51 protein-coding genes (1 of these 51 running past the window's edge) are annotated in these 55,898 nt (G+C 67.9%); 14 read left to right on the forward strand and 37 right to left on the reverse strand.

The genetic code is table 11. The annotated features are described in order from the left end of the window. Positions 1-626: 626 nt before the first annotated feature. The 14 genes from ACAH41_RS09995 to recA all read right to left on the reverse strand — a co-directional run bounded on the left by ACAH41_RS09995 (position 627) and on the right by recA (position 14,188). On the reverse strand, positions 627-1,070 hold the full coding sequence (locus tag ACAH41_RS09995; protein WP_325653117.1) for a pilin: 444 nt from the start codon (positions 1,068-1,070) through the stop codon (positions 627-629). 72 nt (positions 1,071-1,142) lie between these two features. Beyond that, on the reverse strand, positions 1,143-1,595 hold the full coding sequence (locus tag ACAH41_RS10000) for a pilin (RefSeq protein ID WP_325653116.1): 453 nt from the start codon (positions 1,593-1,595) through the stop codon (positions 1,143-1,145). Between the two features lie 239 nt (positions 1,596-1,834). Continuing rightward, a complete protein-coding gene (locus ACAH41_RS10005) occupies positions 1,835-2,617 on the reverse strand; it encodes a 3',5'-cyclic-nucleotide phosphodiesterase (RefSeq protein ID WP_325653115.1) in 783 nt (260 codons plus the stop codon). Then, positions 2,614-4,818: an adenylate/guanylate cyclase domain-containing protein gene (locus ACAH41_RS10010; RefSeq protein ID WP_325653114.1), complete on the reverse strand. Its 2,205-nt coding sequence runs from the start codon at positions 4,816-4,818 to the stop codon at positions 2,614-2,616. Before ACAH41_RS10010 ends, ACAH41_RS10005 begins: the two co-directional genes overlap by 4 nt. A gap of 44 nt (positions 4,819-4,862) precedes the next feature. Next, a complete protein-coding gene (locus ACAH41_RS10015) occupies positions 4,863-5,492 on the reverse strand; it encodes an FHA domain-containing protein (RefSeq protein ID WP_141288200.1) in 630 nt (209 codons plus the stop codon). 51 nt (positions 5,493-5,543) lie between these two features. Further along, the gene (locus tag ACAH41_RS10020; protein WP_325653111.1) at positions 5,544-6,347 is read right to left on the reverse strand and encodes a Stp1/IreP family PP2C-type Ser/Thr phosphatase; all 804 of its coding nucleotides are present in this window, start codon (positions 6,345-6,347) and stop codon (positions 5,544-5,546) included. 48 nt (positions 6,348-6,395) lie between these two features. Further along, positions 6,396-7,388 carry a serine/threonine-protein kinase gene (locus ACAH41_RS10025; RefSeq protein ID WP_325653109.1) on the reverse strand — a complete coding sequence of 331 codons (993 nt, stop codon included), beginning with the start codon at positions 7,386-7,388 and terminating at the stop codon, positions 6,396-6,398. A 122-nt stretch (positions 7,389-7,510) separates the two neighbouring features. Continuing rightward, positions 7,511-8,209: a TerC family protein gene (locus ACAH41_RS10030; protein WP_325653108.1), complete on the reverse strand. Its 699-nt coding sequence runs from the start codon at positions 8,207-8,209 to the stop codon at positions 7,511-7,513. Positions 8,210-8,528: 319 nt separating this feature from the next. Continuing rightward, positions 8,529-9,230: a TerC family protein gene (locus ACAH41_RS10035; RefSeq protein WP_325653106.1), complete on the reverse strand. Its 702-nt coding sequence runs from the start codon at positions 9,228-9,230 to the stop codon at positions 8,529-8,531. A 199-nt stretch (positions 9,231-9,429) separates the two neighbouring features. Continuing rightward, positions 9,430-10,323 carry a succinate--CoA ligase subunit alpha gene (gene sucD / locus ACAH41_RS10040; protein ID WP_141288196.1) on the reverse strand — a complete coding sequence of 298 codons (894 nt, stop codon included), beginning with the start codon at positions 10,321-10,323 and terminating at the stop codon, positions 9,430-9,432. Between the two features lie 105 nt (positions 10,324-10,428). Next, positions 10,429-11,589 (reverse strand): ADP-forming succinate--CoA ligase subunit beta, encoded by a 1,161-nt coding sequence (gene sucC, locus ACAH41_RS10045; protein ID WP_370538276.1) that lies wholly within the window; start codon positions 11,587-11,589, stop codon positions 10,429-10,431. A 53-nt stretch (positions 11,590-11,642) separates the two neighbouring features. Further along, positions 11,643-12,245, reverse strand: a complete 603-nt coding sequence (locus ACAH41_RS10050) for a DUF2889 domain-containing protein (protein WP_325650156.1) — start codon at positions 12,243-12,245, stop codon at positions 11,643-11,645. Between the two features lie 207 nt (positions 12,246-12,452). After that, on the reverse strand, positions 12,453-13,037 hold the full coding sequence (locus tag ACAH41_RS10055) for a regulatory protein RecX (protein ID WP_325650158.1): 585 nt from the start codon (positions 13,035-13,037) through the stop codon (positions 12,453-12,455). Between the two features lie 98 nt (positions 13,038-13,135). Next, positions 13,136-14,188 carry a recombinase RecA gene (gene recA, locus ACAH41_RS10060; RefSeq protein ID WP_370538277.1) on the reverse strand — a complete coding sequence of 351 codons (1,053 nt, stop codon included), beginning with the start codon at positions 14,186-14,188 and terminating at the stop codon, positions 13,136-13,138. Positions 14,189-14,354: 166 nt separating this feature from the next. Between recA and ACAH41_RS10065 the strand changes: the two genes are divergently transcribed. Continuing rightward, complete coding sequence (locus ACAH41_RS10065) at positions 14,355-15,026, forward strand: response regulator transcription factor (protein WP_325650159.1); 672 nt, start codon at positions 14,355-14,357, stop codon at positions 15,024-15,026. An 11-nt stretch (positions 15,027-15,037) separates the two neighbouring features. After that, positions 15,038-16,549 carry a sensor histidine kinase N-terminal domain-containing protein gene (locus ACAH41_RS10070; protein ID WP_325650160.1) on the forward strand — a complete coding sequence of 504 codons (1,512 nt, stop codon included), beginning with the start codon at positions 15,038-15,040 and terminating at the stop codon, positions 16,547-16,549. Between the two features lie 4 nt (positions 16,550-16,553). Here ACAH41_RS10070 and ACAH41_RS10075 read toward each other — a convergent pair whose 3' ends face one another. The 6 genes from ACAH41_RS10075 to ACAH41_RS10100 form a co-directional block, all read right to left on the reverse strand. After that, entirely contained in the window at positions 16,554-17,372 is an 819-nt protein-coding gene (locus ACAH41_RS10075) for a transporter (protein WP_325650161.1), read from the reverse strand. A gap of 95 nt (positions 17,373-17,467) precedes the next feature. Continuing rightward, positions 17,468-18,622, reverse strand: a complete 1,155-nt coding sequence (gene rodA, locus ACAH41_RS10080; RefSeq protein WP_370538278.1) for a rod shape-determining protein RodA — start codon at positions 18,620-18,622, stop codon at positions 17,468-17,470. Then, positions 18,619-20,760 carry a penicillin-binding protein 2 gene (mrdA, locus tag ACAH41_RS10085; protein WP_325656038.1) on the reverse strand — a complete coding sequence of 714 codons (2,142 nt, stop codon included), beginning with the start codon at positions 20,758-20,760 and terminating at the stop codon, positions 18,619-18,621. Before mrdA ends, rodA begins: the two co-directional genes overlap by 4 nt. 25 nt (positions 20,761-20,785) lie before the next feature. Beyond that, entirely contained in the window at positions 20,786-21,307 is a 522-nt protein-coding gene (gene mreD / locus ACAH41_RS10090) for a rod shape-determining protein MreD (RefSeq protein WP_325656040.1), read from the reverse strand. Next, complete coding sequence (gene mreC / locus ACAH41_RS10095) at positions 21,304-22,311, reverse strand: rod shape-determining protein MreC (protein WP_325656042.1); 1,008 nt, start codon at positions 22,309-22,311, stop codon at positions 21,304-21,306. Before mreC ends, mreD begins: the two co-directional genes overlap by 4 nt. 78 nt (positions 22,312-22,389) lie before the next feature. After that, complete coding sequence (locus ACAH41_RS10100; protein WP_141287514.1) at positions 22,390-23,433, reverse strand: rod shape-determining protein; 1,044 nt, start codon at positions 23,431-23,433, stop codon at positions 22,390-22,392. Positions 23,434-23,723: 290 nt separating this feature from the next. Here ACAH41_RS10100 and gatC point away from each other — a divergent pair, with 290 nt between their 5' ends. The 3 genes from gatC to gatB are packed head-to-tail and all read left to right on the forward strand — an operon-like array spanning position 23,724 to position 26,982. Then, positions 23,724-24,023 (forward strand): Asp-tRNA(Asn)/Glu-tRNA(Gln) amidotransferase subunit GatC, encoded by a 300-nt coding sequence (gene gatC, locus ACAH41_RS10105; RefSeq protein ID WP_325656045.1) that lies wholly within the window; start codon positions 23,724-23,726, stop codon positions 24,021-24,023. Then, entirely contained in the window at positions 24,020-25,534 is a 1,515-nt protein-coding gene (gatA, locus tag ACAH41_RS10110) for an Asp-tRNA(Asn)/Glu-tRNA(Gln) amidotransferase subunit GatA (RefSeq protein ID WP_325656047.1), read from the forward strand. Before gatC ends, gatA begins: the two co-directional genes overlap by 4 nt. A gap of 2 nt (positions 25,535-25,536) precedes the next feature. Beyond that, on the forward strand, positions 25,537-26,982 hold the full coding sequence (gene gatB / locus ACAH41_RS10115) for an Asp-tRNA(Asn)/Glu-tRNA(Gln) amidotransferase subunit GatB (RefSeq protein ID WP_325656049.1): 1,446 nt from the start codon (positions 25,537-25,539) through the stop codon (positions 26,980-26,982). 72 nt (positions 26,983-27,054) lie between these two features. Here gatB and ACAH41_RS10120 read toward each other — a convergent pair whose 3' ends face one another. The 3 genes from ACAH41_RS10120 to pyrE all read right to left on the reverse strand — a co-directional run bounded on the left by ACAH41_RS10120 (position 27,055) and on the right by pyrE (position 28,903). Then, entirely contained in the window at positions 27,055-27,453 is a 399-nt protein-coding gene (locus tag ACAH41_RS10120) for a hypothetical protein (RefSeq protein ID WP_325656051.1), read from the reverse strand. Beyond that, on the reverse strand, positions 27,450-28,136 hold the full coding sequence (locus tag ACAH41_RS10125; RefSeq protein WP_325656053.1) for a hypothetical protein: 687 nt from the start codon (positions 28,134-28,136) through the stop codon (positions 27,450-27,452). Before ACAH41_RS10125 ends, ACAH41_RS10120 begins: the two co-directional genes overlap by 4 nt. A 92-nt stretch (positions 28,137-28,228) precedes the next feature. Next, the gene (gene pyrE / locus ACAH41_RS10130) at positions 28,229-28,903 is read right to left on the reverse strand and encodes an orotate phosphoribosyltransferase (RefSeq protein WP_325656055.1); all 675 of its coding nucleotides are present in this window, start codon (positions 28,901-28,903) and stop codon (positions 28,229-28,231) included. A gap of 12 nt (positions 28,904-28,915) precedes the next feature. On the opposite strand from pyrE, the gene ACAH41_RS10135 reads away from it, so the two are divergent. Beyond that, positions 28,916-29,704: an exodeoxyribonuclease III gene (locus ACAH41_RS10135; protein WP_325656058.1), complete on the forward strand. Its 789-nt coding sequence runs from the start codon at positions 28,916-28,918 to the stop codon at positions 29,702-29,704. A gap of 14 nt (positions 29,705-29,718) precedes the next feature. Here the strand turns inward: ACAH41_RS10135 and ACAH41_RS10140 are convergent, their stop codons facing one another. From ACAH41_RS10140 to ACAH41_RS10150, 3 genes are all read right to left on the reverse strand, one after another. Continuing rightward, positions 29,719-30,864 carry an HD domain-containing phosphohydrolase gene (locus tag ACAH41_RS10140; RefSeq protein ID WP_325656062.1) on the reverse strand — a complete coding sequence of 382 codons (1,146 nt, stop codon included), beginning with the start codon at positions 30,862-30,864 and terminating at the stop codon, positions 29,719-29,721. A gap of 185 nt (positions 30,865-31,049) precedes the next feature. After that, entirely contained in the window at positions 31,050-32,270 is a 1,221-nt protein-coding gene (locus tag ACAH41_RS10145) for a mechanosensitive ion channel domain-containing protein (RefSeq protein WP_325656064.1), read from the reverse strand. Between the two features lie 60 nt (positions 32,271-32,330). Next, entirely contained in the window at positions 32,331-33,983 is a 1,653-nt protein-coding gene (locus ACAH41_RS10150) for an acyl-CoA dehydrogenase family protein (RefSeq protein WP_325656066.1), read from the reverse strand. Between the two features lie 236 nt (positions 33,984-34,219). Here ACAH41_RS10150 and ACAH41_RS10155 point away from each other — a divergent pair, with 236 nt between their 5' ends. Together ACAH41_RS10155 and ACAH41_RS10160 are read left to right on the forward strand one after the other, a co-directional pair. Continuing rightward, the gene (locus ACAH41_RS10155; RefSeq protein WP_325656068.1) at positions 34,220-35,236 is read left to right on the forward strand and encodes an SDR family oxidoreductase; all 1,017 of its coding nucleotides are present in this window, start codon (positions 34,220-34,222) and stop codon (positions 35,234-35,236) included. 91 nt (positions 35,237-35,327) lie between these two features. Next, on the forward strand, positions 35,328-35,846 hold the full coding sequence (locus tag ACAH41_RS10160; RefSeq protein ID WP_325656070.1) for a MarR family transcriptional regulator: 519 nt from the start codon (positions 35,328-35,330) through the stop codon (positions 35,844-35,846). A 9-nt stretch (positions 35,847-35,855) separates the two neighbouring features. Here the strand turns inward: ACAH41_RS10160 and ACAH41_RS10165 are convergent, their stop codons facing one another. Then, positions 35,856-36,677 (reverse strand): hypothetical protein, encoded by an 822-nt coding sequence (locus ACAH41_RS10165; protein ID WP_325656072.1) that lies wholly within the window; start codon positions 36,675-36,677, stop codon positions 35,856-35,858. Positions 36,678-36,878: 201 nt separating this feature from the next. Between ACAH41_RS10165 and ACAH41_RS10170 the strand changes: the two genes are divergently transcribed. The 5 genes from ACAH41_RS10170 (at position 36,879) to ACAH41_RS10190 (ending at position 43,219) form a co-directional block, all read left to right on the forward strand. Beyond that, positions 36,879-39,719 (forward strand): winged helix-turn-helix domain-containing protein, encoded by a 2,841-nt coding sequence (locus ACAH41_RS10170; RefSeq protein ID WP_325656074.1) that lies wholly within the window; start codon positions 36,879-36,881, stop codon positions 39,717-39,719. Between the two features lie 117 nt (positions 39,720-39,836). Next, positions 39,837-40,643 (forward strand): transglutaminase family protein, encoded by an 807-nt coding sequence (locus tag ACAH41_RS10175; RefSeq protein ID WP_325656076.1) that lies wholly within the window; start codon positions 39,837-39,839, stop codon positions 40,641-40,643. Positions 40,644-40,759: 116 nt separating this feature from the next. After that, positions 40,760-41,398: an MBL fold metallo-hydrolase gene (locus ACAH41_RS10180; RefSeq protein ID WP_325656078.1), complete on the forward strand. Its 639-nt coding sequence runs from the start codon at positions 40,760-40,762 to the stop codon at positions 41,396-41,398. Positions 41,399-41,682: 284 nt separating this feature from the next. Next, positions 41,683-42,480 (forward strand): helix-turn-helix transcriptional regulator, encoded by a 798-nt coding sequence (locus ACAH41_RS10185; protein ID WP_325656080.1) that lies wholly within the window; start codon positions 41,683-41,685, stop codon positions 42,478-42,480. Between the two features lie 70 nt (positions 42,481-42,550). Further along, positions 42,551-43,219 (forward strand): Crp/Fnr family transcriptional regulator, encoded by a 669-nt coding sequence (locus tag ACAH41_RS10190; protein ID WP_325656083.1) that lies wholly within the window; start codon positions 42,551-42,553, stop codon positions 43,217-43,219. 57 nt (positions 43,220-43,276) lie between these two features. Here the strand turns inward: ACAH41_RS10190 and ACAH41_RS10195 are convergent, their stop codons facing one another. The 10 genes from ACAH41_RS10195 to ACAH41_RS10240 form a co-directional block, all read right to left on the reverse strand. After that, positions 43,277-44,362, reverse strand: coding sequence for a response regulator (locus ACAH41_RS10195; RefSeq protein ID WP_325656086.1), 1,086 nt, complete (start codon positions 44,360-44,362; stop codon positions 43,277-43,279). A gap of 50 nt (positions 44,363-44,412) precedes the next feature. Continuing rightward, the gene (locus tag ACAH41_RS10200; RefSeq protein WP_325656088.1) at positions 44,413-44,784 is read right to left on the reverse strand and encodes a response regulator; all 372 of its coding nucleotides are present in this window, start codon (positions 44,782-44,784) and stop codon (positions 44,413-44,415) included. 17 nt (positions 44,785-44,801) lie between these two features. Beyond that, on the reverse strand, positions 44,802-46,676 hold the full coding sequence (locus ACAH41_RS10205; RefSeq protein WP_325656090.1) for an ATP-binding protein: 1,875 nt from the start codon (positions 46,674-46,676) through the stop codon (positions 44,802-44,804). A 22-nt stretch (positions 46,677-46,698) separates the two neighbouring features. After that, positions 46,699-47,646 (reverse strand): ABC transporter substrate binding protein, encoded by a 948-nt coding sequence (locus ACAH41_RS10210; protein WP_325656092.1) that lies wholly within the window; start codon positions 47,644-47,646, stop codon positions 46,699-46,701. Between the two features lie 145 nt (positions 47,647-47,791). After that, positions 47,792-48,334 carry a hypothetical protein gene (locus tag ACAH41_RS10215; RefSeq protein WP_325656094.1) on the reverse strand — a complete coding sequence of 181 codons (543 nt, stop codon included), beginning with the start codon at positions 48,332-48,334 and terminating at the stop codon, positions 47,792-47,794. A 187-nt stretch (positions 48,335-48,521) separates the two neighbouring features. Next, positions 48,522-49,466: a M48 family metallopeptidase gene (locus ACAH41_RS10220; RefSeq protein ID WP_325656096.1), complete on the reverse strand. Its 945-nt coding sequence runs from the start codon at positions 49,464-49,466 to the stop codon at positions 48,522-48,524. A 72-nt stretch (positions 49,467-49,538) separates the two neighbouring features. Next, positions 49,539-51,152, reverse strand: a complete 1,614-nt coding sequence (locus tag ACAH41_RS10225; RefSeq protein ID WP_325656098.1) for an MFS transporter — start codon at positions 51,150-51,152, stop codon at positions 49,539-49,541. Positions 51,153-51,207: 55 nt separating this feature from the next. Next, entirely contained in the window at positions 51,208-51,621 is a 414-nt protein-coding gene (locus tag ACAH41_RS10230; RefSeq protein WP_325656100.1) for a hypothetical protein, read from the reverse strand. A gap of 113 nt (positions 51,622-51,734) precedes the next feature. Continuing rightward, entirely contained in the window at positions 51,735-52,262 is a 528-nt protein-coding gene (locus ACAH41_RS10235; RefSeq protein ID WP_325656102.1) for a gamma carbonic anhydrase family protein, read from the reverse strand. 37 nt (positions 52,263-52,299) lie between these two features. Beyond that, positions 52,300-54,804 (reverse strand): PBP1A family penicillin-binding protein, encoded by a 2,505-nt coding sequence (locus ACAH41_RS10240; protein ID WP_325656104.1) that lies wholly within the window; start codon positions 54,802-54,804, stop codon positions 52,300-52,302. 171 nt (positions 54,805-54,975) lie between these two features. Here ACAH41_RS10240 and ACAH41_RS10245 point away from each other — a divergent pair, with 171 nt between their 5' ends. Next, positions 54,976-55,898: the 5' portion of an FMN-binding glutamate synthase family protein gene (locus ACAH41_RS10245; RefSeq protein ID WP_325656106.1), read on the forward strand. 748 nt of this gene lie beyond the right edge of the window; only the first 923 of its 1,671 coding nucleotides appear in the window; it begins with the start codon at positions 54,976-54,978; the stop codon falls past the right edge of the window.

A 55,898-nucleotide genomic window follows, 5' to 3' on the forward strand; every position in this document is an offset into this window, starting at 1 on the left:
TCCTCGGCGGGTCAACAGCTCAAGCGACTTGCGCTCTTCACGCGATAGCTTGATCGTCTGTGCATGGCGTCCACGGCTCATGCCCTGCAGCTTATCGCCATTCCCATTTATATGAAAGATACTTCAGGGATGTTGTACTAGGCTTGGCAACCAAGGTGGATCGCGAGCGGTCCCGGGGACCGGATTGGGCTTTGGGCAGCCAGGACATGGGGGTCTGCCTGTTCACGGGCGGGCTTGCCAGCCTGATAGATGCTCAGTTCTCAGGCAACGCTGTCATGCCGGTTTCCCAGGTCTGGCTGGCGGTGCTTGCGGGCTGGTCCGTGGCTTGGTGGCGTGCATCTCGCAACCGCAGCAGGGTGACTGCCGCGCCGGCTGCACGGTGGCCAGTTCAGATCTCTTGGCTTCCGTTGGCCGTGCTCGTAGCTGCGCTGAGCTTTTGGGCTGCCGCGCGTTGCTGGAGTGATCTCACGCATTTGGATGCGCTGCTTGAATCCGTCGGGAATCGCTTTCCGTCCTACAAGATCACGCCCAGGTTCTGGTCGAACGGTCGGTTCTGAGTTCCACGCCCGAACTCAAGTTCGGGCAACGCAAGAAAAAGGGGTCACTATCGAACCCCTGATCAGTGATCAACTACCGTTACAACTCTTGGGCAGGTATTTCGGGTCCACCGTCGATGTGCACTTGAAGGTCAGCGTGGTCCCGATGTCCGTCAGTTCTGGCGGCGTGAAGGTCAGTGTCTCCCCGGCGATTCTGGCATTGACCTCTCCCGCATCCTTCATCGTGACGGTGATCACACCGGTGGCTTCGGTCACTACTGCGCTGCCGTACTTGCCGACCAGCGCCAAGCTGTCTGAAGTCGGCTTAGTGGTCGCGCTGGGGTAAGTGCCATTAGTTTGGCCGTATTCCATGACCATCACCTTGATGCCTTCCACCGAAGTGAAGGCCTCGGACATTTGCGAGCGGGCGACGTAGTCCTGGTAGGCCGGCAAGGCCAGCGAGGCCAGGATGCCGATGATCGCCACCACGATCATCAATTCGATCAGCGTGAAGCCTTGCTGAAACGTTTTCATGGACTGGCTCCAGAAAAAGAAAAGGGTGACGAACCGAAGCCCGTCACCCTCTGCGAGATTCGCTGGGTGCGATCAGGTGCCTTGGCAGGACTTCGGCAGGTACTTCAGGTCGCCGCCGGTCAGGCTCGACGTGCAGGTGAAGGTCAGGACGGTCATGTCGGTGGTCAAAGCGGGCGGGGTGAACGTGACCGTCGCACCAGCAATGCGAGCGTTGACGTCGCCAGCGCCCTTCATGGTGACGGTGATCGCGCCGGTGTCAGCTTCAACTGTTGCATCGCTGTACTTGCCAGCGACGGCCAAGCTCGTGTTGGTCGGGTTCGTGGTGGCGCCCGGATATGCGCCATTGGTTTGGCCGTATTCAGCGATGGCGGTCTTGGCACCTTCCACCGAGGTGAAGGCCTCGGACATCTGCGAGCGAGCGATGTAGTCCTGATAAGCCGGCAGCGCAACGGCGGCCAGGATGCCGATGATCGCCACGACGATCATCAATTCGATGAGGGTAAAACCTTGTTGAACGCGCTTCATGGGTTGACTCCTGAGAGGTCTGGAAACTGACTGACGGATGTGACCGGCGGGAAGGCTGCCGGAGGTGTTTTGCACTCAGTCTTATGCGAGCGGCGTGCCAGCTTGTTTGGCCTGTTTTCAGCCGTCTTTTCTGACGATTCGGGTCACCTGGCGGCACTAGTTCCGCTTTGGCGGGCGGCGCGGGTGACCAAAAGTGTCAGGGTGCCGTGGCTGGTCGCGTCAGATCAGGCCAGCCCAGATCAGGCGAGCGCGATGGTCTGGCCGGCTTGCAGGGTCTGCAGGCACATGCCGGGCAGGCGGCTGGCGAGGTCGGCGAGTACGGCTTCGGTTTCGCCGGGCTTGATGTGGGTGAGCATGATCTGCAGGCCGTCTGGCACATGGCGCAGCTCGGCGGCGAGCGTGGATGGGCAGTGGTGCAGCGCGTCGGCGGCGATGGCGCGGTCCCGTTCGGGAAAGGCGATCTCGATCACCAGGTGGCTCAGGGGGCGACCGCTCAGGGTTTCCCACAGCGCGGGGTTGGGGCCGGTGTCGCCGGTGTAGACCCACAGCGACGCGCCGGGCTGGGTGGCCACGGCGTAGCCGACGGCGGGCACGCTGTGGCGGGCCGGCAGGACTTCAATTTGGCGCGCTTTGGCGCCCAGCGTCAGGACCTGGCCGACCTGCAGCGGCTGCAGCGCGAGCACCGGGTTTTCGGCGCTGGGCAGGCGCGTGAAGTCCGGCCAGATCAGATTGTTGAAGACATGCTGGCGCAGCACGGCCAAGGTTTCCGGCAGCGCATGCAGCTGGATGGGCGGACGGCCGGCGCGGCGGCGCATCACGCTGTCGGCCAGCAACGGCACGCCCAGCACATGGTCCAGGTGCGAGTGGCTGAGCAGGATGTGGTCGACGCGGGTGAGTTCGTCCAGCGTCAGGTCGCCGACGCCAGTGCCGGCGTCGACCAGCACGTCGTCGTCCAGCAGGAAGGCGGTGGTGCGGCAGCCTTGGGCGATGGAGCCAGAGCAGCCCAGAACACGAATGCTCATGGCAGCAGCGTCGGCGGCTCTTGCGCCTCGGATTGCAGCCGGTGTTCGAGTGGCGGGCAGAGCGCGGCCAGCACGGTGTTCAGCGCCATGGCGGCGGAGGGAGCGAGGGGTGAGGAGGTGTCGGCAGCGCGCAAGGCAGTGAGGTCGGCCAGCAGGGCCAGAGCTTGGGCAGCATGGTGGGTGCGGACGGCGGCTTGCGCAAGCGCCCAAGTTTGCAGTTGAAGCGCTTGCGCGGGCGTGGGCGGACTGGCGGTGCCAGCGAGTGTGAAAACCGTCACGCTTTGCTGGCGGCCCCGGACCTGGGTTTGATCGACCTCAAGCCACGCCGAGCCTGCAGGGGCGGGGCCGCAAGCGGCCTGCGTGCTGTCGGCCACCAGCAGCGGCGCGCCGAGCTCACGCGTCAGCGCTTCGAGGCGGGCGGCGAGGTTCACGGCGTCGCCGACTGCCGTGTAGCTGCGCCGCAGCGCCGAGCCCAGGTCGCCCACGCAGACCACGCCGGTGGCCAGGCCGATGCCAAAGCGGATGGCTGGCAAACCCTGGTCGCGCAGCCGCTGGTTCAGCGGTTCTGCGGCCTGGCGCAGGTCCCAGGCCGCAGCTACGGCATGTTGCGCGTGGTCGGGCTGGGCTTGCGGCGCGCCCCAGAAGGCCATCACCGCGTCGCCAATGAACTTGTCCAGCGTGCCACCGTGGGCATGCACGACCTGGGTGACGGCGGAGAAGTAATTGTTCAGCAGATCGCGCAGGGCCAGCGGTGGCAATTGTTCGGACAGCGCGGTGAAGCCTTGCAGGTCGCAGAACAGCAGCGTCAGCTCGCGGTTCTCGGCTTGCAGCGTTTGCTGCTGCGCCGGGTCACGCGCCAGCTCAAGCGCCAGCGCGCGGGCGCGTTCGGGCGGCAGGTACTGGTCGAACAGCTGCAGCAGCGAGCGGCGGTTGCGCCATTCGCCCAGGTAGTTCTGGCCGACCAGCAGCGCGGCCAGCATCGCGCCCAGCAGCAGCGCGCTGGCGACCGGCAGCACAAGTGCCGCGCCGGCATACAGCGCGGCGTTGGCCGCGAGCTGCAAGGCCATCACGGCGGCCACGCTGGCCAACGCCAGCGGTGCAGCCTTGAGCCGGGCCGCCAAGCCGCAGAGCAGCAGGCTGAGGGCGATCAGGCAGGCTTCGTAGCCGGGCGCCCAGGCGGGGCGGTAGGGCAGGGAACCGTCGATCAGGCCGGCCAGCAAGTGGGCGTGCACTTCCACGCCAGGCGTCGCGTGGCCGGCCGGCGTGGGGCGCAGGTCTGCCAGCCCGGGGGCCGAGCTGCCGAGCAGCACGATGCGGCCGGCCAGGCTGGCGGCGGGCAGTTCACCGGCCAGCACGGCGGCGGCGCTGAGGTAACGAAAGCTGCCAGCTTGCACGCCAGCCGGGCCGCGGAACGGTACACGCCAGTTGCCATGTTCATCGACCGGCAAGCGGCGCGCGGCCTGACCTGGCGGTGAGACCCGCAGCGCGGCCACGGTCGCCTGAGGCAGGGCATTTGTGGCGGGCAGCCACTCGGCCGAAACGCCGGCCGCCGTTGCCGGACTGCCGGTCACCAGTTGCAGCGTGGCCAGCGCCAGCGAAGGCTGGAGTTGACCTTGCACGACGGCTGCGGCCGGCACGCTGCGCACCAGGCCGTCGGTGTCTGGCAAGACGTTGAAGAAACCGGCGTGCGGCGCGGCCTGGGCCAGTGCCGGCAGGCTGGCGGCGTAGCCGGTCCACAGCGGCCAGCCTTGCGGCACCTTGTTCGTGCTTGCCAGTGCGGCGGGCAACTGGCCGGCGCGGTAGTTGGCGCCAGTGGCTTGCAGGTAGAAGCCGGCGACCACGGGTTGGCCGCGCCAGGCGGCGGCCAGCATGTCGTCACCCTCGGCCGCTTCGGGGAAGACGAAGTCGAAGGCCAGCGCGGCCACCTGCTGGCGCTGCAGCAATTCGCGGCTCAGCGCGGCAATGCGCTTGCGCGGCCAGGGCCAGTGGCCGACGGCCTGCAGGCTGGCTTCGTCGATGTCGACGATGAGGATGTCAGGATGCGGGCCGGCGGCATGGGCGGGCGCGAGCAGGTCCTGGCGCCAGTCCTCCGCCGCGGCTTCCAGCCTGGCCAGCGGGGGCAGCGGCCGGACGGCGGCATGCCAGGCGCCCAGCAGCGCCAGCACGCCGCCGGCCCACCAGGCGAGGCCGCGCAGGCGCATCAGTTGCTCGCGGACGCTTGTTCAGGCGCCGGTGTTCAGGGCGCTCAGCCCTGGATGAACTGCATCTGCGTGCCGGCCAGCTCGATGATGTCGCCGTTCTTCAGCGCCATCACGCCGTCGCCCAGCGGGGCGCCGTTGATGCTGGGGCGGGCGTCGCCTTCGACGTGGGCCAGCACGTAACCGGTGGGCCGCTTGGCGATCGAGGCGACCTGGGTGCCGGGCTTGCCGACGGTGGTGACCGCCTTCGACAGCAACACCTCACGGCCGGCGGCGCCGCCGTTGAGCACCTTGACCGAGGCCGGCAGGGTCTGCACGGCGGGCATGGGCGGCAGGTGCGGCGTGAAGGTGCCTGGCCGCAGGATCATGGTCTTTTCGTAATCCGGCACTTCGTCGGTCAGGTACTTCAAGCGGTATTTGCCGATCTCGATCGAATCGTTGTGCGAGAGCAACTGCTTTTTGACCGCCTTGCCGTTGATGTACGTGCCATTGGTGCTGTTGAGGTCTTCCAGGAAGACGTCTTCACCGACGGCCAGCAGCACGGCGTGCTCGCCGCTGACGGCGAGGTTGTCGATCACGATGTCGTTGTACGGACGCCGGCCCAGGGTGGTGCGCTCCTTCTGGATCTGCACTTCCTTGAGAACCACGTTGTCGAGTGATACGACCAGCTTGCCCATGAAATCCCTCAGTTGTCCGCGTGCGGACGGCTCCTCTACACCCCTGTCGGGTCAGCGCCGGAAAGGCCACCAGGCCCGGGCTGACGCGTTCTGGCTTCCTTTTGTCCTGGCCAGAATCACGGAGATGTTATCCCTTCCGCCCGCCGCGTTGGCGGCATCCACCAAAGCGCGGGCGGTACTGTCCAGGTCGCCGTCGTGCTGGCGCAGCACTTGCGCGATGCCGGAATCCGGCAGCATATCGGACAGCCCGTCCGAACACAGCAAGATGACATCTCCTGGTAACAAGGCGTGTTCGTGCACTTCCAGCATCACTTCGGGCTCCACGCCGACCGCGCGCGTCACCAGGTTGCGGTGTGCGGCGAACTGGGCTTCCTCGGCCGTCAGCAAGCCGGCGTCGATCTGTTCCTGCAGCAGCGAGTGGTCGCGGCTGAGCTGGTCCAGGCGGCTGGCGCGCCAACGGTAGGCACGCGAGTCACCGAGGTGGCCAATCCACACCTGGTGGCTGCCGAACAAGGCGCTGACCAGCGTGGTGCCCATGCCGTTGTACTCCGGCACGGTTTGCGCTGCGGTGAAGACGGCGTGATTGGCATGTTGCGCGGCAGCGGCCAGCGCGGCCTGCACGGCGGGGCTGGACGGCGGGGTGGATTGGTCCGGTTGCCGGGCGGCCCATTCGACCAGGTGATCACGCATGGTGCGCACCGCCATCTCGCTGGCGACCTCGCCAGCGTTGTAGCCGCCCATGCCGTCGGCCAGCAGGCACAGCGACAGGCCGGGGTCGACCATGACGGCGTCTTCGTTGTTGTGGCGGGCGCGGCCGGTGTCGAGCGCGCTGCTGTAGTCGAGGCTCAGGGGCACAGGCAGGAATCCTGAAATGTGAAGTGATGCCGGGCAGGCATTGTGCGCTCAGGCGTCATGGGCTTTGGCGCGGTTTTCGGGCAGCACCGTGCAGCTTGGCACCAAGAGACGAAGTTCACGCGCGAGTTGCGCGCCGTCCACATGGCGCTGGCTGGCGTGCTTGGACAGCAGCCGCTCGATCACGTCGGCCAGCAGCGGCGGCAACTGGGGGCGCAGGCTGTCCAGCCGCGGGGCGGGTTCGGTGGCAATCGCCACCAGCAACTGGCCCATCGAGGCATGGGCAAATGGCAGCCGGCCGGTCAGCAGCTCGAACAGCAGCACGCCCAGCGCGTAAAGGTCGCAGCGCCCGTCCAGTGGCAGGCCGCTGAGCTGCTCGGGCGCCATGTAGCCGGGCGTGCCGACGATCAGCCCGCTGCGGCTGCGTTCCGCGTCGCTCAGCCGGGCACAGCCGAAGTCGCCCAGCTTCAGCATGCCGTTGGCCGGGTTGAACATCACGTTGGCCGGCTTCAGGTCGCGGTGCACCACGCCTTGCAGGTGCGCGTGCGCCAGCGCCTCGGCCACGGCCGCGCCGATCTGCAGCACCAGGCCTGCCGGCAGCAGCTGGCCGGGTGTGGTGTAGCGGATCAGGTCGCCGCCTGGCACCCATTCCATCGCGATCCAGCCATGCGCTTCGTGCGACTGGCTGACGACGCCCGAGGCAAAGGTCTGCACGATGTGCGGATGCCGCAGGCGGGCGGCTGTCTCGGCTTCTTGCAGAAAGCGCTCGCGGGTGTGTTCGCTGCCTTGCAGCCGCACCGTCTTCAGCGCGACAGGCTCGCCGGTGCGCGGCGCGCCTGCCAGGTAGAGCGCACCTTGTGGGCCCTGCACCAGCACCCGCTGCAGCGTGTAGCCGGCCAGCTTGCCCAGCGCCGGCGCTGCCGGCAATGCCGCAGATGTGGCCGGGTCGCTGGGCGGCAACTGGCTGGCGGGCCAGGCTTGCGGCCTGGCGCCTTGCCTGCGGCGGAGCAGCTGCTGCCAGAAGCCCGGTTGGGCGGTGGCCATCGTTGGCGTTTCCCTTGGGTGAAATGAGGCTGGCTGACCTTAGCACAGTGGCAGCCCCATCAGGCCCTGGGAGCCGCCCACCCGCGGGGTGACATGCCGCCACGGGTGGATGGGGGCAGCGCTCAGTGAGCCGCGCCGGGCTGGGCTGCTTCTGTGTTGGCGCGGCGCTTGCGCCACCAGCCCGCAGCCAGCACGCCGACGACCACCAGCGCATAGGTCAGCACGCGCGTGGGCAGCGAGGCGTCGAACACCGAGTCCAGCAGCGGCTCGTCGATCACCATCTTGGCGGCGGTGAAGGCCAGCACGCCGGCGCCGATGTAGGTGATGGCCGGGAAACGGTCCACCAGCTTCAGCACCAGGCTGCTGCCCCAGACCACGATGGGCACGCTGATCAGCAGGCCGATGATGACCAGGTCGAAGGCACCATGCGCCGCGCCGGCCACGCCGAGCACGTTGTCGATGCCCATCAGTGCATCAGCCACGACGATGGTTTTCATCGCACCCCAGAAGGTGGTGGCACCGCCGCCCTCGTGGCCGCCCTCGTCGTTGGACGCCAGCAGCTGGTAGGCGATCCAGACCAGGCCCAGGCCACCGGCCAGCATCAGGCCGGGGATCTTCAGCAGCCAGACCACGACCACCGTCATCAGCGAGCGCACGACGATGGCCCCGACGGTGCCCCACAGGATGGCCTTGCCCTGCAGGTGCTTGGGCAGGCCGCGGGCGGCCAGGGCGATGACGATCGCGTTGTCGCCGGCGAGGACAAGGTCGATCAGGACAATGGCCAGCAGCGCTGAGAACCATTGGGCGGACAGGAATTCCATGTGAGTGCTCCAGGTTGTCGGTGGGTGCGACACACCCTGTGAACGGGCGGGAGCCTAAGACAAGCCGGATCAACCCGGCGGGGATGCCTTCGAACTCCCGACGCGTGTCGCGCGGGCGTGTCGAAGGTCTTGCTCGACGCGCGGCTGTTGCAGCCAGCGCGTCCGGCAGACCGGGGGCTTGCGACCCCGTATTGACGACCTGCCGATGGGAGCTACTCCCCTTCAGGCGTCCATTATGCGGGACACCAAAAGAAAACCCCGCGCAATGGCGGGGTTTCCGAGGCTGAAGGCCCGCTTTGCCGGGCCCTTCAGCTGAGCGTCAGCTGGCCTTCCCAGCCTGCGCTGCGCGATGGGCGCGGCGCTTCAGGAAGTGGCCCAGCGCGACGACGAAGACGGCACCAATGGCGCCGGCGATCTCGGGCACGATTTCCGGTTGCGGGCCGATCAGTGCGACCACCCCGGGGTCGGTCAAGGCCATTTCACCGGCCAGGTAGCCCAGCAGCGCGGCGCCCAGCGTGATGATGATGGGGAAGCGGTCCATGACCTTCAGCAGCATCGTCGAGCCGAAGATGATCAGCGGGATGCTGATGCCCAAGCCCAGGATCAGCAGCAGCGTGTTGTTATGCGCGGCGGCGGCCACGGCCAGCACGTTGTCCAGGCTCATGACCAGGTCGGCCACGAGGATGGTGCGGATGGCCGTCATCAGGCTGGTGTGGCCGGTGCCGTGCGCGTCGTCCTCGTCATCGTTCTCCAGCAGCAGCGAAGTGCCGATGTAGACCAGCGCCACGCCGCCTACCAGCTTCAGGTAGGGCATGGCCAGCAGCTTGACCGCCAGCAGGGTCAGCACGATGCGCATCACGATGGCCGCAGCGCTGCCGTAGAAGATGGCCTTTTTCTGCTGGTTGGCCGGCAGGGCGCGGGCGGCCATGGCGATCACCACCGCGTTGTCGCCCGAAAGCAGCACGTTCGCAAGGATGATGGAGCCGAGGGCGGCCCAGAAGGCGGCCGAAGTGATGTCCATGGCGTGGGATCTCCCGAAGAATGATGTTGTGGGTTGCGGTTGCCCCGGCCGACTGACGGCCGAATGAAAAAGGCCTGATGCGTGTGCACCAGGCCCTTGCGCAGGGCATCGACCTTGCGACCGATCCCTGGATTCTAGGCAAGCCTGTCGGGCGGCTGTCCGTGGTTCTACGGACACCCCCAAGGCTGCAGGCGCCGCCTTACAGCATGGCCTTCAGCAGCTTGGCCATTTCGGACGGGTTGCGGGTGATGGTGAAGCCGCACTCTTCCATGATCGCCAGCTTGGCATCGGCCGTGTCGGCGCCGCCGGAGATCAGCGCGCCGGCATGGCCCATGCGCTTGCCGGGAGGCGCCGTCACGCCAGCGATGAAGCCGACGATGGGCTTCTTCATGTTCAGCTTGCACCAGCGGGCCGCTTCGGCCTCGTCCGGGCCGCCGATTTCGCCGATCATGATGACGGCGTCGGTGTCCGGGTCGTCATTGAAGGCCTGCATCACGTCGATGTGCTTCAGGCCGTTGATCGGGTCGCCACCGATGCCGACGGCGCTGGACTGGCCCAGGCCGATTTCGGTCAGCTGCGCCACGGCTTCGTACGTCAGCGTGCCCGAGCGCGAGACCACGCCGATGCGGCCCTTGCGGTGGATGTGGCCGGGCATGATGCCGATCTTGATTTCTTCCGGCGTGATCAGGCCAGGGCAATTCGGGCCCAGCAGCAGCGTCTTCTTGCCGCCGGCAGCTTCCTTGGCCTTCATCTTGTTGCGCACTTCCAGCATGTCCTTCACGGGAATGCCTTCGGTGATGCAGATCGCCAGGTCCAGGTCGGCCTCGACGGCTTCCCAGATCGCGGCCGCCGCGCCCGCCGGCGGCACGTAGATCACCGACACGGTCGCGCCGGTCTGGCCGGCGGCTTCCTTGACGCTGCCGTAGATGGGAATGTCGGAGAACTTCTCACCAGCCTTCTTCGGGTTCACGCCGGCGACGAAGGCGTTCTTGCCGTTCGCGTAGGCCTGGCAACCGAGGGTGTGGAACTGGCCAGTCTTGCCGGTGATGCCCTGCGTGATGACCTTGGTGTCTTTGTTGATGTAAATGGACATGGTGCCCCTCGTATGCGGTGTACCGCACCCGATCCCCCGAGGGGATCACGCCCGGCTTGGGGCGGCCCGGCGCTCGGGCGTGGTGCGATGGTGTGGATGGGTGGGTCAGGCGACGGCGGCGACGATCTTGGTGGCCGCTTCGGCCATCGTGTCGGCCGCGATGATGGGCAGGCCGCTTTCGGCCAGCATCTTCTTGCCCAGGTCTTCGTTGGTGCCCTTCATGCGCACCACCAGCGGCACCGACAGGTTCACCGCCTTGCAGGCCGTGATCACGCCCGTGGCGATGGTGTCGCACTTCATGATGCCGCCGAAGATGTTGACCAGGATGCCTTTGACTTCCGGGTTCTTCAGCATGATCTTGAAGGCTTCGGTGACCTTCTCGGCGGTGGCGCCGCCACCCACGTCCAGGAAGTTGGCCGGCTCGCCGCCGAACAGCTTGATGGTGTCCATGGTGGCCATGGCCAGGCCGGCGCCGTTCACCAGGCAGCCGATGTTGCCGTCCAGGCTGATGTAGGCCAGGTCGAACTTCGAGGCTTCGACTTCGGCCGGATCTTCTTCATCCAGGTCGCGGTAGGCGACGATTTCCGGATGGCGGAACAGCGCGTTGGCGTCGAAGTTGAACTTGGCGTCCAGTGCCACCAGGTTGCCCTTGGAGTCGCAATTCAGCGGGTTGATTTCCACCAGCGATGCGTCGGTGTCCATGTAGCACTTGTAGAGCTTGGCGAACAGGTCCACGGCCTGGTCCACCGAAGCGCCGGTCAGGCCGATGGCCGCGGCGATCTTCTTGCTCTGCTCGGCCGTCAGGCCCACCAGCGGGTCGATCATCTCGGTGACGATCTTCTCGGGGGTCGAGTGCGCGACTTCCTCGATGTCCATGCCGCCTTCGCTCGAAGCGATGAAAGCGACCTTCTGCGTGCCGCGGTCGGTGACCAGCGAGACGTAGAGCTCATTCTTGATGTCGGCGCCTTCCTCGATGTAGAGGCGGCGCACCTTCTGGCCTTCCGGGCCGGTCTGGTGCGTGACCAGCTGCATGCCGAGGATCTGCTCGGAGATCGCCTTGACGTCGTCCATCGTGCGCGCGAGCTTCACGCCGCCGCCCTTGCCGCGGCCACCCGCGTGGATCTGGGCCTTCACCACCCACACCGGCCCGCCCAGCTTCTGGGCGGCTTCCACCGCTTCTTGCACGTTGAAGGCCGGGATGCCCTTGGGCACCGGCACACCGAACTGGCGCAGGATTTCCTTGCCTTGGTACTCGTGAATCTTCATGGGAGGGTCTTTGCTTGAGTGCGAAAACGGGAAGGAGCAGCGGCTGCGCCGGCTCAGCGGGAAATGCTGCCAGCGGGACCGGCGCGCAATTTTGCGGCAGTTTCGTCGGCGGTAGCCTGACGGAACCAGCGCGGATAGTGCAATCGCACCACCTCGCCGTCGGTGACGAGGGCGTGGCAGCGGTCAAGCTGGAAAGGGGGTTCATCGCCCTGGCCATGGGTGTCCAGCACTTCGCCGGCAAAACTCTGCACGACGGCGGTAGGCAGCACGTCGCCAAGCTCGGTCAGGTGGGTGCAGCCGCGCACACCGCCCAGGCGCTCGCGCAGCGCGCGCTTGAAGCCCTGCATCAGGTTCAGCCCGGCCAGCCGGCCGTAGGCGTCGCCATGCTGGTCGCAATGACCAGGATAAGGGGTAGCAAGGGATTCGGCGCCGGCTTCCAAGATGTTGAACTGGGTGTCGACCACGAGTCGCAACAGCAGGTCATGGATGGGTTCACCGGCCGCTCGCGGACCGGTGGCGGTGTTGATCGCACGGGTCTTGACGTCGGTGATCCGGGCATCGACTTCCCACAACCCGTCGTCACGCGAGAACACGTTGACGCTGATTGCACGGCGGTGCTTCAGCTGGCGGGTGGGGGATGCAGCGGGCAAAGGCATGGAAGAGGCTGCCCCGGGCGGGCCAGACAGCCATTGATTTTAACACCCTTGTTGCGATGCAGCATGTTCAGGCCCCTCAAGTCACCTGATGACTTTGTTTTGGAAGGCCCGCCGGCCAGGCGCGCGATGTAACCTTGTTGTACCTGCTTGCTGGCGTTACCTGGGGGCCACGAGTGCGCAATGCGAGGTGACGGTCGCAGGGGATCGTCAGTCGTCTTCCCTGCCTCCGACGACCCGCCGAACCACCTCACCGGAAAAGCCGCGCGCGGCGAGAAAACGCATCTGTTTGGCCCGCGTTGCGGTATCGGGTGCGGGGGCTTCGCCGAAGCGCCGGCGCCAGAGTTCGCGGGCGCGCAGCAGTTCGGTCTGACGCAGCTGTTGCGCGGTCTCGGCGTCCAGTGTCAGGCCGTGCTGGGCCAGTTCCAGCTTGATGCGCAACTGGCCCATGCGGCCGGCGCGCGCATTGACGCGGCTCTCGATGAAGCGTGCGTCGCTCTGGTAGCGCTGCGCTTCCAGCCAGTCCAGCACTTCGTCGACCTCGGTGGCCAGGGTTTCCCGCGCCAGTTCGGCTTGGCCATCGTCCGGCTCGGTTGCTGAGCTGGACGTGGCCGTGTCCAGGCCAAACGCAGTGGCGAAATCCAGCTTGGCGGCGCGGCGCTGGTCTTCGGCCAGCCAAGCCAGGCGCTTGCGGCCATGGGCCAACAGCTTGGTGCGCAGCTCGGCGCGGCTGTGTTCGCGCCGGGCCAGCAGCGCCAGCGCTTGGGCCTTCAGGCTGGGAGGTGCGGTTTTCACGGCGGGACGGGCAGGAGGCGTCAGGAGATGACGCTTGGGCGATGGTTGGCGCCACCACCAAGTGCCAGCAGCGGCTCAGGCCGGCTGCTGGCCCCGCTTCATGCTGCCGCAGTGCCGGCCGCTGCGTTCAGCAGCGGCACACCCAGCGCGGCGCGCACCTTGTTTTCGATCTCGCGCGCCAAGTCTGCGTTCTCGCGCAGGAATTCGCGCGAGTTGTCCTTGCCCTGGCCGATCTTTTCGCCGTTGTACGAATACCAGGCGCCGGACTTGTCGACGATCTTGGCCTGCACGCCGAGGTCGATGATCTCGCCTTCGCGGCTGGTGCCTTCGCCGTAAAGAATGTCGAACTCGGCTTCCTTGAACGGCGGGGCGACCTTGTTCTTGACGACCTTGACGCGGGTCTCGTTGCCAATGACCTCTTCGCCCTTCTTGATCGAGCCAATGCGGCGGATGTCCAGCCGCACCGAGGCATAGAACTTCAGCGCATTGCCACCGGTGGTGGTTTCCGGGCTGCCGAACATCACGCCGATCTTCATGCGGATCTGGTTGATGAAGATGACCATGCAGTTGGACTTCTTGATCGTGGCGGTCAGCTTGCGCAGTGCCTGGCTCATCAGCCGGGCCTGCAGGCCGGGCAGCGAGTCACCCATTTCGCCTTCGAGTTCGGCCTTGGGCGTGAGTGCGGCGACCGAGTCGACGATGATCAGGTCGACCGCGCCGGAGCGGCACAGCGAATCGACGATTTCCAGCGCTTGCTCGCCGGTGTCCGGCTGGCTGATCAGCAGTTCCTGCAGGTTTACGCCCAGCTTTTGCGCGTAATGGATGTCCAGCGCGTGCTCGGCGTCAATGAAGGCGGCCACGCCACCGAGCTTCTGCATTTCGGCCACGACCTGCAGCGTGAGCGTGGTCTTGCCCGAGGACTCCGGGCCGTAGATTTCGACCACCCGGCCGCGCGGCAGGCCGCCGACGCCCAGCGCCACGTCCAGGCCCAGCGAGCCGGTGGAAACGACCTGGATGTCCTCGATCTTTTCGCCATCGCCCAGGCGCATGATTGAGCCCTTGCCAAACTGCTTCTCGATTTGCGAGAGGGCCGCTTGCAGGGCCTTGGACTTTTCGGGGTTCAGCGTATTGGCGGGGGCGGGGGCATTCATGCAAGTCTCTCCTGGTGATGGCTGCGATTATGGCAGAAGCTGGATATTCGTACAGTGCTTTGCCGCGGCAATTTGCGAGTTTGCTTCAAGCCGCCCGGATGGCCCGGTCCGGCCCGCCACCTAGAATCCAGCCCAGTCGGCCAGCAGGCTGCGAGGAGACAAGTCAATGCGCATCCTGATCGCCGAGGACGACCAAGTGTTGGCCGACGGCTTGCTGCGTTCGCTGCGCGGCGCCGGTTATGCGGTGGACCAGGTCGGCAACGGCAGCGAAGCCGACGCGGCCCTGGCGGCCCATGAATTCGACCTGGTGATCCTGGACCTGGGCCTGCCCAAGCTGCATGGCCTGGAAGTGCTGCGCAAGCTGCGCGCCCGCGGCACCGCGACGCCGGTGCTGATCCTCACCGCGGCCGACTCGGTCGAGCAGCGTGTCAAGGGCCTGGACCTGGGCGCCGACGACTTCATGGCCAAGCCTTTTTCGCTGCAGGAACTCGAAGCGCGGGTGCGGGCGCTGACCCGCCGCGGCCTGGGCACGGCTTCCAGCGTCATCAAGCATGGCCCGCTGACCTTTGACGCCACCGGCCGCGTGGCCTACATCAACGACCAGATGATCGACCTCTCGGCGCGCGAGATCAGCCTGCTGGAAGTGCTGCTGCAGCGCGCCGGCCGGCTGGTCAGCAAGGACCAGTTGGTGGCCCGGCTGTGCGAATGGGGCGAAGAGGTCAGCAACAACGCGATCGAGGTCTACATCCACCGGCTGCGCAAGAAGATCGAGCAGGGTCAGATCCGCATCGCCACCGTGCGCGGTCTGGGCTATTGCCTCGAAAAGATCGCCGCCTGATTCGCGGTTCGATGCGGCTGCTGCCTTCCGCTCGCCCCGCGCATTCGGCCGACAGCAGCACGCCGCGCGAGCAGCGCTCGCTGTTCGGCGAAATCCTCGACTGGATGCTGGCGCCGCTGCTGCTGCTGTGGCCGATGAGCGTGGCGCTGACCTGGCTGGTGGCGCAGAACATTGCGGCCGGTCCTTACGACAGGGACCTGGGCCAGCTGGCGCACATGGTCTCGCGGCAGATGGCGATCGAACTCGCAGCGCGCCCGGGGCTGCCGGTGCGCTTGCCGGAGTCGGCTGCGGTGCTGCTGCGCAGCGACGAGGTCGACCGGGTGTATTTCCAGGTGCTGGATGCCCAGGGACGGCTGATCACCGGCGACCGCGACCTGCCGCCGGTCGACGGCGAGCGCAGCGCCCCGGGCGAGCTGGTGTGGCGCGACGCCGAGGTGCGCGGCGAGCAGGTTCGCGTCGTCAGCCTGCGGCCGTTGCAGGTGGATGGCAGCGCCTCGCCGACGTGGCCGGTCGCGCTGGTGCAGGTGGGCGAGACGCTGGACAAGCGTTCTCGCCTGGCCACCGAGATCATCAAGGGCGTGATCCTGCCGCAGTTCGTGATCCTGCCGCTGGCGGTGCTGCTGGTCTGGTTTGCGCTGGCGCGTGGCATCGCGCCGCTGAACCAGTTGCAGCAGCGCATCCGCCAGCGCGAGAGCCACGACCTGAGCCCGATCGAGGAGCATGACGCGCCCGAGGAAGTGGCGCCGCTGGTGCGTTCGATCAACGACCTGCTGGCCCGGCTGGACCAGAGCATGGGCGCGCAGAAGCACTTCCTGGCCGATGCCGCACACCAGCTGAAGACGCCGCTGGCGGGGCTGCGCACCCAGGCCGAACTGGCCCAGCGCGAGATCGATGCGGGCGGCGACGTGCGTTCGGTGCGCCGCTCGCTGCAGCAGATCTCGCTGTCCAGCCAGCGCGCGGCCCACATGGTCAACCAGCTGCTGGCGATGGCGCGTGCCGAGGATCACGAACAGGCCCAGAGGCGCCAGGCATTCAGCCTGGTCCGGCTGGCCATCGACACGGTGCAGGACTTCGTGCCGCGGGCGATGGAAAAGCGCATTGACCTGGGCTACGAAGGGCCGGAGGCCAGCGAGCGGGTGGCGCGGCTGCTGGGCCAGCCGCTGCTGGTGCGCGAGCTGGTGCGCAACCTGGTCGACAACGCGCTGCAATACACGCCCGAGGGCGGCACGGTCACGGTGCGGGTGTTTGCCGACCCGTTTGGCCAGGTCATGGTGCTGCAGGTCGAGGACAACGGCCCGGGCATTGCGCCGGCCGAGCGTGAGCTGGTCTTCCAGCCGTTCTACCGCGGCCTGGGCACCAACGTGGATGGCAGCGGCCTGGGCCTGGCCATCGTCAAGGAAATCGCCGACAAGCACGGTGCCACGGTGAGCATCGAACACGCCCGCGAAACGCCGCAGCACGAGGGCCTGGGCACCTTGATCACCTGCCGCTTCCCGATCGCGCCGGCAGAGCCGGTGGCGTAGCAGGTCAGAAGCGGATGGAGACGCCCGCGCCCCATTGGAAATCGGCGGTTTCGCGGGTCAGGCCGCGCGAGCCGGCGAGGTCGAGCTGCAGCGAATCGGTGACCAGGTAGCTGGCGCCGAAGTCGAAGCTGACAACCTTGCCGCCGTTGCGCTGGGCGGCCAGTTGCTGGCCGGCGACTTCGACAAAGCTGTGCCAGGCCGGTCCCCAGCCCTTGCCCAGCGTGACGGCGAAGATGCCGGCGGCAAAACGCTTGCCGTCGCCGGTCTTGTCGGCCACGACACCCGGCATCACGCCGACCGAGAAGTCGTGTGGCAAGTCCCATTCGGCGACAAAGCGCAGCGAAGGGCGTACGCCTTGGCCGCGGAAGTCGCGGCTGCCAGAGGCCAAGTCGGCGTGCAGCAGCCAGGCCATGCCGGGCGCGCCGGATTCTTCGTTGCCTTCCTGCATGCGCCACTTCAGGCCCAGCGAGGTGTCGGCAAAGCCGTGGCTGGTGGTGGTCGTGTCGGTCGCCGTGTCCTGCGTGCGGCTGCGCGTCGCACCATCGGTCTCGACACGCAGTTCCAGCGCGTCGCTGACACCCAGGCGCAGCAGCGTCGGTGTGCTGCGGGTGCGCGTCTTCAGGCCGTTGCCGTCCTGGCGCTCGCTGCTGAAGCCGGTCTCGATCTGGAACCGGCCGCGGCCGACGACGTCGCTGGATTCGACGAAGTCCGGCCGGTCGGTGACGATCTCGTCGGCCGCGAAGGCCGGCGTCAGCGCGCAGGCGGCCAGCAGCGTCAGCGCGGCAAGCTGGGTGGAACGAAACGGGGGCAAGGCAGCGGCCATGGATTTCCTTTGCGAGGAGCGCCTCGCACGCCAGGCATTTCGGCCCGCCCGCGGCGGAACTGAAGCGAAACCCGGTGAGCCCCGGTTGCCAGGCGTCAGCTCTGCATCAGCCGGCGGCTGCGGGCGATGGACATCAGCATGCCCATTGCCAGGCCCAGCGTGACCATCGCGGTGCCGCCATAGCTGATGAAGGGCAGCGGAATGCCCACGACAGGCAGGATGCCGCTGACCATGCCCATGTTGACCATCGCGTAGGTGAAGAAGCTCATTGTCAGCGCCCCCCCCAGCAGCCGGGTGAAAGCGGTGGGCGCCTGCGCGGCGATCACCAGGCCGCGCGCCAGCACGAAGGTGAAGCAGGCGATCAGGCCGAGCGTGCCCATCAGGCCGAACTCCTCGGCATAGGCGGCGAACACGAAGTCGGTGGTGCGCTCGGGGATGAACTCCAGGTGGGTCTGCGTGCCCTTCATGAAGCCCTTGCCGGTGGGGCCGCCGGAGCCGATGGCGATCATGCCCTGGATGATGTGGAAGCCCTTGCCCAGCGGGTCGGTGGTCGGGTCCAGCAGCGTGCAGACGCGGTGCTTCTGGTAGTCCCGCATCGCCGGCCACTTCACGTCGTCCTGGCAGATGCGGTCGCCCGACATCACCAGCGCCGCGACGGCGATGGCACCGGCCAGCAGCACCGGCAGGATCAGCTTCCAGGACAGGCCGGCGAAATAGATCACATACAGGCCGCCGGACAGGATCAGGATCGCGGTGCCCAGGTCAGGCTGCTTGACCACCAGGCCGACCGGCACCAGCAGCAGCAGCCCGGCGACGATGAAGTCCAGTGTGCGCAGCTGGCCCTCGCGCTTCTGGAACCACCAGGCCAGCATCAGCGGCATCGCCAGCTTCAGCAGCTCGCTGGGCTGGATCACGATGCCCACGTTGAGCCAGCGCGTAGCGCCTTTCTTGGTGACGCCGAACAGTGCGGTGGCCACCAGCAAGGCCACGCCCACGGTGTACAGCGGCACGGCCACGCGCATCAGCTTTTGCGGCGGCACCTGGGCCACGGCAAACAGGATGAACAGCGCCAGCAGCATGTTGCGGCCGTGGTCGACAAAGCGGGTGCCGTGGTCGTAGCCGGCCGAGTACATGGTGACCAGCCCGATGCCGCCCAGCACCACCAGGCCCAGCAGCAGCGGCAGGTCGAAGCCGGAGAAGACCGGCAGCACGCGGCGCCACAGCGGCGGCCTCTCCAGCACCACGCTCATGGTTGCACTCCCGAACTTGGCCTGGGGGCGGGCGCCAGCACCGGTAGCGCCGCGCTGGCCGGTTTGGGCGGGGCGGGCACCGGCGCCGGGCCGGAGGCCTGAGCCGATGCTGCACTGGCCGCGAGCGCGGCTTCGCTGGCGGCCAGCTCCGGCGCCGGCACCAAGCCCATCGTCACGCTGGCGCCGGTGCCGGTGGGCAGCGGAATGTCGGCCGGATTGCGCGGCTTGCCCACCGGCGCGGTGGCCTTGCCCTGGCGCACCAGCGCAATGTCTTCCTCGCTGGGGTACTCGTTCCTCAGCACATAGTCGAACACACGGCGCGCGATCGGCGCAGCCGAGGTCGAACCGAAGCCGGCGTTCTCGACGATCAGGGCCAGTGCGACGCGGGGTGCTTCGAGCGGCGCGAAGGCGATGTAGAGCGAGTGGTCGCGCTTGCGCTCGTCGGCCTTGATGTCCTTGTAGGTCTGTCCCGCCCGCAAGCCGATCGCCTGGGCCGTGCCGGTCTTGCCGCCGCTCTGGTAGCCGGCACCGGCGAAGACCGCACGCGAGGTGCCTTCGAGCGTCACGCCGTTCATTGCGTTGCGGATCACGTCGACATCGGCCGGCCGCAGCGGCAGCGCGCTCAGCGCGTCGCTAGCGATGTGGCGCTGATCATGCCTGACCACGTCCTCGATCTCGCGCACCAACCGCGGCTTGTAGCGCTGGCCGCCCGTAGAAAGCGTCGAGACGGCGGTGGCCAGCTGCAACATGGTGAAGCTGTTGTAGCCCTGGCCGATGCCCAGCGAGATGGTTTCGCCAGGGAACCACTTCTGGTTCGCCGGACTCTTCGCAAAGTAGCGGCGCTTCCAGTCCTGCGAGGGCAGTACGCCAGTCACCTCGCCTTGCAGGTCGATGTCGGTCTTGCGGCCGAAGCCGAAGGGTTCCAGTTGATCGTGGATGAGGTCCACGCCCATCTCGTTGGCCAGGCTGTAGAAGTAGACATTGCTGGAGGTGACGATGGCCAGGCGCATGTCCTTGGGACCGGCGCGGTCGCCCTCCGCGCTGCCGAAGGTGCGGCCTCCGAAGCTATAGCTCAGGTTGTCCTGGATCACCAAGCTGGGCGAGCGCTTGCCGGTGTTCAGCGCAGCCATCGCCATGTAGGGTTTGAAGGTGGAGCCCGGCGGATAGGTGCCGCGCATGGCCCGGTTCAGCAAGGGCTTGTCGGGGTTCTCGTTCAGGTCGCGCCAGGAGTCGGCATCGATGCCGTCGACGAACAGGTTGGGGTCGAAGGTCGGCTTGGAGACAAAGGCCAGCACCTCGCCGTTGCGCGGGTCGATGGCCACCAGCGCGCCACGCCGCTCGCCGAACAGCTCCTCGACCATCGCCTGCAGCTTGATGTCGATCGACAAATGCAGTTCGTTGCCAGGCGTGGGCGGGCGGCTGTTGAGGCGGCGCACCGCGCGGCCACCGGCCGAGGTCTCCACTTCCTCATAGCCGGTGGCGCCGTGCAGCTCGCTCTCGTAGTTCTGCTCCAGCCCCAGCTTGCCGATGTACTCGGTGCCGCGGTAGTTGGCCTGCACGTCCTCGTCCCAGTCCTCCATGGCCTTTTTCTCGGCTTGGTTGATGCGCCCGATGTAGCCCAGCATGTGGGACCCGGTTTCACCGAGCGGATAGTTGCGGAACAGCCGGGCCTTGATGTCCACGCCGGCAAAGCGGAAGCGCTGGGCCAGGAAACGCGCCACTTCGACATCGGTCAGCTTGGTGCGGATGGGCAGCGACTCGAAGCTCTTGCTTTCTTCCATCTGCCGCTTGAAGCGGCGCCGGTCGCGCGGCTGGATCTCGACCACCTGCGCCAGGGCGTTGATCGTCTCTTCGAGGTTCTCGACCTTGGACGGCGTGATCTCCAGCGTGTAGGCGGTGTAGTTCGACGCCAGCACCACGCCGTTGCGGTCCAGGATGCGGCCGCGGTTGGGCACCACCGGCAGCACCGCGATGCGGTTGGCCTCGGCGCGGGTGGACAGCTCGTCGTGCCGGTAGACCTGCAGGTAGATCAGCCGCGAGCTCAGCAGGCCGAAGGCGATCAGCACGAAAAACGCCGCCGCGACCGAGCGCAGCCGGAACCTGTCCAGCTCCCGCTCAACGTTACGCAACTCCGTCATGCCAGCAACCCTTGCATGCGCCGCTTCACAGCGGCCGCGTCTTGTCCGGGTCCGGCGGCCGGCGCTGCGGTGCCAGCAACACCCAGCTCGCCACCGGCCACAGCAGGGCCTGGATCACCGGTGCCAGCGCCAGCTGCCAGCCGGGGAAGGCGTCGCCGGCCATCAGGCGGATCAGCAGCGAGACCAGCTGGGCGATGAAAAACAGCGGCAGCACGTGCAGCAGCTGCGCGCCCCAGCCAAAGCCCAGCACCCGGCGGTGCAGCGCAATCGCGAAGTAGCTCAGCAGGCTGTACGACAGCGCGTGCTGGCCCAGCAGCGCCCCTTCGTGCACGTCCATCAGCAGGCCGAACACAAAGGCCCAGCCAATGCCGACGCGGCGCGGCTGGTGCACGTTCCAGAACACCAGCACCAGCGCGATGAAGTCCGGCATCGCCGCGTAGCGGCCCAGCGGCATCAGGTTGAGCGCCATCGCCAGCAGCAGCGAGAACCACAGGAAGACCGGATTGACCGGCAGCAGCAGCTGCCCGGCGCCGCGCGGCATGATCATCGGCGCTCTCCCTTGGGCTTGCTGCCGCTGGCGCTGGCGGCCGGGCGCGAAGCCGCTGGATGCGGGGCGCTGGCCGAGGCGCGGGATGCGCTGGCTGCAGCAGCGCGCGCGGGTGCGGCCGCCGGCGTGGCGGGGGCCTCATGGGCTGGTTGCTGCTGCTCCAGCGGCTCCAGCACCAGCACGTGGTGCACGCCGCCCAGCGGCGCCATCGGCTGCAGGCCGATGCGGGCAAAACCGGCGTCGCCGCGCCTGTCCATGCGCGTGACCTTGGCCACCGGCAGCCCGGCCGGGTAGATGCCGTCCACGCCACTGGTGGTCAGCAGGTCGCCGACCTGCACGTCGTCGGTCGCCGAGACGAAGCGCAGCTCCATCTGGTTTTCCTCGCCGCTGCCAAAGGCCGCGCTGCGGTGCTGGGTGCGGGTGTTCAGCACTGGAATGGCGGCGTCCTTGTCGATCAGCAGCGTCACTTCGGCGCTCATCAGGTAGGTGCGGGTGACCTGGCCCAGCACACCGGCTTCGTTGATCACCGGCGAGCCATCGACCACGCCATGGCGGCTGCCGCGGTCGATGAAGAGCTTGTGCGAATACGGGTCCGGTGCCTCATACAGCACCTCGGCCGCCAGCGAGCGCACCTGCAGCCCGGGCCGCAAGCCCAGCAGCGCGCGCAGCTCGGCGTTTTCGTGCGCCAGCCGGCCCGCGCTGGCCGACTGTTCGGACTGCACCACCAGCTTCTGCTGCAACGCGTCGGCCCTGGCATAGGCCTGGTGCACACCGCCGAAGTACTCGCCCATGCCAGCCCAGGCCTGCAACGGCAGGCTGAGCACGCGCTCCACCGGCAGCAGCGCGGTGGCCATGGCATTGCGCAGGGGCTGGGTCAAGGCGAAGCGGTGGTCGGCGGCCATCAGGAAGATGGCCAGCGCGGTGCACAGCAGGAGCTTGGAGAGCGCGGGCAGGCCCTGCCGGAAGAAGGGCGGGGGGCTGCGGTCGAAGGTGCCCAGTGGCATGGCGGTCGGGCGCTTGTCAGGGCAGGAACAGATGAGGCCGCGGCGTCAACGGATGACGTGCAGCCCTGCGGCGGCCGGTTACTCCTGCGTGAAGATCGAGCCCAGGCGCTCCATGCTTTCCAGCGCCATGCCGCAACCGCGCACCACGCAGGTCAGCGGGTCTTCGGCCACCAGCACCGGCAGGCCGGTTTCTTCGGCCAGCAGGCGGTCCAGGTCGCGCAGCAGCGCGCCGCCGCCGGTCAGCATCATGCCGCGCTCGGCGATGTCGGCACCCAGTTCCGGCGGGGTCTGCTCCAGCGCGTTTTTCACCGACGAGACGATCTGGTTCAGCGGGTCGGTCAGGGCTTCGAGGATCTCGTTGGACGAGATGGTGAAGCTGCGCGGCACGCCTTCGGAGAGGTTGCGGCCCTTGACTTCCATTTCCTTCACCTCGGAGCCGGGGAAGGCCGAGCCGATGTTCTTCTTGATCGCTTCGGCGGTGGGCTCGCCGATCAGCATGCCGTAGTTGCGGCGGATGTAGTTGATGATGGCTTCGTCGAATTTGTCGCCACCGACGCGGACCGAGCCCTTGTAGACCATGCCGCCCAGCGAGATCACGCCGACCTCGGTGGTGCCGCCGCCAATGTCGACCACCATCGATCCGGAAGCTTCAGACACCGGCAGGCCGGCGCCGATGGCTGCGGCCATCGGTTCTTCGATCAGGTAGACCTCGGAGGCCCCCGCGCCCAGCGCCGATTCGCGGATTGCACGGCGCTCGACCTGGGTCGAGCCGCAGGGCACGCAGATGATGATGCGCGGGCTGGGCTTCAGCAGGGACCGCGGATGGACCATCTTGATGAACTGCTTCAACATCTGTTCGGTGACGGTGAAGTCGGCGATCACGCCGTCCTTCATCGGGCGGATGGCCTCGATGTTGCCCGGTACCTTGCCCAGCATGGCCTTGGCCTCGTGGCCCACGGCCTGGATGGTCTTCTTGCCGTTCGGGCCGCCTTCATGGCGGATCGACACGACCGAGGGCTCGTCCAGGACGATGCCTTTGCCACGCACGTAGATCAGCGTGTTGGCGGTGCCCAGGTCGATGGCGAGGTCGGTGGAAACATAGCGGCGGAGGGAAGCGAACATGGGGGCTCAGTCCAGACAATGGCAGGCCACGAGGTCGGCGGCCATCCACGTCCGTTGGACGCAGGGCGGGCTCAGTACCTCGAGGCTCATGGATGGGGGGTGTGCTCGTCGAACTTGCGGGCCTCGTGCCATGCAGCAGGATCGCTGGACATGGCATCGGAAGAGGTCGCCGATAGGTCGCGGATAACCGGAGATAATACCCCAAGCCCCCCGCAGACACGGGGCGCGCAGGCCCTTTTTTGCCCGCTGGAAGCCTCTTCCGGCCGCTTCGATTTCACCTTGAAACACCCATGGCACTCTCCCCTGCGGACGTGAGCCGCATCGCCCATCTGGCGCGCCTGGAACTCTCCGGCGCCGAGGCCGACGCGATGCTCACCCAGCTGAATGGCTTCTTCGGCATCGTCGAGCAGATGAGCGCGGTCGACACCCGCGGCGTCGAGCCGCTGTACACCCCGCTGTCGGCCGTGCAGGACGTGACGCTGCGCCTGCGCGACGACGTGGTGACCGAAAGCAACAACCGCGAGCGCAACCAGCTCAGCGCCCCGGCCGTCGAAAACGGCCTGTTCCTCGTGCCCAAGGTGATCGAATGAGCGCGGGTGAATTGCATACCCTCGGCGTGGCCCAGCTGTCGGCCAAGCTCGCGGCCGGCGAAGTGTCGTCCACCGAGCTGACCCAGCACCTGCTGGACCGCGCCAAGGCCCACACCGCACTTGGCGCCTACCTGCACCTGGACGAAGCCGGCGCGCTGGCCACGGCCGCGGTGGCCGACGAGCGCCGCGCCGCCGGCAAAGCCACCGCGCTGACCGGCATTCCGCTGGCCCACAAGGACATCTTCGTCACCCGCGACATGCCGACCACCGCCGGCTCGAAGATGCTGGCCGGCTACCGCAGCCCGTTCGACGCCACCGTGGTTGCCCGCCTGGGCAACGGCGCGGACGATTTCACCGGCGCCGGCATGGTCAGCCTGGGCAAGCTCAACTGCGACGAATACGCGATGGGCTCGGCCAATGAAAACTCCGCCTTCGGCCTGGTGCGCAACCCTTGGGACACCTCGCGCGTGCCCGGCGGTTCGTCCGGCGGCTCCGCTGCGGCGGTCGCTGCGCGCCTGGTGCCCGCCGCCACTGGCACCGACACCGGCGGCTCGATCCGTCAACCGGCCAGCTTCTCCGGCATCACCGGCATCAAGCCAACCTATGGCGTGTGCTCGCGCTACGGCATGATCGCGTTTGCCTCCAGCCTGGACCAGGCCGGCCCGATGGCGCGCAGCGCCGAGGACTGCGCGCTGCTGCTGTCGGCCATGAGCGGCTTCGATACCCGCGACGCGACCAGCGCCGAGCGCCCGCCGCAGGACTTCCATGCCGCGATGCTCACGGCACGTGACGGCGCCACCGCCGCCCAGCCGCTGAAGGGCTTGCGCATCGGCCTGCCGCTGGAGTTTTTCCCGGCTGCGCTGGCGGCGGACGTGAACGGCGCCGTGCGCGGTGCGCTGGCCGAGCTGGAGAAGCTGGGCGCCACGCTGGTGGACCTCAGCCTGCCGCGCACCGAGCTGTCGATCCCGGTGTACTACATCATCGCGCCGGCCGAGGCCAGCTCGAACCTGAGCCGCTTCGACGGCGTCAAGTTCGGCCACCGAGCGGCCCAGCATGGTGACCTGCTGGACATGTACAAGAAGACGCGCGCCGAAGGCTTTGGCGCCGAGGCCAAGCGCCGGATCATGATCGGCACCTACGTGCTGAGCCACGGCTACTACGACGCCTACTACCTGCAGGCGCAGAAGCTGCGCCGCATGATCGCCGACGACTTCCAGGCCTGCTTCCAGCAGTGCGACCTGATCGCAGGACCGGTGGCACCCACGGTGGCCTGGAAGCTGGGCGAGCAGGGCGACGATCCGGTCAAGGCCTACCTGGCTGACATCTTCACGCTGTCCGGCAGTCTGGCCGGCCTGCCCGGCATGAGCGTGCCGGCGGGCTTTGGCGAACACGGCATGCCGGTCGGCCTGCAGCTGATCGGCAACTACTTCCAGGAAGGCCGGCTCCTGCATGCGGCCCATGCCTTGCAGCAAGCGACTGATTTCCACCTCCGCACGCCGGGGGGCTTCTGACCATGTCCGCACCTCAACTCATCCGCGGCTACGAGGTCGTCATCGGCCTTGAAAACCACGTCCAGCTCTCCACGCTGTCGAAGATCTTCAGCGGCGCCTCGACCGCCTTCGGTGCCGAGCCCAACACCCAGGCCTGCCCGGTGGACCTGGCGCTGCCCGGCACGCTGCCGGTGCTCAACCGCGCTGCGGTGGAGCGGGCCATCCGCTTTGGCCTGGCGGTGGGCGCCAAGGTCGCACCCGTGTCCATCTTCGCGCGCAAGAACTACTTCTATCCAGACCTGCCCAAGGGCTACCAGATCTCGCAGTTCGAGATCCCGGTGGTGCAGGGCGGCGAGGTCGAGTTCTTCGTCGGCGGCGAGAAGAAGAAGGTGCAGCTGACCCGCGCCCACCTGGAGGAAGACGCCGGCAAGAGCCTGCACGAGGACTTCCAGGGCATGTCGGGCATCGACCTGAACCGCGCCGGCACGCCGCTGCTGGAGATTGTCTCGGAGCCGGACATGCGCTCGGCCCAGGAAGCCGTGGAATACGCCAAGACGCTGCATGCCCTGGTCATGTGGCTGGGCATCTGCGACGGCAACATGCAGGAAGGCTCGTTCCGCTGCGACGTGAACGTCTCGGTGCGCAAGCCCGGCCGCCCCTACGGCACCCGGCGCGAAATCAAGAACCTCAACAGCTTCCGCTACATGGTGGACGCGGTGAACTACGAGGTGAACTGGCAGATCGACCAGATCGAGGACGGCCTGCCGATCCAGCAGGCCACCGTGCTCTACAACCCGGACCGCGGCGAGACCCGCGCGATGCGCTCGAAGGAAGACTCGGCGGACTACCGCTACTTCCCCGACCCCGACCTGCCGCCGCTGGTGATCGCGCCCGACTGGGTGGAACGCGTGAAGGGTGAGATGCCGGAATTGCCGCGCGCGATGGCCGAGCGCTTCGTGCAGCAGGACGGCCTGCCGGCCTACGATGCGACGATGATGACCCAGTCGCTGGGTTTCGCCCGCTACTACGAGGCCGCGCGTGAGGTCTCCCGGCAGCCCAAGCTGGTCGCCAACTGGCTGATGGGCGAGATCAGCAAGCGGCTGAATGCCGAGGACCGCGGCATCGAGCAGGCGCCGGTGTCGCCGGCCCTGCTTGCAACGCTGATCCAGCGCATCCACGACGGCACCGTGTCGAACAACTCGGCCCGGCAGGTCTTCGAGGCGCTGTGGACCGGCGCCGGCAGCGACGTGGATGCCATCATCGACGCCAAGGACCTGCGCCAGTCCAACGACAGCGGCGCGCTGGAGAAGATCGTCGACGAGGTGATCGCCGCCAATCCGAAGTCGGTCGAGGAATACAAGGCCGGCAAGGACCGGGCTTTCAACGCGCTGGTGGGCCAGGTCATGAAGGCCAGCAAGGGCAAGGCCAATCCGACCCAGGCCAGCGAGCTGCTGAAAAGCAAGCTCTGAGCTTCGCAAGCGCTGAAACGAATCAGCCCGGCCGAAGCCGGGCTGATCTTCAAGGCGCTGAATGTGGCGCGTTCAACGCGAGGCGGTCTCGCCTGCGGGTGGTTTGCGTGGGCCGCCGCCGTTCAGCACCTCGGGCTCCAGCGAGGCCACGACCTTCTTGCAGGTCAGCGTCGGCTGGTCCTTGCGGGCCAGTTCGGCCTGGCTTTTCGCCAGCGTCAGTGTCACGCCCGCGGCATTGACGAAGCGGGCATCGGCCCGGTCGCGCACGCGCTTGAGCTGGTATTCCTGGCCGTCCAGCTTCAGCTTGGCGTCGCGCGGCGTCATCGTTGCATTCAGCAACTGTCCGTTGTCGCAACGGTAGTCGGCCGGCGAGGCCTGGGCTGCGGTGACGGCACCAGCCACCAGCAGTGCAGCGACGCAACGTGGCAGGTGGGCGCCGAAGGATGTCGGCAAGTTGACCAAAAGTGTCATGGGGTGGCGCGCTTGGCGGCTGGATCGGCCGCGCCCGGCGCAGCACCGGCCCACAGCTGTTGCAGCCGCGAGCGTTCTGCGTCGTACTGTTGCACGATGCGTTCCCGCTCTGCTTCCTGGTTCTGCAGGATGGTGCGCTGCGCCTCGGTGGCGCCTTCGTTGGCATTGATGCGCGAGCGCAGCTCATCCGGCGCGGCGCGGTTGCCCAGCGCGGCACGCTCGGTGGCCAGCGCGTCGGCCTCGGCCTCCAGCGAGTGCAGCCGGTTCTTGATCGCGTCCACCACCTTCTGCACCGGTGCCAGCGCGCGCTGGCGCGCCACGTCGTGCGAGCTTGGGTCCGGGTAGCGCGTCAGCAGCATGCGGTCGCGCCGCACGGCTTCGTTCTGCGTCGCCATGTCCTGCGACTGCTGCTTCTTCAGGTTGTCCAGCCGCTCTTGTTCATCCTGCGAACGCAGTGGCGGCACCACGCCGCGCTGGCTGCCGTCACGGCCCAGCACGCGCTGCTCCTGCGACAGGCATTCGGGGATCGGCCGGTCCGAACTGAGCCGCCGGCCGCTGGCATCGGTGCAGGTGTAGATGCGCCCGTCGCCAGTTTGCGGCTTGGTATCGACCGCCCAGGCGGCGGGCGCTGCCGCGGCCAGCAGGGCGCCGAACAACACACTCAGCAGAACCGGTGACGCCATGGACGGATGGGGGCGAGGAGAGAGGAGCTTCGGGGACGAGCGTACGCCATCTGGCAAGGGCTGGATGCGGCGGTCAGCAGGTGTTTCAGCGCTTAGATTCCGTAACGCGTGCGGTAGGCCGCGACGCGTTCAGTGTTGGCCGCCAGCGCGGTGTCGCCGGTGGTGGCCAGGAATTGCATCAGGTCGGCCAGCGTGGCGATGGACAGCACCTGCAAGCCCAGTTCCTGCTCGACGTACTGCACGCCCGAGCGGCGGTTGGCGGGATCGTCCGACGCGCGTTCCTGGCGGTCCATGGTGATGGCCACGCCCACCGGTGTCGCGCCTGCGGCACGGATCATGTCGGCCGCCTCGCGCTTGGAGGCGCCGTCGGTGATCACGTCGTCAATGATCAGCACCCGGCCCTTGACCGGCGCGCCCACCAGCATGCCACCTTCGCCGTGGTTCTTGGCTTCCTTGCGGTTGTAGGCATAAGGCACGCTCTTGCCGTGCTTGGCCAGGCCAATGGCCACTGCCGCCGCCAGCGTGATGCCCTTGTAGGCCGGGCCGAACAGCATGTCGAACTCAAGCCCGGAGGCCAGCAGGCGGCGTGCATAGAATTCGCCCAGCCGCATCAGCTTCGCGCCATCGTCGAACAGCCCCGTGTTGAAGAAATACGGCGACTGCCGACCCGCCTTGGTGGTGAACTCGCCGAAGCGCAGCACCCCCGCTTCCACCGAGAACTGCACGAAATCCTGCGCCAGCGGGTCGGTATGGGGAACAGTCTTCATGGAGAAATTCAAATGGGATTCAGGCTGGTGACGCTGAACCTGAACGGCATCCGTTCGGCAGCGACCAAGGGCTTCATGCAATGGACGGAAAGCGTCTCGCCGGATTGTATGGGGGTGCAGGAGGTCAAGGCCCAGGCAGTCGACGTGAATGGGAAGTACGACACGGTTGCCGGCATGCCGGGGCATTTCCACTACGCCCAGAAGAAGGGGTATTCGGGCGTCGGGGCCTACAGCAAGAAGGAGCCCAGCGACGTGATCACCGGCTTCGGCGTCGAGGAATTCGACTTCGAAGGCCGCTACATCGAGTTGCGCTTCGACACGCCCGCTCGCAAGTTCAGCGTCATCAGTTGCTACTTTCCCAGCGGCTCGTCGGGCGAGGAGCGCCAGCAGGCCAAGTTCCGCTTCCTGGCCCAGATGTACCCGTACCTGATGGCGCTGAAGGCCGAGCGCGAGTTCGTGCTGGTTGGCGACATCAACATCGCCCACAAGCCCATCGACCTGAAGAACTGGAAGGGCAACCAGAAGAACTCCGGTTTCCTGCCCGAGGAGCGCGACTGGATGACCAGGCTGCTTGAAGAAGGTGGCCTGGTCGACGTCTTCCGCAAGCTCAACGACAAGCCCGAGCAATACACCTGGTGGAGCAACCGTGGCCAGGCCTGGGCCAAGAACGTGGGCTGGCGCCTGGACTACCACCTCGCCACGCCCGGCATCGCCGCCACCGCCCAGCGCGAGTACATCCACCTCGAACAGCGCTTCTCGGACCATGCGCCGCTGGTGATCGACTACGACTTCGTGCTCTGAGGCACGGCTGGCGCTCAGGCGCTGCTTGCCTGGTTGGCGATCAGGCCTGCCACCATCTCGTCGGTCAGCCGCATCGGCATGGCCTGGGCTGACAGCAGGGCCACCACCGCGTGGTCGGCCTGGGCGCTGTCGCGGGTGACCGGCACCCCACGCGGCGCGCCGTTGGCATTGGTGAGCGCGACCACCAGGGGCCAATGGGCGCGTTCGCCGTTGCGCACCACCAGGCCCATCTCGCCCGAGGCCAGCTTGACCAGGCTGCCAGGCGGGAACACGCCGAAGGCCTTGATCAGCGCCGTGGCCAGCGGGCTTGCGCCTGCCATCTGGTGAAGTTCGCGCCCGGCCTGCTGGGCGCTCATCGCCGGCCGGTTGGCGCGGCTGTTCAGGCGGGCGGTGTAGACATCGGCCAGGCGCAGCATCTCGGCCAGTTCGCTGACGTCCGTCGCGCCGCTCGGGTAGCCGGAGCCGTCCACCATTTCGTGGTGCTGGATCACCGCGTCCAGCCAGTCCTGGTCGGTGATGCCGGCCTGGCTGAGCATCTCGGCGCTGCGGGTCGGGTGCTCGTTGATGGTCTCGCGCTGCTTGGCCGTCAACGGCGAGACCTGTTGCGCCAGCCGGGCCTGCAGGTCGAACATCGACAGGTTCATCGTCAGCGCGGCCTGGAAGGCCCGGCGCTGCTCGGTGGCGTTCCAGCCCAGGTAGCGCGCGGCGGCCTGGCAGGCCGTGGCGGCATGGATGGAATGGTTCACGCCATAGTGCCCGGCCCCGCTGTCGGGCTGGCGCACCACCTGCGAGAGCGCCATGTCCGGTGAAAACTCGATCAGCGCCAGCAATTGATCCGTGGTCTTGTGAAGCGCGCCAGCCAACTCCGCGCTCGGTGCGCTCAGCGCTCGCTTGACCTCGCGGGAATGGCGCTCCCACTCCTGTGGCAACTGGGCATGCCGCAGTGCCGGGCTTTCGCTCCGCACCGCCTGCACCGCTTCGGCCAGTTCTTCCAGCTCGACCACCGCCCCGCGCTTGAACAGCGCCTGCAACTGGGCCTCGTCGACGATGACCTGGCCGCGCGCCAGCAACAGCATCTGGGTCGCATCTCGCACGCTGAACGGCAGCGGCTCACCCAGCACGATGCGATTCTTGACCGAGGAGAGTGAGCAAACAGGCATGACGACAGTTGAGGGTTGCGGCCGCCGCCGCGTGTGAAGGCCGATGTTGCCATGCAACGCCTGCATCCATGCTGGGCCGGGCAACGCCCTTTTGACGTTTGCCTTGCCTGAGCCCGGAAGCAGGGCATGCATGACCGACCGCGCAGGCCCGGATCATCCCGTTCACAAAGCTTCGCGAGCTTGGCTCAGCCTGGTGGTGCGGCAGGCGGCGTGACGCCACCGGTCGGCGCGGCCAGGCTGGCCATGCCGGTCTGGGTGTTGACCTCGCTGCCGCCGGTGGCCTGTGCACCGGGCGCCGAGGCTGCCGGTTGGGCTTCTGCGGGGCGGCTCAGCGCGCCCGTGGGCAAACCTGACTGCGCAGGCGCTGTGCCTTGTTGAAGTTCGGCGCGCACCCTCGGCAGTGCCTGTGGCTGGTGCTGCTGCAGGAAGGCGATCAGGCCCTCGCGCAGCAGGCAGCGCAGGTCCCAGTTCTGGCCGGCCGAAGGTGAGCTGACGATCAGCCGCAGCTGCATCGCGCTTTCGCTTGTCTCCACCACCTGCAGCAGGCAGACGCGGCCGTCGTAGTCCTGGCTGGATTGGGCCAGGCGCGTGGCCTCGGTGCGCAGCGGCGCGAGGTCGGTCATGTAGTCCACCCACAGCATCACGCTGCCGATGATTTGCGAGGTCGTGCGGGTCCAGTTCTGGAATGGGTGCTCGATGAACCACTGCAGCGGAATGATGAGCCGCCGCTCGTCCCAGATCTTCAGCACCACGTAGGTCCCGGTGATCTCCTCGACCCGTCCCCATTCGTTCTCCACGATCAGCACGTCGTCGATGCGAATCGGCTGCGACAGTGCGATCTGCAGCCCGGCCAGCAGGTTGCCGAACACCGACTTGGCAGCAATGCCGATCACCAAGGCCGAGAGCCCGGCCGAGGCCAGCAGGCTGGTGCCGAGCTGGCGCGCGCGCGGGAAGGTCATCAGCATGAAGGCCAGCCCGGCCAGCAGCAGCCCGGCAATCGCAATGCGCGACAGCACGCGGGCCTGCGTCATCACGCGGCGGGCTTCGAGGTTGTCGGCCACGTCTTGCGGGTGCAGCAGCGCGACCGCGTCCACCACGCCCCGCACCGCGGCGATCGCTGCGCCGGTGAAGGCGGCGATCAGCGCAATGCCGGTCCAGTGGCGCATGCCGTCGATGCCGCCCAGGTCGTCCGGCAGGCTGGCCCAGACCAGTTCCAGCGCAATCAGCGGCAGCAGCCATTTCAGGGCCGGCTCCAGCCGCAGCGCGACGGCGTTCAGCACCGGCGAATGCCGGGTCACGCGCCGCACCAGCGGCTGGCTGAGACGGTAGACCACCCAGGCCAGCGCTGCGGCGCCCAGGCCCACCGCCAGTGGCTGCCACCATTCGTAAAGGTCGAAATGCTGCATGGCGGCAGCGCAGCAAACGGTGTGCCACGCTGCTGCGGTGCAGCATCGTTCAAACCGAACTCAAGCGGGGTAGGTGCGCCTCAGCACGGCATTCACGTCCAGCCCGCGCGTGTCCAGCGCGCCGACCACGCGGCCCCAGTGGCGGTCGCCAAAGCGGGTGGCGATGAAGGCATCGGCCACGGCCGCTGGTGCATGCTGGCGCAGCAGGCCGGCCTGCGCCACCAGCACCAGCTGCTGCGCAAACCGCCGCCCCAGGCCTTCGAGCGCCTCGGGCGGCTCGCGCAATGCGTCGCCAAGCGCCTGCAGCGCGGCGACCAGCCGCGGCTCGCCGGCGGCCAGGTCGCCCAGCTCGTCCAGCAGCGCCCAGGCGGCGTCCGGTTCGCGCGCCACCGCGCGCATCACGTCCAGGCACATCACGTTGCCTGAGCCTTCCCAGATCGAATTGACCGGCGCCTCGCGGAACAGCCGCGCCATCGGCCCTTCGTCCACGTAGCCGTTGCCGCCGAAGACTTCCATCGCCTCGCCGGTCAGTTCCACCGCGCGCTTGCAGACCCAGAACTTCGCGGCCGGCGTCACCAGGCGTTTCCAGGCCTTGCCGGACGGGCTGTCGCCGGCCTCGAAGGCCTGCGCCAGGCGCATTGCGAGCACCAGCGCCGCTTCGCTTTCCAGCGCCAGGTCAGCCAGCACCGCGCGCATCAGCGGCTGCTCGGCCAGCGCGCGGCCAAAGGCCTGGCGCTGGCGGGTGTAAGCCAACGCCTGCACAGCGGCCTGGCGCAGGATGGCGCTGCTGCCCAGCACGCAGTTCAGCCGCGTGCAGGTGGCCATCTCGATGATGGTTGGAATGCCGCGGCCTTCGTCGCCCAGCATCAGGCCGTAGGCGTCCTGGAACTCGACCTCGCTGCTGGCATTGCTGCGGTTGCCCACCTTCTCCTTCAGCCGCTGGATCTGCACCGTGTTGCGCGTGCCGTCCGGCCGCCAGCGCGGCACGTAGAAGCAGGAGTGGCCGCCTTCGAGTGTGCGGGCGACGACCAGGTGCGCGTCGCTGGTCGGCACCGAGAAGAACCATTTGTGGCCGGTGAGCCGGTATTCGGCGCCGCGCCCGCCGGCGCCCACCGGCGTGGCCTGGGTGGTGTTGGCGCGCACGTCCGAGCCGCCCTGTTTTTCGGTCATGCCCATGCCGATCCAGCCGGCCGCCTTCTGTGCCAGCGGCACATCGCGCGGGTCGTGCTGCGTGTTCAACAGGTGCGGGCCGACCTCGGCCCACAGGGCAGGCTCCTTCTGCAGCACCGGAATCGCGGCCTGCGTCATCGTCGCCGGGCACAGCGTGCCGGCCTCGACCTGGCCGTGCAGGTAGAAGCCTGCGGCGGTCGCGGCCCAGCGGCCGCGGCGGTCGTTGTCGAAAGCCAGCGAGACCAGGCCCTGCCGGCGGTACAGCGTCATCAGCGCGTGCCAGCTGGGGTGGAACTCGACCTGGTCGATGCGCCTGCCGCGTGCATCGAAAGCCTTCAAACCGGGTGTGTGGCGGTTGGCTTCCTCGGCCCAGACCCAGGTCTCGGGACGGGCCAGTTCAGCGCTGAAGCCTTGCAGCATCGGCATTGCCCAGTCCGCTTGCGCGCGGGCCAGCGCTTCCTGCAGCGCCAAGTCCGTTTCCAGCATCGGGTAGGCGCTCAGTGCGTCGTACTGGTTGCGGATCTCGTGGGTAGACCAGGCCATGGCGCGCTTCCGGTGAAGAGGACGGGAGCCGCCAAGTCTACGCAGCCGGGCAACGCCCTGCGATCCGGTTGAGCCCCGTGACGCAGCCGCTCACGATGGCAAAGGCTGCCGCAGAAATTGCCCGCGGCAGTGGGCGACCGGGCGCCGCTGCGGGGGCACGGGGATTGCCGACTGCAGCGCATTCGCCGCAGCGCATCGCGCAGCGTCATCCCCTCCTCCGAACCGAAAGGCATGCCATGAAAACCGCTGAAAAGACCCGCCCCGACACCGTGAAGCAGAACGCCGACGCGACTGTCGCGCGCCAACGCACCTTCCAGACCCAGCAGGACGAGCAGGACCAGCTGAAACCTGCCGGCGAGAAGGGTTCGAAGGAAGAGACGGCGGTGCAGGCCGGTGCACGCGAGCAGCCGCGCACGCTGGCGAAGCAGCACATCCAGAAGCCCGGCTCGGAAGCCGAGCTTGAACTCGCGCCCCGCTTCCAGGCGACGGATTACAAGGGCAGCGGGAAGCTCCAGGACATGGCCGCCATCATCACCGGCGGCGACTCGGGCATTGGCCGCGCGGTGGCGGTGTTGTACGCCCGCGAAGGTGCCGATGTGGCCATCGTCTACCTGCACTCGGACGAGGACGCGCAAGAAACCTGCCGCCACGTCGAGGCTGAAGGCCGGCGCTGCCTGCTGCTCCGCGGCGATGTGCGCGACAGCGCGTTTTGCATCGACGCGGTGCAGAAGACGGTCAACGCCTACGGCAGGCTGGACGTCCTGGTCAATAACGCGGCGTTCCAGGAACACGCGGCCAGCATCGAGGACATCTCCGACGAGCGGCTGGAAGAGACGCTGCAGACCAACATCGGCGGGTATTTCCACATGGCCCGCGCCGCAGTGCCGAAGATGCGTGCCAAGGCCTGCATCATCAACACAGGTTCGGTGGTCGGCCTGAAGGGCAGCCCGCGGCTGCTGGACTACGCCACCACCAAGGGGGCGATCCACGCCTTCACCAAGTCGCTGGCGCAGAACCTCATCTCGAAGAACATCCGCGTCAATGCGGTCGCGCCCGGCCCGGTCTGGACGCCGCTGAACCCGGCCGACTCGCAGGCCGAGCAGGTCGAGAAGTTCGGCCAGGACACCGACATGAAGCGGGCCGCTCAGCCCGAGGAGCTTTCGCCGGCCTACGTCTTCCTGGCCTCGCCGGTGATGTCGGGCTACATCAACGGGATCGTGCTGCCGGTGACCGGCAGCGTCGGCGCGATCTAGCCGCGACAGGTCCTGCAGATCGGCACCGAGGTCGGCGAATCGGTGCCGATGCAGCCGGGGGCGGGCGGGTTGTGCGCCTTAAACTGGGGCCGTGAACGAGCACTCGCAGCCCCCCGCATCTGACATCGCCCCCGGCGCCACACCGGGCATCACGCCTGACACAACGCCGGACACGCGCTACAAGAACCCCGGTTACCTGATGAACCGGGCCAGCCGGCTGCTGATGCGCAGGGCTGAGCGGCGGCTGGTCAAGTTCGGCCTGGCGTATGCGCAGGTGCCCGTGATGGTGACGCTCAAATACAGCGAAGCCGGCCTGTGCCAGAAGGACCTGGCCGCGCTGATGCAGATCGAACAGCCGGCCATGGCCGAGTTGCTGGCCCGCATGGCCCGCGACGGCCTGATCCTGCGCGAGCCCGACCCCAAGGACAGGCGCAGCAGCCTGATCACGCTGACCGAGCAGGCCAGGGGACTGCTGCCGCAGGCCCGGCAGGCCTTGAAGCAAGGCAGCACCGAGGCGCTGGCCGATTTCAGCGAAGCCGAGGCCGAGCAGTTCGTCGGCTACCTGCAGCGCGTGGTGGCCAACCTCGAAAACTCGGCCGCAGTCGACTGAAGCCGCCGCTCAGCGCTTCACCAGCCAGCCCGCGGCGCCCTGGCCCGGCAGGGTGGACAGCGCGGCGGCCGAGCTGCCGTCGGCGTTCGGGTAGATCACGAAGCTGTTTTCGTAGAAGCCAGCCGGGTCGGTCCAGGTGACGATGGCCGAGCCGTCGTCGTAAGGCGCGCAATCCAGCCGCGTGCCGGATTCGGCGTGATACGCCGGCGTGTTGGCGCCGAATTCCCACACGCCCGAAAGCTTGCCCGGTGCGTTGGTGAAGCTCCACACGTCGGCAAAGGCGCTGTAGGCGCCGGTGGTGGGCGTGTCCACCAGGATGGAGCCGACCATCGAGCTGATGTAGGCCTTGCCGCCCAGCAGCGAGCAGGCCTGGGCCGGCAGCGTGGACCAGTCGGTGCTCAGCCGGGCCTCGCCGCCGGCGTAGGTGTGCGCGTCCACGCGGATCATCTTCAGCAGGTTGAAGTGATTGTTGGCCACCACGTTGTAGGCCCGGCCGTCGGCAAACGTCAGCTTGGCAAAACCCTTGGGCAGCGACAGGTCGGCGCAGCTGAAGCTGGTGCTGGGATGCGTCGCGACGTCGCCGGGACCGTTGGTGTAGCTGCTGGTGGTGCCGGTGGCGCCCGTCGCGTCGAAGACCAGGCGGCCGACTTCGGCAAAAGGCAGCGCGTTATAGCCGGTGTCGTACTTGCCTTGCACTTCGAACACGAAGCGCGTGCCGGCCAGGCCGCCGCAGGTGCTGGGCGCTGCGCTGGTGGCCGCGTGGCTGGCGGTGCTCAGACCCATGGCCAGCAGGCTGGCGGCCACGGAGATGAGGGTGTTGGAACGGGACATGGAGGGCTCCTTGATTTGATGTGAACGCAGGATTTGCGTGCCCTGCAGCGTCCCGGAATGCCGGTTTCGATGCTTGAAGAAAACTTGCCGAAAACCTGAAATCGGCGTTTCAAGCGGGAAAAACGCGGGTTCTGGCACCGGGCCGCGCGGCCCATGCCGCGAGTAGGATGCGGCGACCTTGATTCGCCGCAGCAGTTGCACGTGACGCTTCCCCCTCCCCTCGATCCTCAGGAAGCGTCGGCCCTGGATCCCGAAGCCGCCAACCTGGTCTGGCATTTCGGCGGCGCGGTGTTTGACGAGCGGGTGCTGGAGCTGCAGGTCGGTGGCGAACTGGCCCAGCTGGAGCGCAAGCCCATCGAGCTGCTGCGCCACTTGCTGCGCCGCGCCGGTGAGGTGGTCACGCGGGACGAGCTGCTGGAAGCCGTGTGGCCGGGCCGGGTCGCCGGCGAGACCTCGCTGGCCAAGGCCGTCAGCCGCGTGCGCCAGGCGCTGGGCGATGCGGGGCAGGACATCATCCGCACGGTGCACGGCTACGGCTACCGCCTGGTGGCCGAAGTGCGCATCGAGCGGCCGGACGCCAGCCTGGCCGCCGAACAGGCGCCATCGCGCTTCGAGTTCCACCCGGGCATGGCAGTGCCCGGCCGGCCGCTCTGGGAACTGGTCGAACGGCTGGGGGAGGGCGGGCAGGGCGAGGTCTGGCTGGCGGCCCAGCCCAAGAGCGGCGAGCAGCGGGTGCTGAAGTTCGCGGTGAATGCCGCCGGCCTGGTCGCGCTGAAACGCGAGATCACGCTGTACCGCTTCCTGCGCCAGACCGTGGGCGACGATGCGCGCTGCGTGCGGCTGATCGACTGGAACCTGGCGACCGAGCCGTTTTTCCTGGAGTCCGAATACATCGCCGGCGGCAGCCTTGTGGCCTGGGCCGCGGCGCAGGGCGGCTGGCCCGAAGTCCCGGTGCCACTGAGGCTGGAACTGCTGGCCCAGGCGGCGGACGCGCTGGCCGTGGCACACGGCGTGGGCGTGCTGCACCGGGACGTGAAGCCGGCCAACCTGCTGATCGCCCTGGCCGCGGACGGCGCACCCAGCGTGCGCATGGCCGATTTCGGCAGCGGCGGTTTGCTCGAGCCTTCATCGCTGGACCGGCTGGGCATCACCCGCATGGGCCTGACCCAGCACCTCGCTGGCGCCAGCGACAGCGGCACGCTGCTCTACCGCGCGCCGGAGGTGCTGGCCGGCCAGCTGCACACGGTGCGCGGCGACATCTATGCACTCGGCGTGATGCTCTACCAGCTGCTGCTGGGCGACACTCAGCGCCCGCTTGCGCCCGGCTGGGAGGCCGACATTGCCGACCCGCTGCTGCGCGAGGACATCGCCCTGGCCTCGGCCGGCAACCCGGCGCTGCGCCTGGCCGACGCCGCCGAATTCGCCAAGCGCCTGCGCACGCTGCCCGAGCGCCAGGCCATACGCCAGCAGGACCAGGCCCGGTTCGCAGCAGAAGCCGCCGCGCTGGCCGCCGCCGAGCAGGCGCGCCAGCAGAACGAAAAACTCCAGGCGCGGCGCTTCTGGCTGCGCGCCACGGTGGCGGTGCTGGGCATGGGCATCGCGGCCAGCCTGTGGCTGTATGGCCAGGCCAGCCGTGCGCGAGACCAGGCGGTTGCCGCGCAGCAGCAGGCGCTGGCCGCCGCGGCCACTTCGGAGGCCGTCACCAGCTATTTCACCGACGACCTGCAGGCGGTGATCGCCACGCACGACTTCGATGCCAGGGCCATGACCATCGAACAGCTTTACGGCAAGCTGGCCGAGCGCGCCCAGACGCGGCTGAAGGACCAGCCCGAGGTCGAGGCCCGGGTGCACACGGTGCTGGGCTATGTGCTGGCCGTGCTGTCGGGCCAGAAGGGCCAGTCGGCGGCGGAGTACCAGAAGGCCCTGCACAAGGTGCTGCAGATCGCCGAGCTCGACCCGCCCAAGGCCTTCCAGACGCTTTACCAGATCATGTATGGTGAATCCAACGGCGCGCTGCCGGAGGAAGACATCCGCAAGCTGCAGGCGTTTGTGGACGACATCGCGCATCGCTTCGACGGCAGCCCGCAGGTGCCACACCACGACCTGATCAGCGTGCAGGCCCAGCTGGCGATGCACATCGGCACGCTGCGCGACGATTCGCAAGGCGCACTGGCGCGGCTCGATGCGCTGCAGAAGGGCGCGGCGCTGGCGGCCGACAACGCCGCGCTGGTCGCGTTCTACCGGGCAAAGCTGCTGCCGCTGCGCGGCCAGCCGCAGGCCGCGGTCGCGCTGTACCGCGCGCTGCTGGCCGACCCGGCCAAGGCCAGCAACTGGTACGACCAGTTCTACCCCTGGAACGTCGAGAAGGAACTCGGCCAGCAGCTGATGGAGCTCGGCGCTGTGGACGAGGCCGAGACGTTGCTTGCCAGCAACCTGGCGGTGGTCAACAAGACGGATCTGAGCGACAGCGTCACCGCGCTGGATGCGCGCAACCTGATCGCCCGCCTGCGCATGGCCCAGGGGCGCCCGGCCGAAGCGGTGGCTTTGCTGGAACCGATGCGCCCGCTGGTCCGGCAACTCGCCGGCGAAACCTGGGCTTCTGCCGCGCCAAACGTGGCCGACAAGGGCAGCGTGCTGGTCGATGCGCTGCTGCTCGCCGGGCAGCCGGCGCAGGCGCTGGAAGCGTCCAGCGAAAGCATGGCGGTGATGCGCCTCGCGCTGGACCGCTCCGGCAGCGCGAGCCATTCGATCTTCGGCCCGCGCGTGCTGCTGCGCCATGCGGACGCGTTGATCGCCAACGGCAACACCGAGGCCGCAGCGCAAGTCCTGGCCTCGCTGCCGTCGCAAGTGTTCGAGCGCCAGCCGCCCCAATCGCTGCTGCGCGCCGAACGCCTGCGCGTGGAGGGCGCGTTGGCATTGGCGCGCCACGACCCGGCCCTGGCCAGGGACAAGCTGGGCCAGGCCGAGGCAATGCTGGTGGCCGTCTACACGGCGGACAGCTGGCGGGTGCGGCGCGTGCGCGAACGCCTCAAATCGATCTGAGCTCGCTCCGCAGCCGAGCGGCCCGCTCAAACCGTATGCCTACATCCGGACGCGGGCTTGGCTGCTCGCCGCGTGAGCCGGGAGGCGACAAGCTTGGCAGCTCGTTCAGGAGCAACCATGAGATTGAAGGCCACATGCGACATCCGGCTGCGCGCCGCTGAAACCTGCCCCACCGTGGCCATGCTCAGGCCGCGCAGCGGCGCGGCGCAGTGGGTCACGAGCGAAAGCTGGCATTTCGAGCCGCAGGTGAATGCAGCCGAGTATTTCGACGCGACCGGCAACCTGTGCCAGCGGTTCGTGGTGCCCAAAGGCGTGCTGCGCATCCGCATCGAGACGGTGGTGGACACCGAGCCCGACGTCGCAGTGGCGCCCGATGCCCCGCCAACCGCCATCGAACTGCTGCCCGACGGCGCGCTGCAGTACCTGCTGCCAAGCCGCTATTGCCCGTCGGACAAGATGATGGAACAGGCCCGCCAGATCGTCGCCGGCGCGGCGCCTGGTTATGCGCAGGTCGAGGCGATCAGGGCCTGGGTGCATCGGCACATTGAATACCGCTACGGCGTCAGCAACGAAGGCACGGACGCGCTGGACACGCTGGCCGCAGGCGCGGGTGTGTGCCGCGACTTCTCCCACATCGGTATCTCCTTCTGCCGCGCCTTGTACATCCCCGCGCGCATGGTCGTGGGCTACCTGCATCGGCTCGATCCGATGGACCTGCATGCCTGGTTCGAGGCCTTCGTCGGCGGGCGCTGGTACACATTCGACGCCACACAGGACCGCCCGCGCGGCGGCCGCATCGTGATCGCCTACGGCCGTGACGTGGCCGATGTCGCGCTGGTGTCGAATTTCGGCCAGCTGGAAACCGACAGCCTGTCGGTCAGCGTGACACTGCTGGACGAGGCACTGCCCGCCTTGCCGGCCTAGGCGTGGGCTTGGCGGGCCGGCGACCGGGCGAAACCGGTGCGCGCGGTAGCTGAGCGCCTTCGGAGGCCGTCGGAACTTCGAGAGAATCGCCGCACCGTTGCCCACCCTGCCGTCCCATGCTGCGCTACCACACCATCCCCGTCACCGCCTTCCAGCAGAACTGCTCGCTCGTCTGGTGCGACGAGACGCTGGATGCGGCGGTGATCGACCCGGGCGGCGGCCTGGAACTGCTGTCGGCCGAGGTCGAGCGGCGCGGGCTGAGGCTGACGGCGATCTGGCTCACGCACGCGCACATCGACCATGCGGGCGGCACCGGGCAGCTGGCGCGGGAGCATGGGCTGCCCATCATCGGGCCGCACCCGGGCGACCAGTTCTGGATCGACCAGCTGGCGCAGCAAAGCCGCATGTTCGGCTTTCCGCCGGCGGAGGCCTTCACGCCCACCCGCTGGCTGGCCGACGGAGACACGGTGGCACTGGGCCGCACCGAAGTCAGCGTGCGCCACTGCCCTGGCCACACGCCGGGCCATGTGGTGTTCCACCACGCCGGGGCGCAACGCTGCTTTGTGGGCGACGTGCTGTTTTCCGGCTCGATCGGGCGCACCGACTTTCCCGGCGGCGACCACGGCACCTTGATCGCCAGCATCCGCGAGCGCCTGTGGCCGATGGGTGAAGACACCGTGTTCATTCCCGGCCACGGCCCGGAGAGCAGCTTCGGCCGCGAGCGGCGCCACAACCCCTACGTGCGCGGCACCTGAAACCGGCCGCGGCAAACGGCGTGCGCAAGCGGCCGTCTTCACAAACTGTTGCACTGCAGCGCATGCGCATCCCGTGCCAGCCTCTGTCAAACAGCTGACACATGTCGCCAGGCGTGGGGATGGAATGTGAATAACGCACACAGCCCGCAGGTCAAAGTCACCACCGGTTACCACTTGTGCTCCCTAAGCTCCAGACCATGGGTGGCCTCTTTTGCGCCGCCTTCTCAACCCGGGAGTTTTCCATGGTGGATCAAGGTCAGAGCCGCGTTTCCCGTAACTCCGCCATGAGCTCGTCGGCGCTGACGCTGGCCGGCAACGTGCATGCCGCGCTCTGGCCCTTGGTCAGCCAGGCCATGGCCTACCGCGGCCCGGAGCGGCGCACCGGCGCCGCAGTAATGGCGCGGCTGATGGCGCTGGCGCTGGACGAGATCGACTACGGCATGCTCGTCATCAACGACGAGTACCAGGTGCTGCATGCCAACCATGCTGCGCGCGTCGAGCTGGAAGCCGGCGAGCATCCGCTGACGATGGAAGGCGGCCAGCTGCGCGTGCGCCAGGCGCAGGACCTGCTGGTGCTGCAGGAAGCGCTGCTGGGCGCCAGCCGGCGCGGCCTGCGCAAGCTGTTGTCGCTGGGCACCGGTGCGGCGCGTGCCGGGGTGTCGGTGGTGCCGCTGCCGGCGCTGCCGGGTGACCCGCTGCCCGGCGCCACGCTGCTGGTGCTGGGCAAGAGCCAGGTCTGCGGCGCCTTGTCGGTGCAGGGCTTTGCCCGTGCGCACCGGCTGTCGCCAGGCGAAGAGCAGGTGCTGATCGCCTTGTGCGACGGCCGCTCGCCGGGGGACGTCGCCAAGACCCATGGCGTGGCGATTTCAACGGTGCGCACCCAGATCGCCAACATCCGCGCCAAGACCGGCAGCGTCAGCATCCGCGACCTGATCCAGCAAGTGGCCATGCTGCCGCCGCTGGTCGGCGCCCTGCGCCAGAAGCCGGAAGCACGCACCGCCGCCCCGGCAGGCAGCGACAGCGCACGCGCGATGCGCAGTGCCGATCATTTGCTGGAAGCCCTGGGCGTGCTGACCAGCTGACCTGGCGCGCAGGACCCGCGGCGCCGCGCGCGTCGCGCCGATTGACGGCTACGGCGCTACGATGGGGGGCATGCAAGATGCCTCCCACGCCCCTCCGTCGCCGCGCAGCCCTGTGGCCTTGCCCTTGCTGTCGCCTTCGCTTCAGCTGCTGGTGCAGCGTGGCGACCTGCGGCGCTACCCCAAGGGCACGCTGATCATCCAGGAGGGTGACAGGGGCGACACGCTCTACATCATCGTCTCAGGCCTGCTGCGGGCCTTCTCGGCCGACGAGACCGGGCGCGAGATCACCTACGGCGTCTATGGCCCGGGCGAATACATGGGCGAGATGAGCCTGGACGGCGGCCTGCGTTCGGCCAGCGTCATCACCCAGGAGCCCAGCGCCTGCGTGGTGCTGACCCGCGAAACCCTGACCCGCCACATTGCCGAACATCCCGAATTTGCATTCGAGCTGCTGGCCAAGGTCATCCACCGCGCGCGCTCGGTGACGCTGTCGGCCAAGCGGCTGGCACTGAACGATGTGTACGGCAGGCTGCGCCTGCTGCTGACCCAGCCGCCCAGCGAAGCCTGCGGGGCCGACGGCCTGTTCAACGGCCGGCTGACCCACCAGGACGTCGCCAGCCGCATCGGCAGCTCGCGCGAAATGGTCAGCCGCTTGCTGAAGGACCTGGAGCGTGGCGGCTACGTGGCGCAGCAACGCGGCCGGCTTCAAGTCCTGCGCCACCTGCCTCCCAGGTGGTGAGGTGGGGCACCCGGTCTCGCGGTGCGGGGCCGCTTGGGAACCGCCCGGCCTTGCGAATCAACGCAGGCCGGTGAGCGGATAGGCCATTTGCTCGGGCAGTCCGCGCAGCTCGGGAATGCGCGGCGGCAGGTGCGTGACCTGCGCGTGCACGCTGCGCCAGGCGGCTTCGCAGGCCAGGATCTCGCCGGCCTCGGCGGCCGCGCAGAGGCGGGCGGCGCGGTTGGTCACGGTGCCGATGGCGGCGTAGTCCAACCGGCCTTCGAAGCCGATGGCGCCCACCGTGGCCTCGCCGCGGCTGATGCCCAGGCCCAGCCCGGCCGGGCCGTGGCGGCCATGCCACGCTGCCAGCAGCGGCGCGGCGCGGGCCTGCATCGCCAGCGCCAGGCGCACCGCGCGCAGGCTGTGGTCGGGCTGCGGGTCGGGATCGTTGAAGAAGACCATGAAACCATCGCCGGTGAAGCGTTCCAGCGTGCCCTCGAACTGGAAGATCAGCTCGCCCATCGCGGCGTGGAAGCTGCGCAGCATCGCCATCACCTGGTCCGCGCCGGCCTGCTCGGCAAAGGCGGTGAAGCCGCGCAGGTCGGCAAACAGCACCGTCACCTCCTGGCGGTGGCTGTTCAGGATTTCGTCGCGCAGGCCGCTGGCCACCAGCCGGGCGGCCAGGGCCGGCGAGAAAAAGCGCTTGAGCTGGGAGAGCTGCTGCACCTGGGCCAGCTGCTCGGCCACGCGCCGCTCCAGCTCGGTGGACCAACTGGCGAGCTGCTGCTGCTGCCGTCGCGATTCGTCGTACAGCGTCTTGACCCGCAGCAGCGAACGCACCCGGGCCCACAGCTCTTCCTTGACCAGCGGCTTGGTGATGAAGTCGTCGGCGCCAGCGTCCAGCCCGCGCACCCGGTCTTCCTTGGCATCCAGCGTGGTCACCATCACGATGGGCACCGCGCGCAACGCCGGCAGCGCACGCATCGCGGCGCAGACGCTGAAGCCGTCCATGTCGGGCATCAGCACGTCCAGCAGCACCATGTCCGGCGGTTCGACACTGGCCATCGCCAGGGCCTCGCGGCCGCCGCTGGCCATGCAGACGCGGTAGCCGCGCGCCAACAGGTGGGCCTCCAGCAGCCGCCGGTTGGCCGGCATGTCGTCCACGACCAGGATCCGGGCCCCAGCCGGTGCAGGGAAAGCGGCCGGGCCCTCGTTCACGGCCGGCCCAGGTGGCCGCGCACCTTCTGCACGAACTCGCGCACCGAAGAAAGCGGCTTGGCAATGAAGCCGTTGAAGCCGGATTCTTCGATGCGGCCGCGGTGGGCCGGCATCACCGAGGCGGTCAATGCGATCACAGGTACCTCTTTTAGGGCCGGCTGCTCGCGGATCCAGGCAATCACCTTGAAGCCGTCTTCATCAGGCAGCTGGATGTCCAGCAGCACCAGGTCGGCACCGTGGGCGCGCAGCTGGTCGCGCGCCGCGGCGGCGGTGCCGGACTGCAGCACCTCGAAGCCGGCCGCGGCCAGCACGTCGGACGCCAGCTTGCGGCTGCGCTCGTCATCGTCGATCACATGCAGGGTGGTCATGGCAAGTCCTTGGACCGTCAGATGAGGGCCGGCACGGCCACGGCGGGCTGCAGCGGCAGGTTGAATCGGAAGGTCGAGCCCTGGCCGGGCGCGCTGTGCAGTGTGACTTCGCCGCCATGCAAATGCACCAGCCGGCGCACCAGCGGCAGGCCCAGGCCGGTGCCCTCGGCCTTGCGCAACACATCGTCGCCGACCTGGCGGAACTCCTCGAACACGGTGGCCTGGTCCTCGGGTGCGATGCCCACTCCCGTGTCGCTCACTTCGACCCACAGCCCTTCGCACGCATTCTGTCCGGCGCGCAATGTGACCTCGCCGCCGGCCGGCGTGAACTTCACCGCATTCGACAGCAGGTTCAGCACCACCTGCCGCAGCCGGCGCGCGTCCACCGTGCAAGGCGCCATTTCATCGGGCAGCTGCAGCTGCAGCTTCAGCCCCTGGCGCATGCAACGCTCGCGCATCATGTTGGCGCTCGCCACCAGCAGCGAGCTGGGGTCCACCTCCGACAGGTCCAGCGCCATGTGGCCGGCCTCGATCTTCGACAGGTCCAGCACGTCGTTGATCAGCGCCAGCAGGTGCTCGCCCGAGGCGTGGATGTCGTTGGCGTATTCCTTCTGCTTGTCGTTGAGCGCGCCGAACATCTCCTCGCGCAGCACGTCTGAAAAGCCGATCACCGAGTTCAGCGGCGTTCGCAGCTCGTGCGACATGTGGGTCAGGAACTCGGACTTGTGTCGGTTGGCCAGCTCCAGGTCGCGTGTCTTCTCGGCAATCATGGCCGACATGTTGCGGTACACATGCTGCAGGTTGCCGGCCATGGTGTTGAACTGCTGCGCCAGGTCGTCCAGCTCGTCGCCGGTGCGGATCTCGATGCGTGCATCCAGCCTGCCGTCGCCCAGCGCCTGCGCGCCGCGGTGCAGCGCGTTGATCGGCGCGATCGAGCGGCGCACCAGCACCAGCGCCAGCAGCACCGCGGCCAGGCTGGCCAGCAGCGTGACCAGCAGCGTGCGCAGCACCGTGTCGTACACAGGGGCCAGCGCCACGTCCCGCGGCTGTTCGATGACGATGCGCCAGCCCAGCTCCGGCAGTTCGAAGCTGCTGGCCACCACGGCCCGGCCGTTCAGCCCGCTGCGCGCTGTCGCGGCCGGCGCGTCTGGGCGGGCGGTGGCGGCGCCCAGCGCCTGGTGCTGGGCCAGCATCAGCGTGGTGTCGGCATGCAGCACCACCACGCCGCGCCGGTCCACCGCATAGGCCTCCAGCCCCTTGCTGCGCAACACCTCGTTCAGGCCGCGCGCCAGGCTGCGCAGGTTGACCCGGGCCAGCGTCGTGCCTGCGCCCAGCCGCGGGTCCGGCGTCACCAGCAGCAGGTGCGGCTCATAGCCGTCTGCGTAGTCGATGCTGCCCTGGGCCGGCGGCAGGCCATCCGGCCAACGCAGCCGCGCCGCGTCGGCGAAGCTCAGCGTGTCCGGCCCCGGCAGGCTGGACAACTCCAGCCGCGAGACAAACAGGTCCGGCTCGCCGCGCGCATCGTGGTGCGTCAGGTCGCGCACCGCGGGCTCCAGCCGCAGGATGCGCTGGAACTCGTCGCGCCGGTCCTGCAGGTCCAGCCAGCCCGGCATCTCCCACGGCAGGCTGGCGGTGGCCCGCACATGGTTCTGGATCGAGTTCAGCGAACCGCGGATCGAGCCGCTGACCTCACGCGCCAGCAGCGACTGGTTCAGCGTCACCGCCTTGATCGCCTCGCGATAGGAAAACATCACTTCGGCCGCACCGAACAGCACGAAGCTCAGCAGCACCAACCCCCCAAACGCCAGCGCCTGCTTGCGCCACAGGCGCATGCGCCAGAGGCTGGGCTTGGGCGGGGTGTTGGTGGGCAGTGGCGAAGGCAGGTCGGACATCGGGGCGGCAGACGATCGGCCGTCAGCGTATCAGGCGGTCAGCGGCGCGGAGTACGGCCTTGCTTGGCGGCATGCCAAGGTCCCTGGCGGTCGTGATGTTGATGATCAGCTCTACCCCCTCGGGGCGCTGAACCGGAATGTCGGCCGGGGATTCTCCGGCCAGGATGCGGCCGGCCAACTCGACGCCTCTGGCCTCGCCCGGTGGCTCGCGCAGCGGCGACATGGCCATCAAGGCACCCATGGGCAGGAAGTTGCGTGAACCGTAGATCGCAGGCAGACGCAGCGACCGAGCCTTGGCGACCAGGGCAGGGCCGGCCTCGTAGAACAGCTGGTGGTAGGGCACCACCAGTCCGAGGGTCGGCCGCGGTCCGCGGTTGGCGGGCAGCCAACGCTGCAACTTGTCAATGTCGGTGAACTCACACAGCCGCAGCACCCGAACTGGCCGCATTGGCGCTTGGGCGGCACGGTACCAGTTGGCAAGACTGGTGGCATTGATCAACAACGCATCACGTTCTGCGGTGTTGTCGACGAATCCGCTGCGGCAAGGCGGCATTGCTCGCGGTGGCGGGCAGTCATCGTTGTCGATCTCAGGCCGGCCATCGACGAGCATCACAAACTGCTGCAGTTGAGGAAAGGCGATCTGCAGAGCTTCCACCATCTTGCCTTCGCTCTCGGTGGCGCTGGTGTAGCCGGTTGCATTCGATTGTGGGTGGCGCAAGTTCAGGATCAGGCAGTTTTTGACGGGGTTGGGGGCACTGCGGAAAATCATGGGGACCGGCAGCTTGGTTTGTGAGACCAACTGGGCCGCACCTGCGGTGGTTGCAACGACCAGGCGCCATTTGTGTCTGCGCAGTACTTCGAAGGTGTAGGCCTGCGAGCTCCGCAGGTCTTCGCTCTGTGGCAATTCAATCCGTTCGATGAGCGGCGCATCGCCACCACCTGCTTGCAGCTCCCGCCGCAGCACGGTCATCACATCTCGGTCCTGTGCCTCGGACAACTGTGTCAGCACCAGGACCTGTGGCGCTGCCGCCTCTTGCGCGTGAATCGCGGTTGGCCACGCAAGCCACGTCAAAAAGCAAGCCACCAACCGCCACATGCAAGCTCTACCCAAATGGTTACGGAACCCGGATAGCGTACAGGCTGTTGTTCATGAACATGGCGCCACCGTTCGATGCAGTCCAGGTATTGAGCGACGCCAACGACTCGAACATCAGCACCCAGGTCTCGAGCGGTGCCGCGGGGGTCTTGCCAGCCACCAGCTGGCCAAACCAGCGCGGCAGGCTGCTGGTGAGCGCGGGCGGGCACCTCACGCAATTCATTGAAGGCGCAGGTCCCGGCCACGCGCGCCAGCGATGCACCACGAGCACAACATTGCCTGCGCCCACATCGGTGCCGTCATAGCCCGAGACGAGACTGACATTCAGCAGCGGTTGGACGGCGGAAAGGTTGGACCACGCGGTTGCGGCAGCCCCGTCGGCAAACGAGATCCACTGCAGCGAGATCGGGCCGGCGACGATGCCGGAGCCCATCAGTGAGTCGGTGTCACCGGCCCAGCTGGAGCTCTCGCCGGCTTGGGCGGTGAGCAGCGTGCCGCCCCCCAGCGGGCTGCTGTTGTTGAGCGGGGGGCCTTGGAAACGTGGAATGCAGACATAGAACATCGAAATCCCTCCTGGATGAAAAATCCTTGAAGGGTTGATGTTTCAATTTGCATCCGGCCCTGTCCACCGGCGGCGTCCTCTGGGCTGGGGAGGCGGCGACGCGTCTGCGCCAATTCATCGTGAAAAAGATCACATGAAGGCCAGCTGGAGTCCTGCTTTGCGCAGGTGAGCCGGCCGTGGATCCGGCTCAGGCCACAGGCGGGCCGTAGAACTTCGGCGGCTTGGGCGCGCGGTCGTAGATCGGCAGCACACGCGGCAGCGCGCGCTCGATCTCGGCGATGCGGGTCGGGCTGGCGGGGTGGGTGGAGAGGAACTGTGGCGGGGCGCCTTTGTTGGCCTCGGTCATCTTGTTCCAAAGGCCGATGCCGGCGCGCGGGTCGTAGCCTGCGCGTGCCGCCAGTTCCAGGCCGACCAGGTCGGCCTCGGTTTCGTCTTCGCGGCTGAAGCGCAGCGTCAGCAACTGGGCGCCCATGTTGAGCATGGTGTCGCCCAGGTTGCCAAAGCCGAACAGCGAGCTGATCAGGCCGGCGCCCATGCGGGTGGCCGCCGTCTTGCCCATCTGCTCGCGGGCGTGCTCGCGCAGCGCGTGGGCCATCTCGTGGCCCATGATCATCGCGACCTCGTCGTCGCTCAGCTGCAGGCGCTTGAGGATGCCGTAGTAGAAGGCGATCTTGCCGCCGGGCATGCAGAAGGCGTTCAGCTCGTTGGAGCCGATCAGGCTGACCTCCCAGCGCCACTGTGCGGCGCGCGGGTTCCATGCCTGGCAGAACGGGATCACCCGCTGGCCGATGGCGCGCAGGCGGATCAGCTGCGGGTTGTCGTCCGACGCCAGCGCCTTCTTGGTGGCAGCTTCGCGCTTCATCTGGCCGTATTGCTTGGATGCGGCCATCTCGACCTGCTCGGCCGAGACCATTTGCGCGAAACGCGATTCACCGCCGACCTGCGAGCGCACGCCTTCTTCCACACTGGGCTGCTGGGCCTGCGCCGGGCCGGGGAGCAGGCTGGCGCTGCCCAGCGTGACGGCCAGCGCCGCGCCCACGCGGCGGCGTGCATGCAAGGGGCAACCGCAGCCGCTGGCGTGGACCATTGGCGGCAGCGGCAACTCGGCGTCGGTGCGAAAACTGTGGGTCATGCTGCGGTGCTGGAAATTTGGAAACCCTGAGGCAAGACAAGCAACAGCCGGGCCGGGCGGAATGTGACGTTTTCAGTCGTCTGCCAGGCCTGCGCTGTCGGGGGATGCAGTCAGCAGCGCGATGCTCGCACGCAGCCGCCACAGCAGCATCAGGGCGGGTGCTGCCAACAGCGTCGAAACAATGAAAAAAGCCGGCCAGCCAATGGATTCGGCCAAAACCCCGGCCAGCGGGCCGACCCAGACCCGGCCCACCGAGGCAAACGAGATCAGCAGCGCGTACTGCGTGGCGGTGAAGCGCTGGCTGCACAGGCTCATCAAGAGTGCGACAAAGGCCGCGGTGCCCATGCCGCCCGAGAGGTTCTCGAAGGCAATCACCATCAGCAGGCCGCCATCCACCGGCGTGTCCTGCACCAGCTTCACGAAGCCCCAGTCGAAGGCCGGAATGACCAGGCCGGGCATCAGGCCCTTGCCGGCCACGGCCAGCCACCAGTAGCCCAGATTGCTGACCATCTGCAGCACGCCAAACAGCATCAGCGCCCGCCACAGGCCCAGCCGCAGCATCAAGGCGCCGCCCAGCAAGGCGCCGCCAATCGTCAGCCACAGGCCGACGATCTTGTTGACCACGCCAACCTCGGCCGCGCTGAACAGCATGCTCTTCAGCAGGAAGGGCGTCATCAGGGAGTAGGCAAAGGCGTCGCCCAGTTTATAGAGCACGATGAACAGCAGGAAGGCGACGGCGCCCGGCTGGGCGAAGTAGCTGTTCAGGCCGTTGATCAGGGTTTCGAAGCGCGCTTTGCGGGCCGCCCACGCGGCCAGCGGCACGGTCACGGCCAGGCCCATCAGCAGCCCGGCCAGGTCCATCCAGCGCTGTTGCAGCGTGGCCGCCATCGTGTTGCCGGCGAACAGCGGCGTCATCGCCCAGTGCGCCAGCGGGTTCCAGACCTGGTCGGTCAGCACGTAGCCCACCGCTGCAGCGGCGCAGACTGCGAAGAACCCCACCACGTCGTGCCGGGCCACGCTGCTCGGCACGGCGGCATGGCGCAGGCGCGGCAGCAGCACGGCGCTGAAGACGGCGGCGCCGGCCATCAGCGCGGCCATCAGGCGGTAGACCGAAGGCCAGCTCCAGCCGCCGCCTTGCGCGGCATCGGTCCAGATCAGCGCCAGCCCGCCGGAGACGATCATCGCCAGCCGGTAGCCCATCACGTTCAGCGAAGAGCCCAGGCCGCGCTCGCGCTGAGGCAGCAGGTCGGTCTGGTAGGCGTTGATCACCACGTCCTGCGAGGCCGACAGGAAGGCGATGGCCACGGCGACGAGCGCAAACAGCTGCAGTGAGTCCTTGGGCGGAATGGCGGCCAGCAACAAGAGGCCGCCGGCCAGCAGCAGCTGCGTGAGCACCATCCAGCCGCGCCGCCGGCCGAGCAGCGGCAGCTCGAAGCGGTCCATCAGCGGGGCCCAGAGGAACTTGAAGGTGTAGGGCAGGCCGATCAGGCTGAGAAAGCCGATGGTCGCCAGGTCCAGCCCTTCGATGCTGAGCCAGGCCTGCAAGGCCTGGCCGGTGAGGGCCAGCGGCAGGCCGGAGGCAAAGCCCAGCACGGTGACGACGAACAGCCGGTGCGCGGTGCCAAGCCGCTGGTGGGCCGGGGAGGAAACAGCTTCGGGCGCGGCCAGCGGCGGTTGGTTGGGCATGCGCGCGATTCTAGGAGCCGCGCACCCTCGCCCGACCTGTCAAAGGACCGTCAGCTCAGCGCGGGTCCCAGCGGCCCGGGCGCTCGCGCCAGCCGCGGCCGGCCGGTTCCCAGGCATGCGGCACGTAGCGGTAACCCGCACGCGGCGCCTCCCAGTGGCCGGCATTCCAGTAGTGCTGGTTGGCGCGCCAGCCCCAGAAGCCACCGATCCACAGCCAGCCCAGCGCTGGCGCGGGAGTGATGACTTCGTAGCGCGGCGGCGGTGGCGCCACGTCCACCACCACGCTGCCGCCGTAGTTGTCATAGGCCGGGCCGTTGTTGTAGTAGCCGTGGTCCACATAGCCGCCGCCATAGCCGCGGGCGGGCAGGGGGGCGACCACGCATCCGCTCAGTGCGGCGGCAGCGGCCAGGACCAAGGCGGCGGCCGGGGCGGTGCGCAGCAGGGAACGTGAAGCGGGAAGGGGTCGCATAGAGGTGTCTCCAACAGCGTGATTCACCCCTGCCCAACGCCTCGCCGCGCCCTGCCGATGACCGCGGCAGCCCGGATTTACACGCCAGACATCACGTTTCCAGGCGTCACAAGCTAGGCGAGCTTGTGCAGCGTGTCCCGAAAGCGCCTGGCGTTGTCCACGTAATGCGCGGCGCTGCCCATCAGTCCGGCGATCTGCTCGGGTGAGAGTGCGCGCTTGACCACTGCCGGGCTGCCGACGATCAGCGAGCCGTCCGGAAAGCTCTTGCCTTCGGTGACCAGCGCACCGGCGCCGACCAGGCAGTTTTTACCGATCACCGCGCCGTTCAGCACCACCGCGCCAATGCCGATCAGCGAGCCGTCGCCCACGGTGCAGCCATGCAGCATCACCTTGTGGCCGATGGTCACGTCACTGCCAATCGTCAGCGGCTTGCCGGCGTCCGAATGCAAGACGCTGGCTTCCTGGATGTTGGTGCGCGCGCCGATGCTCACCGGCTCGGGCTGGTCGCCGCGGATCACCACGCCGAACCACACGCTGCTGTCCTCGCCCAGCTCGACCCGGCCGATCACCTGGGCCGAATCGGCCACCCAGGCCGAGTCCGGCACCACCGGCTGCAAGCCGTCCACTTCATACAAGGCCATGTCGTCTGTCTCCTGTTGGTGGAATGGGGTGGCGGCTTCAGGGCGCCGAAGCCGCCGCGCTGGCGGCGGGCAGCGGCAGCAGCGCGCCGGCGGCCTCGGCGGCCGACGCCTCCTCCTCCGGGGTGGCCGGCGCGCCCACATGGGCAAGGAAGCTGCCATCGGCATATTCGTTGTAGACCCAGTCGCCGCCGGACTCTTGCACGCCTTCCGGTGGCGTGTAGGCCTGCACCGGCACGCCTTTGAGCACCTTGTCCATGTAGCTGATCCAGATCGGCAGCGACAGGCCGCCGCCCGATTCGCGGCTGCCCAGGCTGCGCGGGTCGTCATAGCCCATCCAGACGATGGCCACCACCGAGGGCTGGAAGCCGGCGAACCAGGCATCGACCGCGTCGTTGGTGGTGCCCGTCTTGCCGTAGATGTCCGGCCGCTTCAGCGCGGCCTGGGCGCGTGCCGCGGTGCCGCTGCGGGTGACTTCGTTGAGCAGGCTGTCGGTGAGGAAGACATTGCGCGCCGGCACCACACGGCGGCTGTCGTCCAGCGCGACCGGGGCCGGCGCTTCGTACAGCGTCTTGCCCTGCGCATTGGTGATGCGCTCGATGACCAGCGGGTCGACCTTGTAGCCGCCGTTGGCCAGCACCGCGTAGGCGCCGGCCATCTGCAGCGGCGTGACGCTGCCGGCGCCCAGCGCGAAGGTCAGGTTGTCGGGCTGCTTGTCGGCATCAAAACCGAAGCGCGAGACCCACTCGCGTGCATCGGCCAGGCCCACGTGCTGCAGCAGCCGGATGCTGACCAGGTTCTTGGACTTGGCCAGTGCGCGGCGCAGGCTCATCGGCCCGTCGAACTGGCCGTCCGAGTTCTGTGGGTTCCAGTTGGCCGGTGCGCTGCCGTCGGCCAGCGTCAGCGGTTCGTCGTCAATCACGCTGGCCGGCATCACGCCATGTTCCAGTGCAGACGAATACAGGAAAGGCTTGAAGCTGGAGCCGGGCTGGCGCCAGGCCTGGGTCACGTGGTTGAACTGCTGGCGCGTGAAGTCGAAGCCGCCGACCAGCGCGCGCACGCGTCCGGTCTGCGGATCCAGCGAGACAAACGCGCCTTGCGCTTCGGGCCACTGCGCCAGCGTCCAGCTGCCTTGCGCGTCGTCGCCCTTGGCGCCAGGTTTCGCGTCCACATGCGAGACACGGATCACCGCGCCGCGCTCCAGCACCAGGTCCTTGGCCGCCTTCGGTTTCAGGCCGGGCTGGCCCAGTCGCAGGCCGTCGCCGCTCAGGCGAATGTTCTCGCCGGTGGCCAGCTGGGCCACCACTTCCTTGGGGCTGGCCTTCAGCACCAGCGCCACGCGCAGGTCCTCGTCGTCGCGGTAGTCCTTGAGGATTTGCGCGGCCTGGACTTCGCCGTCGTCGGCGTTGTCGGGCAGATCCTCGTTGTCCTCGGGGCCGCGCCACGGCTGCTTGCGTTCATGGTCCAGCACGCCGCGGCGCAGCGCGCTCCAGGCGACCTGCTGGTCGGCGGCGATCAGCGAGGTGTAGACCTTGAATCCTTCCGTGTAGGCCTGCTCGCCATAGCGCTCGAAGACCACCTTGCGCGCCATCTCGGCCACGTGCTCGGCATGCACGTCCACTTGTGTCTGCGAGCGGATCACCAGCTTCTCGGCCTTGGCCTGCTCGTACTGCGCCTGGTCGACCACGCCGGTGGCCAGCATGCGCGCCAGCACCACGTGTTGCCGCGTCGTGGCGCGTTCGAAATTGGTCAGCGGGTTGGCATAACCGGGGTTCTGGGGCAGGCCGGCCAGCATCGCGCATTCGGCAGTCGACAGCTGCGCCAGCGGCTTGCCGAAATAGACCTGCGAAGCGGCACCGAAGCCGTAGGCCCGGTGGCCGAGGTAGATCTGGTTCATGTACAGCTCGAGGATCTGGTCCTTGTCGAGCTGGTGTTCGATCTTCAGCGCCAGCAGCGCCTCCTTCAGCTTGCGCTCCAGCGTGCGGCGCGACGACAGGAAGAAGTTGCGCGCGACCTGCTGGGTGATGGTGGACGCGCCCTGGCGCATGCCACCCGGCGTCACGCTGGCCACCAGCGCGCGCAGCACGCCGATCGGGTCGATGCCGCCATGCTCGCGAAAACGCGCGTCTTCGACCGCCAGCAGCGCGTCCTGCATCTGCTTGGGAATCTGCGCGATCGGCAGGTACTGCCGCCGCTCCGAGCCGAACTGGGCGATTTCCACGCCGTCGCGCGTGAAGACCTGCAGCGGCTGGCGCGGCTGGTAGTCGGTCACCCGGTCCAGCGCCGGCAGCTGCGGGTAGATCACCGCGATTGAGATCACCAGCACCAGCAGCAGCGCGCTGAAACCGGCGCCCAGCATCAAACCCAGCTTGGCCCAAGGGCTTTGCGGCCAGTTGGCCGGCCAGCGGCTCCACAGCTTTCGCCACAGCGCAGCCGCCTGCTGGCGCAGCGCGGCCGGGTCGAAGTGCAGCCGTCCGCGCTGGCGGGTGGGCGGCACGGCACGGCGGGCATCGCGGTGCGCGGGGCAGGAGGCAGTGACACGCATCAGGTCGGATCCTGGAACTTACGGCCGACCGATTATCGGCATGCCGCCAGGTCGCCCGCCGTCAAGCCCCGAAGTGGCAGGTGCATGGCCCGCTCTTTGGCCTGACGCGCGAGCCGCAAGCCCGCTAGCATGCCGCCAGCCCGAGCACGGCCCGGGCGAGGAGTGAGTTGCATGCCCGCCTGGTTGAATGCCCTGAACCGTCTGATTCCGTTGCGCTACCTCACGCTGGTGGCCTGCGTGCTGCTGGCGCTGGTCAGCTGGGTCGCCCTGGGTGTGGCCGGCCATGGCGGCAGCTGGACCGTGGCGCTGCTGGTCGGCCTGGCCGGGCTGGTGCTGGGCGTGCGCGACCTTCGCCAGACGCGCCATGCGGTGCTGCGCAACTACCCGGTGATCGGCCACCTGCGCTTCCTGCTGGAGTTCATCCGGCCGGAAATGCGCCAGTACTTCATCGAGAGCGACAACGAGGCCGCGCCGTTTTCGCGCCAGCAGCGCTCGCTGGTTTACCAGCGGGCCAAGGGCGACCCGGACAACCGGCCGTTCGGCACCCAGCTCGACGTGCAGCGCGAGGGCTACGAATGGATCAACCATTCGCTGCTGCCCACTGTGCTCGAGTCGCACGACTTTCGCATCACCATCGGCGCTGCCAGCGCCCAGCCTTACCAGGCCAGCGTGTTCAACATCTCGGCGATGAGCTTCGGCGCCTTGAGCGCCAACGCCATCCTGGCGCTGAACGGCGGCGCACGGCGCGGCAACTTCATGCACGACACCGGCGAAGGTTCGATCAGCGTGCACCACCGCGTGCATGGCGGCGACCTGGTGTGGGAGATCGGCTCGGGTTACTTCGGCTGCCGCGACGAGTCCGGCCGCTTCAGCGAGGAGCGCTTCACCGCCAACGCCCGGGAGCCGCAGGTCAAGCTGATCGAGCTGAAGCTTTCGCAAGGCGCCAAGCCAGGCCATGGCGGCGTGCTGCCCGGCCCGAAGGTCACGGCCGAGATTGCGGCGGCGCGTGGCGTGCCCGAAGGCGTGGCCTGCATCTCGCCGTCGTCCCACAGCGCCTTTTCAACGCCGGTCGAGATGCTGCAGTTCATTGCCAA

Origin of the sequence: Ideonella sp. (assembly GCF_041287625.1) — a bacterium.
Classification (GTDB): domain Bacteria; phylum Pseudomonadota; class Gammaproteobacteria; order Burkholderiales; family Burkholderiaceae_C; genus Ideonella.

What these genes read in the sequence shown, in the direction of transcription:
- gatA (WP_325656047.1), top strand. Translation starts at nt 24,020, where the DNA reads ATGAGCGCGGGTGAATTGCATACCCTCGGCGTGGCCCAGCTGTCGGCC.
- ACAH41_RS10005 (WP_325653115.1), bottom strand. Translation starts at nt 2,617, where the DNA reads ATGAGCATTCGTGTTCTGGGCTGCTCTGGCTCCATCGCCCAAGGCTGC.
- pyrE (WP_325656055.1), bottom strand. Translation starts at nt 28,903, where the DNA reads ATGAAGACTGTTCCCCATACCGACCCGCTGGCGCAGGATTTCGTGCAG.
- mreD (WP_325656040.1), bottom strand. Translation starts at nt 21,307, where the DNA reads ATGATCATGCCGCGCGGCGCCGGGCAGCTGCTGCTGCCGGTCAATCCG.
- ACAH41_RS10000 (WP_325653116.1), bottom strand. Translation starts at nt 1,595, where the DNA reads ATGAAGCGCGTTCAACAAGGTTTTACCCTCATCGAATTGATGATCGTC.
- ACAH41_RS09995 (WP_325653117.1), bottom strand. Translation starts at nt 1,070, where the DNA reads ATGAAAACGTTTCAGCAAGGCTTCACGCTGATCGAATTGATGATCGTG.
- ACAH41_RS10200 (WP_325656088.1), bottom strand. Translation starts at nt 44,784, where the DNA reads ATGACCACCCTGCATGTGATCGACGATGACGAGCGCAGCCGCAAGCTG.
- ACAH41_RS10075 (WP_325650161.1), bottom strand. Translation starts at nt 17,372, where the DNA reads ATGGCCGCTGCCTTGCCCCCGTTTCGTTCCACCCAGCTTGCCGCGCTG.
- ACAH41_RS10125 (WP_325656053.1), bottom strand. Translation starts at nt 28,136, where the DNA reads ATGGCGTCACCGGTTCTGCTGAGTGTGTTGTTCGGCGCCCTGCTGGCC.
- ACAH41_RS10180 (WP_325656078.1), top strand. Translation starts at nt 40,760, where the DNA reads ATGCTGCGCTACCACACCATCCCCGTCACCGCCTTCCAGCAGAACTGC.
- ACAH41_RS10225 (WP_325656098.1), bottom strand. Translation starts at nt 51,152, where the DNA reads ATGCCCAACCAACCGCCGCTGGCCGCGCCCGAAGCTGTTTCCTCCCCG.
- mrdA (WP_325656038.1), bottom strand. Translation starts at nt 20,760, where the DNA reads ATGACGGAGTTGCGTAACGTTGAGCGGGAGCTGGACAGGTTCCGGCTG.
- ACAH41_RS10015 (WP_141288200.1), bottom strand. Translation starts at nt 5,492, where the DNA reads ATGGGCAAGCTGGTCGTATCACTCGACAACGTGGTTCTCAAGGAAGTG.
- mreC (WP_325656042.1), bottom strand. Translation starts at nt 22,311, where the DNA reads ATGCCACTGGGCACCTTCGACCGCAGCCCCCCGCCCTTCTTCCGGCAG.
- ACAH41_RS10145 (WP_325656064.1), bottom strand. Translation starts at nt 32,270, where the DNA reads ATGCAGCATTTCGACCTTTACGAATGGTGGCAGCCACTGGCGGTGGGC.
- ACAH41_RS10100 (WP_141287514.1), bottom strand. Translation starts at nt 23,433, where the DNA reads ATGTTCGCTTCCCTCCGCCGCTATGTTTCCACCGACCTCGCCATCGAC.
- ACAH41_RS10035 (WP_325653106.1), bottom strand. Translation starts at nt 9,230, where the DNA reads ATGGACATCACTTCGGCCGCCTTCTGGGCCGCCCTCGGCTCCATCATC.
- sucC (WP_370538276.1), bottom strand. Translation starts at nt 11,589, where the DNA reads ATGAAGATTCACGAGTACCAAGGCAAGGAAATCCTGCGCCAGTTCGGT.
- ACAH41_RS10010 (WP_325653114.1), bottom strand. Translation starts at nt 4,818, where the DNA reads ATGCGCCTGCGCGGCCTCGCCTGGTGGGCCGGCGGCGTGCTGGCGCTG.
- rodA (WP_370538278.1), bottom strand. Translation starts at nt 18,622, where the DNA reads ATGAGCGTGGTGCTGGAGAGGCCGCCGCTGTGGCGCCGCGTGCTGCCG.
- ACAH41_RS10240 (WP_325656104.1), bottom strand. Translation starts at nt 54,804, where the DNA reads ATGCGTGTCACTGCCTCCTGCCCCGCGCACCGCGATGCCCGCCGTGCC.
- ACAH41_RS10150 (WP_325656066.1), bottom strand. Translation starts at nt 33,983, where the DNA reads ATGGCCTGGTCTACCCACGAGATCCGCAACCAGTACGACGCACTGAGC.
- ACAH41_RS10050 (WP_325650156.1), bottom strand. Translation starts at nt 12,245, where the DNA reads ATGCCTTTGCCCGCTGCATCCCCCACCCGCCAGCTGAAGCACCGCCGT.
- ACAH41_RS10205 (WP_325656090.1), bottom strand. Translation starts at nt 46,676, where the DNA reads ATGTCCGACCTGCCTTCGCCACTGCCCACCAACACCCCGCCCAAGCCC.
- ACAH41_RS10030 (WP_325653108.1), bottom strand. Translation starts at nt 8,209, where the DNA reads ATGGAATTCCTGTCCGCCCAATGGTTCTCAGCGCTGCTGGCCATTGTC.
- ACAH41_RS10070 (WP_325650160.1), top strand. Translation starts at nt 15,038, where the DNA reads ATGCGGCTGCTGCCTTCCGCTCGCCCCGCGCATTCGGCCGACAGCAGC.
- gatB (WP_325656049.1), top strand. Translation starts at nt 25,537, where the DNA reads ATGTCCGCACCTCAACTCATCCGCGGCTACGAGGTCGTCATCGGCCTT.
- ACAH41_RS10135 (WP_325656058.1), top strand. Translation starts at nt 28,916, where the DNA reads ATGGGATTCAGGCTGGTGACGCTGAACCTGAACGGCATCCGTTCGGCA.
- ACAH41_RS10140 (WP_325656062.1), bottom strand. Translation starts at nt 30,864, where the DNA reads ATGCCTGTTTGCTCACTCTCCTCGGTCAAGAATCGCATCGTGCTGGGT.
- ACAH41_RS10190 (WP_325656083.1), top strand. Translation starts at nt 42,551, where the DNA reads ATGCAAGATGCCTCCCACGCCCCTCCGTCGCCGCGCAGCCCTGTGGCC.
- ACAH41_RS10120 (WP_325656051.1), bottom strand. Translation starts at nt 27,453, where the DNA reads ATGACACTTTTGGTCAACTTGCCGACATCCTTCGGCGCCCACCTGCCA.
- ACAH41_RS10025 (WP_325653109.1), bottom strand. Translation starts at nt 7,388, where the DNA reads ATGGCCACCGCCCAACCGGGCTTCTGGCAGCAGCTGCTCCGCCGCAGG.
- gatC (WP_325656045.1), top strand. Translation starts at nt 23,724, where the DNA reads ATGGCACTCTCCCCTGCGGACGTGAGCCGCATCGCCCATCTGGCGCGC.
- ACAH41_RS10165 (WP_325656072.1), bottom strand. Translation starts at nt 36,677, where the DNA reads ATGTCCCGTTCCAACACCCTCATCTCCGTGGCCGCCAGCCTGCTGGCC.
- ACAH41_RS10175 (WP_325656076.1), top strand. Translation starts at nt 39,837, where the DNA reads ATGAGATTGAAGGCCACATGCGACATCCGGCTGCGCGCCGCTGAAACC.
- ACAH41_RS10230 (WP_325656100.1), bottom strand. Translation starts at nt 51,621, where the DNA reads ATGCGACCCCTTCCCGCTTCACGTTCCCTGCTGCGCACCGCCCCGGCC.
- recA (WP_370538277.1), bottom strand. Translation starts at nt 14,188, where the DNA reads ATGAATGCCCCCGCCCCCGCCAATACGCTGAACCCCGAAAAGTCCAAG.
- ACAH41_RS10065 (WP_325650159.1), top strand. Translation starts at nt 14,355, where the DNA reads ATGCGCATCCTGATCGCCGAGGACGACCAAGTGTTGGCCGACGGCTTG.
- ACAH41_RS10155 (WP_325656068.1), top strand. Translation starts at nt 34,220, where the DNA reads ATGAAAACCGCTGAAAAGACCCGCCCCGACACCGTGAAGCAGAACGCC.
- ACAH41_RS10185 (WP_325656080.1), top strand. Translation starts at nt 41,683, where the DNA reads ATGAGCTCGTCGGCGCTGACGCTGGCCGGCAACGTGCATGCCGCGCTC.
- ACAH41_RS10220 (WP_325656096.1), bottom strand. Translation starts at nt 49,466, where the DNA reads ATGACCCACAGTTTTCGCACCGACGCCGAGTTGCCGCTGCCGCCAATG.
- ACAH41_RS10215 (WP_325656094.1), bottom strand. Translation starts at nt 48,334, where the DNA reads ATGTTCTATGTCTGCATTCCACGTTTCCAAGGCCCCCCGCTCAACAAC.
- sucD (WP_141288196.1), bottom strand. Translation starts at nt 10,323, where the DNA reads ATGTCCATTTACATCAACAAAGACACCAAGGTCATCACGCAGGGCATC.
- ACAH41_RS10210 (WP_325656092.1), bottom strand. Translation starts at nt 47,646, where the DNA reads ATGACCGTGCTGCGGCGGGAGCTGCAAGCAGGTGGTGGCGATGCGCCG.
- ACAH41_RS10235 (WP_325656102.1), bottom strand. Translation starts at nt 52,262, where the DNA reads ATGGCCTTGTATGAAGTGGACGGCTTGCAGCCGGTGGTGCCGGACTCG.